This window comes from Ignavibacteriales bacterium (assembly GCA_026390775.1).
GTDB lineage: Bacteria > Bacteroidota > Ignavibacteria > Ignavibacteriales > Melioribacteraceae > Fen-1258.
This window is the reverse complement of record JAPLFF010000007.1, coordinates 1,499,460-1,557,130: the sequence shown is the minus strand read 5'-3', so window position 1 is coordinate 1,557,130 and position 57,671 is coordinate 1,499,460. Positions and strand designations below refer to the sequence as shown.

Genomic DNA, 57,671 nt, shown 5'->3' with positions numbered 1-57,671 from the left:
CTTGAGCCGGTCATTGGAACATATCTTACTCTTCTTGCCCAATTAGAAAACCCTGTTCCTTCTTTCTGTAAAGTGCCATCAGCTTTATGTCCAAATTCATAAGTGTACATGAATCCATTGAAACCGCCTGCACCAACTGTGATTGAGCCTATCCAGATATTTCCGGTTGACTTAGCTAATTTTAGTACTCTATCGCCATCTTCTTTCCAAACATTTGTGCCATTACCACCCATTGCTGCTGCCCATGCAGACTGTCCGCAAACCAAATAAACAGTATCAACTGCAGGATCAAATGTGATAGGCACTTTTGCAGGATCCAGAGCGTTGGACATATCAACTGCAAAGTTAACAGTTATTGTTTTTCCGCTTGGAATTACAAATGCAGGGTAAATATCATTGAAATATAAAGTAGCAGGTACTGTAAACTGGTTATTTTGACCGGCGAATTGAGTTACACGGTTTCCACCACCAGTTGAGAATGGTCTTTCATACTGAGCATCCCCGCCTGCAACAGCCCATATTCCGGTAACGGTTTTCTTGGCCATTCTAAATTTATATAACTCATCTGCAGTAACTTTTTCTGCAACAAAACCAACACTTAAGAAGAAATTGTTTGGGCTAAGCGGATCTTGATTCATAAATGCTCTTGATTTATCGCCATCACCCCAACCGTTAAAACTTCCTCGTATTCTTAAAGAATCAGTAGCAGGATTATACATCCTTAATTCATACATTGTGCTCATATCAACTTGGAAGGTCAGTGCACCATCTTTAAGTGTTACTGATGGATCGGTATCGTTCCAGAATTTACTAATATTCTGCGGACCGTCAACAATCCAATCCTCTCTGTTTGTAGAAGTTGTACTAAAACTACCTTCCCATTGAGTATTTCCGTTTTTATCACCGTATAATACTTTCCAATGAATGAGCTGAGCAGAATTGATTGAAATAGTAGCGGAATAAGTTGAATCAGCGGCAGGACCGGCTAACGCATTTGCAGTAGTACTCCAGCCATTTAAATCACCGGCAATGTAAACGTGACCGGTAGTTAATAATTTCTGCTTGAAAGGAATCCGCATATCAATTTTGAATGTAACAGCTGCGGCGTGACCGGAAGGCATTACTTCATCATTGAACCATACTTTTGGAAGTGTAACCGCTGCAGTAATATTAGTTTCGCGGTTATGGGAAGCTGTAGCAGCTTGGTCACTTTCCCAAACATCAGTTGTTCCGTGTTTGAAATAAAACTTATAATGAGCAACACCCGCAGCACAAGCTATAGTAGCAGAATAAATACTGTCCTGAGGAGCCGCAAGCTTGGCCATATCAGTAGCTCCCCAGCTATTGAAATCACCTTTCGCTTGAATCTTATCCGCGGCAGGGTTGAATGTACCTTTTTTAATTTGAACAGACATATCAACTTTGAAAACAACATTAAAAGTCTGTGCAAAAGTAGTAACCCATGCCCCTAAGAATAAAACTACAAATAGTAATACATGTTTTTTCATTGTGTCTCCATTGATTTATTTGATGGATTTTCCATTTCCTAAATGGAATTTATACATTTTCAATCTAAGTTCAAAAACTTAACATTACTCCAAAACTGTGCATGTTGTCTAAATATTTTAGTTTTTGAAATGAATAATCAATTGCAATCTTAAAGAATTTAAGACCCTCATATTTAATACCAGCACCGAGCGTTAAACCTTCCTGAGAATCTTTCAGAAATAAGGTTTTATAACCGCCGCGGAATGATACCAAATCATTGAAGAGTGATAACTCACCGCCAACATTTACAAATTGATTGTTATCGTTCGGATGTGTAGCATCAATTGCAATTGTTAATCTGTGTTGATCAAGAATTTGAAAATCGCGTGATAAACCAATCTGCAAACGAAGAGGCAATTCAAATTGATCCGTTGCTAAATTAGCATCGAGAGTGTTATTGCTGCCTGACCTTGTTGGATCGGCTGTCTGACGAACAAGAAGATCCTGTCCGCCCATCTGCATTTTTGAACCGTAATTAGAAATGCTGCTTGCAAACCGGACACCCAAAAAAGGTGTCTTAAAGATTGTTCCGATGTCAAATGCAAGACCGTCCGAATAGGAATTATAAATATTTTCTCGCACATATTTTATATTTGCGCCCATTGCAAAATCTTCGGTTATGTTGCGCGCAAAAGAAATAGCAAAAGCATAACTGCCTGCAGAAAATTTTTCACCAGTACCTTCTGGATAAAGTTCTGTTGTAACTTCCATATCACCAACATTCATTGCAGTTACACTAAAACCAACCGCACCAATGCCGTTTATTGGAAGAACACAACCAATAAAATTCACATTGATATCTGCAAACATTTTGGTATAAGTGAAAATAGTTTGTATCTCGGTAACATTTGAAATCCCGGCGGGGTTCCAATACATTGCAGATGCATCATTTGCAACTGAGCTGTATGCACCTCCCATCGCATTTGCCCTTGGTCCTATTCCAATGCTTAAGAATTTTGCCGCGGATGTACCGGTTTTTGTGACTTGCTGAGCATGGACAGAAGCAAAAAATACCGCAGTCATAATCACAATCAATAATAGTTTTTTATTTATCACGACTAACTCCTTAAATTTTTTCATCCATTCTGCTTAATGTTAGCAGGTTACAATTATTCATAAACCTCTGGTTTATTTTATTACTGCAAACTTGCCAATTTTTGCTCCAATGCCCGGCGCATCTATTTGATAAACATAAACACCATAAGAAATAGAGAGATTATCTCTGGTAAGCATATTCCAGTTTTCTGAACCATCGCCAAGCGGGCTGTCATGATCAAGCACACTAACTAATTCGCCATTGACAGTAAAAATTCTGATTGTACATTTAGCAGGCAAGTGTGTAAAATGCAACGAACGTGGACCTCGTCCGCTATTATATGGATTTCTTGGTTCCCATACGGCGCTTCCAACATATGGATTTGGTACAACTTTAATATTATCAAGATCTGATTTTGCTTTTTCCAAATCTATTTTTGGACTTTGAGCTACAAATCTGAACTTATCACTGGATAGAAATGGTTTCTTAAGTTTTAGTTCAATCCTGTCGCCGGATTTCGGTAATCTTGTTCCAAGAGTTGAATCCGGTGTATCCACTAAATAAAACCACCAGGTATAACCCGGTTCCAGAAAAATAACTCTATCCCTGTAAGCTCCATTAACTGAAAGGATGCCATCAGTTCCATCAATTTCTAAAAATCCAAAAGAAATATATTTTTGAGTGCTCTCATTGAAAACTTTGAAGTTAACCGGTTTAGATGGGAAGGGTCTTCCATTAAGAGTTATTGCTGTAGATGTTCCAAAACCAACATCGCCAAATTCAATTCTATAATCGTTTGGTCTTTCCTCACCTTTAAGTCCACCAGTGAAAACAAATTTTTCAAATGAATAAGTTACGATCTTGGGATCGTTCCATAAAGATTTTGCCCTATCAAGTTCAACACGAGTTTCATTTTGAAATTGAAGTCTGAACCCATCAACTAAAGGTTGCTCGTAACTTGTGCTGAAGTTTGTGTTTTTGTTAATTAGGATTACGTTTGCAGTTGAATCTTTGAGAGTGTAATTTTTTGTGGTTAGCGTATCAGGCTGACCGAATTTTGTAGATACTTTAACCGTGTCTTCAAATGTTAAAGTATAAACATGCCCGTCTTTAATTTTATTTACATCAATAATATTATAACTTACTTTTCCAGAAGTTGACCCCTGAACAAGAGTTACATTTCCTAAAGTTGGCGCAACATAACCTGCAGCAGGTGCATTAGGTGTAATACGAGCAACGTTTGAACCAAGCTTAACGCTGCCATCTGCTTGTAAGCTAACTCTTATAGGACATTCGGATGGAACTATCTGTCCGGCGGCATAACCTTTACTATAAGAAGTAATTGCATAATAATAAGTAAATCCATTTTTAGCAGTTGAATCAACAAACGTATGCAGTAAGCCCGTATCACCTCCCATCCAAAAATGAATTCCTTCTATTCCAACAGGGTCGTAACCTTTTATGCCATCTTTAATATCGAATTGAGCAATTGGCAATTTGAATTGTCTGCTGCCGGTTCCATTTGTAATTACTGCCGCATCAATAAATGCAGGATCTGAAGCTCTATAAATTCTGTAACCTTCAAAGTTATGCCCATCTCCTCCTATTCTATCAAGATACGTATCGAATGAATTTTCAGCAATACCGTCCCAGTATAAAGTAACTTTATTATTACCAGGAATTGCAGTTAGTGTTGGAGTATTCGGGGCGCTTGCAAATCTATAATCATTATCGTAAGTCTCTTGAACTCTAACTCTTTTTTTCAAAATTTCATTTTTTCTTAATGTTCCATCGGGATCATTTACAGGGGCATTAGCTAGAACAATTCCAACAGAGAATGGTTCAGTCTGTCCGGATTTCAACGGAAATAAACTGCATGAAACAAAAAGATCATAGTCAGCCGCATGAATCAACTGCGGGTCATAGAATTTACCCGGTATCATATAGTCAAACCACATAGTCGCATCGCTTTGAATGTTCAAACTTCCCGCGGCTTGATATTGTGCATTCGTAATACCAATTCTATCGGTTTCATGTGTATCTGTAACATCTATATTTGGTTCTCCTGGTAAACCAAATCTTGCACCGGAAGTAGGCCGTCCATCACCTTCGCCAAAATCTCCGGTATCTGGAACTCCATCAAGACCAACATCGTCACGATTAATATCCCAATCATAATCATCATCAATGCCGTTATCTCTTGATTCATCAATCATAACATCAATACCTTCATCAATTCCTTCATCAATATCTCCGTAATTATCATTATCAATTCCATCCGCATATTTTTGCCCTAATGTTTTCTGAATTACATTGTATAAAATTATTTTATCATTAACTCTGTATCTATAAAACGGTGCATCCGTAGCTGCTTGATTTATCATTGCTTGTGTTATTGTGGGACTGCCAACTTCCCCGTCGCCATCATTATCAATGTTGTCTTTATAAGGCAATCCTAATTTGTCTTGCGTTACCTCAATCAACCAAACTTGGCCGTTCTGGAAATTATCAGGAGGCGGCCATAATTTCCATGGATTATGTCCGGGGTCGGAACCGGCAAGATCAATCATTGCTTGTGTTACAACCGGACTGTTCGCTTCAACATGAAATGGTCTTATACGTGATGAAACCCATCCTGGTTTTAGCGGTTGTGCAATTCCATCAGCATAGACAACACCTTTTTGAGTTCCGAACGGAATGTGAGTTTGGTTTTCATCTATAAGTCCATTACCATTATCATCAATTCCATTATCGGGAATTTCACCAACAAGCATATCGGCAGATACAATTGGACCAATCTCTGGGCTGTCCCCATCGTTATCAATTCTATCATGAGCATTGCCAGGTGTTTCCAGGAATGTAACTCCAACAATTCCCACAGGGTCGTTGCCAAATTCCGCTGATCTATTAGATCTTGTTCGTGAAAAAGCAATTGCACTTAAAATATCGTATTCGGAAATATTCTCTTGTGCATCAGGATTTCCGCCGACAAAATCGGCATGCCACATTGTAACGCCAAACTTCGGAATATCTTTAGTGCCATCGTTTTTAATTTGGAAGAGAAGATATAAAGCATCTTCAACCAATACTTGCGACCAGGCAAGAGTTCTGGATTCAACAACAATTCCTAATCCTTTTCTTCTAAGGTCTGTGCTATCAGGAAAATAATCCTGATAACGATCGTAGTTATCATCCGAAGCGTGATAATACATTTCTTGATCGGCGTTAAAAATATTTTTTCCGAAATAACCATTCCATGAACCACGCCATCCAGGATCTATTTTGTCGTTCGTTCTATCGGGCCAGAAAGATGGCCAGGTTGTTGCATCTACACTCGTAGCAATTTCTGATTTATCTCCTTTATCGGCGTGATATCCAGTGACAGGTTCAAGATTCCAACTTTTACCTGCTTGTGATTGACGAAAATCGGGCACATCCATTATATGCCGAATAACACCTTTGTTATCAGTTACTTCAGCACCCATCATAAGGGCTTCCAGAGCGAGATAAACTTCGCCAGTGTTTTTTGGCCATTCATAAGGTGTTTGAACAGAGTAGGGAAATTGTCCTCCCTCGCGACCTGTAAAAGCGAAATTAAAGATGGTTGTTCTAATTTGATTTCCTTCCATCTGTCCTTTGACTCTTTGAGTTACATCACCTCTTTCTTTGCTCGGTTTATAATGACCCGGGACATAAGGAACCCATTGCGCAGAAGTATCAACGGCATAACAAATGGAGAGCACAATAATCAAAATTAATTGTAATGATTTAGTCATTTATTTCTCCTGTATTTCTATTTATCAAAATCAAAAAGAGAATTCAATACCAAATTGAATGTTGCGTGGCTCGCCATAATTCCATGGATATTTTAAGTAATCCTGTACAGAAGTTGGCCTTCTAGCATCTGCTCCAACACTTTGTCCAATTGTAGTAAAGTCTGGTAGCCCTGTATCACTGAATACATTCACAACAACTTTTGTATCTAATAAATTAAATACTTGAACGAATGCAGTTACATCAAAGCTGCCAAGTTTAAATGTTTTGTTCGCTTTCAAATCCACTACAAACTGCCCAGGCCTTCTTCTGCTGTTCTGCTGTAAGCCGGAAGTGATTCCACGTTCAGCAGTAAACTGAGTTATTGCCGGCGTATAGGGAAGACCTGTTCCATAACGTCCGATTAAACTTACACCCCAATCAACATCTCCGACGTAGAATGAAAGATTCAGTAAATGTCGTTGATCCCAATCTAAAGGTAACAAATAAAGTTTCGGTTCGGCATTTCCCTGCTGTGCGTAGAATGCATCTTCGGGGCTCGAATTACTGCCTTCAGCAACTTGATAGGTGTAGTTCAAATCAATTGAGTAATGGTGGGAAAATCTTTTATTAAGATTTAGAGTTATACCCTTAACGTTTGAGTAATCTTTATTTATATATGTTGAATAAGAGACTAAATTTCTTGTAACAATAAGAGCGCCTGCTGTAATCCAGTTTCTGATATCGCGGTAAAATCCTGTAACATCTAAATTAAATTCATCAAAGAAATCTTGACGAAATCCGAGTTCATACATTGTGGTTTGCTGTGGTTTTAAATCCGGATTTCCATAGGGACCATAAAAATTGCCGGTTTGCGGTACATAGTATGGTCCGTTGTTAAATAAATATTGGAACGTCGGAATTTGTAAGAACATCCCGTAAGAAAAATGTAAAACACCTTTATCGCTTATAGGATAAGCTATACCAAAACGAGGACCGAATGCCCATTTAGGTTCAGCTTTTTTATAGAAATACGGTTCTCTTTCCGCTACGGAAAGATTCTGCATATCAGATCTTAATGGCAAATAGATGTTCGGGTCAGTGGGATCTACTAAGACTTTTCCTCTCGAATCGAAGTAATCAAATCTTAATCCGAGATTAATTATTACACTCTGATATTCTATTTTATCCTGAATATATACAGCAAGTTCTATCGGTTTCTCGTTGTATTTTTGTCTAAGAGGCGAGGTTTCCGATGGAATATCAGGAACGAAAGGATTCGCTTGAAGACCGTTAATTAACAACGGTTGAAGATTGTAATTATCGAATTTGAGATCGTGCAATCTTCCCTCAACACCAAACTTAATTAAGTGTTTATCGGTTACCTGACTTGTGTAATCAATCTTACCAATTACAGTGTTTGTCTCTCTAAAGAATCTGTGAAGATTTGTTCCCTTCGTCAGGAAAGCATAAGCGATTGTAATCAAAGAATCCGGCGCCAAGTATCTTGGATCTAGCGGATCGCTGTATAAGTATTCGTTATAATCTCTAAAGAAATAAGATGCTTTTACTGTATAGAAGGATGTGTTGGAAAATGTATGCGTCATCGTAAATGTAGCATTGTAGCTGTGAGTATAATCAGTTGCATCTCCATCTGGATTCAATTTGAATGCATGATTATAATTTCTGTAATCTTCTTTAGAATAAAGAATTTCTGCATTGAATTTAAGTCTTGAAGATGCAAAGAAGCTTAAGTTGCCTTGACCGATCCAGCGTTTACTCCAATTCATCGGCACTAAAGAACTATCTCCACGTGCACCGGAAGGTAGAAAATCTCTGTAACCATTTAAATAACCGGAATCATAAACATATCTACCTGTAGCAAAAAGTGTTAAGGCATTATTAGAATAAGGAATTGGCCCGCTAAAACTTGCCTGGATGTTATAATTTTTAGTTGGTTTAAAATTATTAACACCTGGAAAATAATCTGTAAAATTACTTAAGTGATCTCCGCTATAAAGTTTAACATTACCTTTAATACTACGTCCACCCTCTTTGGTAACAGTGTTCACTATACCAGATAGAGCTTGACCATACTCTGCATTGAACGTACCGCTGATAACTTGAAGCTCTTGAATGCTGGAATTATCAATTTCGATACCGCGGCTATTATCGTAAGAATCAGTGACAGAAATACCATTTACCCAATAAGCAATTTCAGAAGAACGACCGCCGCGAATATGGAAACCGCCTCCTGCATCTCTTGTAACACCGGCTTGCAATTGCAGTAAGCCATTAATTTCTGTCACAGGTAAATTTTTAATTTCTTCAGCAGTTACTCTTGTCTGACTGGAAGTAATATCTTTATGAACTTTATCAACATTACCTTGAACAACAATTGCATTCATTTCAACAGCAGTATCTACTAGTGCTGCATCTTGTATTGTAGTTAAGTCAATTGAAATTTGAACATTTCGAACAACTACTGCTTGATAACCAACATACTGATATTTCACATTATACTTTCCAGGCGAGATGTTGAGTATTAAATACTTTCCATCCAGATCCGTTTGAGCTCCTATAGACGTACCTTCCAAAACAACATTAACAAAGGGAAGGCCTTCGCCTGTTTTCTTATCTGTTACTCTACCTGTAAGTTTACCAGTCGTACCGGCAAATACGCTTTCAGATAAGATAGCAACCAATAAAAGCAAAACAGTAAAAGTTTTTTTCATAGTATACTCCCTTAAGAGTCTTTATTTAAAAATAATAAACAAATTTTAATTACTTATTATAGCATTTCCTAACATGTTCTCATCAATTTTTATGTTAACTTTTTTTCTTAATTTCGATATATATATATCAACAACCAAAGCAGATTTTTCTTTCTTGGCTAAACGATAAGCAAGATCTTTTGAATGTTCAAAATCCTTTACCTCTCCATTTTTTTTTGCCAGCACTTTAAATATTGCGTAAACTTCTTGAATTTTAATCGGTCCAATAATTTTATTAATTTCAGATTTCCAAAGAGTGTCTTTCATAACTCCAAATTTTGATACTTCGGAAAAACCCATTACACCTTTATTTTTAGCAGACCATTCTCTTATCGAATATTTTTCGGCTAAAGAGCCAAAGTCGGCATCGTTATTAAGTTGCATAATCAAACTATCAGCTAAAGATTTATTCTTAACTATAATTTCCTGAACATTTATTTCGTTATCAGTTTTAAAGTATTGGGGATTATCATCATAGAATTTTTTGACAATACTATCAGGTAAAATCGTATTGTTATTTATTTCCTCTCTTTTATAAGTCAAATAAATTACGTTATGATATTTAGGAATCAAATTACGAACAGCCTGCACAGAATTGTAACCTTTCTCTATTGCCATTTTCATAAGAATATCTTGCAAAACAATTCCTGCAGCAACTGTTTTCAACTTCTCGATAGAAGTTATTTTTTCTCTGTGAAATGCAGGAATTTCATCTATTCTTTTTTCTAACTCGTTTTGACTATAAGATCTGTTCCCATACTTTAAACAAATAGCAGAAGAACTTTTATGATTACGTTTTTCCGTAGAATTCGCAGTTGAATATGATAAATTATTTAAAACATTATCAAGTGATTTTTCATTAAACATAACTTTATTCGGGACAAAATGTTTGTTTATAAAATCATTTTCTGCAGGATTCCTCTTTCTTAATCTTACCACACCTTCCATATGATGTTTTCTTTTAACATACTCATCTTCGGTTAGTAAAGGATGCGGGATACGATCTTCAACTTTAATAATACTATAACCATATTTTGTTTTAACCGGTTTGGAAATTTCCCCAATATTTAATGAATAAGCGGCATCTTCGAATGCAGGATCCATGTCTCCCCAAGAAAAATAACCGAGATACCCGCCATTTTTCTGTAATGTGGAATCAGTAAAAATTTGTTTTGCAAGCGAGTTAAAATCAGCTCCGGTTTGTAAAAGCTGATATAGATTATTCGCTTCTTCTTCTGTTTGAGCAAACAAATGCCGGGCTGCAATTTGTTCGTTTGATCTGTAATAAGCTTCTCTTAATTCTGCATCTGTTGGTTTGATCTTAGCAAAAACTTCTTGATCCTCGAGATATGCTAAAGTTGTTTGATTGTCTGCCCATTTCAATTCTTTTTGATATTCCGGATTGGAAAATATTTTTTTATTGTCATCATAATTGTAAAGCAATATTTCGTTAATCATGTTATTCAGAATCGAACGCCGTACAACTATATTATCTTTCATACCAGTAGAAAAAAGATATTCGCTGTAACGATTTACAAAGTCTTTAACATAGATTTTGTGTGTCCCAATTTCTGAAATAACAGAATTAGGTAGCGCTAACTGTTGGGAGTGGGTTGATTGAAAGGAAAAAAATAAAATAAAAAAAATAAATATGGAGACAGTCTTATACTGTGATGCCATCTTTTTACAGTAATAAAAAGCATGGATCAAATAAACTAATCCATGTAACAAATTTTGGATAGAATCGTTGAAACACACATAAAATTACAAAAATCGATAGCAAAAAATCAAATTATATCATGAATAAAATCAAAATCTTGTTTTTGAATTAACATTCTGAGAAAAGAGTACAATTCTGTTACATGTTGATTGATTGATGAATATAGAAATCCAGTACTATCTCTTAATTCAGTAATTATTTAAGTTAAGTAGTAAGAATTACATATACTCAAGATAAGTATTAAAGAAACAGAAATTTTTATATGAAACCAAAAGAAGTAACACTTAGTGATATAGCACAGAAGTTAGGTGTTTCAATAATAACTGTCTCAAAGGCGTTACGCGGACATCCTGATATATCTAGTCATACTGCCGAGCTTATCAAAAAAGCAGCAATAGAATTAGGGTATTCTCCCAATTTTATGGCTAGAAATCTTGCATCGAGAAAATCCAATACTATTGGTGTTGTACTTCCTGAAATAGCGCATCATTTTTTTAGTTCGATAATTGATCATATCTATATATATGCAACCTTAAATAATTATCAAATCTTTCTGACTGTTTCGCAAGAAAATTCTGAATTGCAGAAAAAACAAATCCAGACTCTTCTTTCAATGAGAGTTGATGGAATAATTATTTCAATCTCTCAGGACACATCAAATTTTGAAATTTTTGAAACTGCAAGGAATAGACAAATTCCTCTAGTTTTCATGGATCGCATTCCGGATTTAATTAATTGCAATACTGTCACTGTAGATGATCGCGGCGGTGCTTATAAAGCGATTGATCACGCCATAAAACTTGGGTATAAGAAGATCGCACATTTTGCCGGTTATACTAATATTAATATTGGACGTGAACGAATGCTCGGTTTTAAACAAGCTATGAGTGATTATGGTTTGGAAATTAATCAAGGTTGGATCTTAGAAGGAGATTTCGGAGAAAAAAGCGGTTACGATTCTTTTATGAAATTATATCACGAAAAGAATCTACCCGATTTAATCCTTGCTGTCACATATCCAACCGCAATTGGTATATATATGGCGGCTAAAGAAGTTGGAATGAATATTCCCAATGATATTGACTTGATTTGTTTTGGAAATTCTCAAGAACAGAATTTTTTATCTCCTCCATTAAGTTGTGTAAATCAACCGACCGAACAATTAGCAGCAAAGTCTATGGAAGTATTAATAGAGAACATTATTAAGAAAGATAAATTCAGTTGTAAGCAAATTGTTATAGACACCGATCTGATATTACGAGGAACATGCATTAAATGTAATCGCCTTTGAAATGAGTATCGTTATATTTCTCCAACAAAACTATTTTATTCTCAAATGAATCTTGAAGAGAAAGCAAAAAACAAAATTGAACTGTTACGCAAAAATTGTGTTGAACAAAATTTATACGTTGAGGATATTTCAAAAAAAGAATTCAACTATGAGTTCTATATTCAAAAAGATAAAACAAGTATAAAAGTACTTGTCTACTTTGGCAAGAAAGGAATAAAAACTATCCTTCAAGGTGATGAAAAATCAGATCTCTACAAAACAGTGGAAGGCATTATCTCTGACGAGCTAATGTTCGAACTGGTTGATCCGGAATTAAAAGAACCGGAAGAATATATCGGAACGGATGAATGCGGCAAAGGAGATTTTTTTGGTCCTTTAGTAGTTGCCGCTGTTTTTGTCAATGTTCATACAAAAAAAAATCTTTTGAGAATTGGAGTTAAAGACAGCAAAGATTTAAGTGATTATCAAATTTGTGTTCTTGCAAAAGAAATAAAAACAATAGTCGCAGATAATTTTACAGTTGTAAGTATAAATCCTAAAAAGTATAACAAAGTTTATGAACAATTCGGAAATTTGAATAGCCTATTGAACTGGGCACACTCAAAAGCATTAAGCAACTTATTCGATAAGGTTGATTGTAAAACAGTTATAACGGATAAATTCAGCAATAAAGATTTGGATATCAGTTCTTTATCAAAACATTCGGATGTGGAATTCATCCAAGAAACAAAGGCAGAGAGATATGTTGGTGTTGCTGCTGCGTCTATTATAGCTAGAGAAAGTTTTTTAGATTGGTTTGAAAATAATGAGCGAACTGGGCTGAACTTACCTAAAGGTTCTTCAATTGAAACTGAAGTTTTCGCCAAAAAATTATTAAATAGTATTGGCAAAGAAAAATTAAATGAACTAGCTAAATTACATTTCAAGACATACAAAAAAATAAAATCTAATTGATAAATATTCCAAATGGTTCATCAAAAAACAGCAGATTAATTACAAAAGGAATAGATATTAAAAAACAGACTCAGTCCAACCCTTTTGATAGAATTTTATCAACAAAGTTCGGAACAAATGCAATACAACTTGTAATTAAGGGATAATTTGGAAGAATGATTGCTCTTATAGGTTCTGAATCACTAGTGTTAGAATAATAGATGTGATCTCACATCAGAAATTAGTTCTGCGGAAAGATCAAGCAATATTAGTTGTAATTGCTGTCGGAGTTAGTTTTGGCACTGAATATTTATAGACTTTCTTGCTTTGGATAAGTTTTAATGCTTATTTTTGCTCGTTATTAAATAACATGTTCTTTTCGGGGTCGTAGTTCAGTTGGTTAGAACGCCTGCCTGTCACGCAGGAGGTCGCGAGTTCGAGTCTCGTCGGCCCCGCAACTCTGAGCATTATTTTATTTAGCGATTCGAAAAATCGATAAAAGAAATCCTCCATTCACTCATTTTTCTAATATCAATTTTTATCACCGTAAACATCATTACTCCTTTAAAGTTATTTTGAGCGGCGTTCAAATCGATTACTTAACATCTTCTCAGAGGAAAAAAATAATATCATAAAGGAGTAGTAATGAATATCTATGTAGGTAATTTATCTCAACAAGCAAGCGATCAAGATCTCGAAGAACTTTTCAAAGAGTTCGGCGCTGTTACAAGCGTTAAAATAATTCGTGATATGTTCACTGGCGAATCCAAAGGTTTTGCATTTGTTGAAATGAATGACAAAACTGCAGGAACAAAAGCAATTGAAGCTCTTAACACCAAAGAACTTAAAGGTAAAAAAATTGTTGTTAACGAAGCTCGCCCTAAAACCGATAACAGACGCGGCGGTGGTGGTGGTGGAAATCGTGGCGGCGGTGGAAATCGTGGCGGCGGAAGCGGCGGCGGCGGAAGACGCTGGTAATATTTTCTTTAATTTCTGATTACCATATATTAATTATGCCGTTAAGGCAATATTAATAAATCATGATTGAGGGAAGACATTCCCACTACTTGCATCCCGAAGTATGTAAACATACTTCGGGATTTTTTTGTTGCAAATAACCCGTTAACTGCTTAAAATAAGCTAAAATATCCCACATAAAAAAATTATATTTCATTTTACAATAAATGTTTTTCTCATTTTTGTATTTATAAACTTTAATAATATTAGTATAAACCAAAATCATCAAAAACAAATTTGAGGATTATGTTGTGAATTTAAAACCAAAGAAAAGATTGTTTAAATATTTGTTGTATACTATAGCAATTATATTGTTTTGTGTTTTAGGATTTATTGCTTATCTGTATTCACAAGGCGGCCAAAAAAATTATACTCCTCCAAAAGTTGAAAAGAATACAAATGAAGGACAAGTAGTTTCAGATATGATCAGCATATCACATGCTATTGAATCTTATTATGCAATTAACTTATCCTATCCATCTTCTCTTAAAAACTTGGTGCCGGAATTTATTAGCACCCTGCCGACCGAACCATTAATGAATGGAGATTATAGCTACAAAGTCTTTGCCGATACTGCTTTTGAAGTTTCGGTACAAAATCCACAGAATTATAACTTAAAAGAATTAAGAGTAAGAAATGGCAAACTTATTAAATATTAGATCTTATTTTTTAATATTTCTCCTTTTCGGAGAAATATCTTTAAGTGCATTTCAGATAACTAATAAAGAAAATCTTGAGAAGACAATAGAAAAAGCTATTGCTCGTGAAATCAATTGTAAAGAGATCAAAGTAAAAACTATTCTGGACTCGAATAATCCATCAAAAATAAATAATTTAGCAATCAGAATGGATGGCGTTAATATAGGCGGAATCATTGCCGACTATATTACTATTCAGTATAATTATCCAATTCTGGACAATAAAAACCTTAAAAATAAAGCTAAGCTTAAATTCTTATCCTATTCTGATCAAAAAGTCGCCATACTGCTTTCGATTAACAGCTTACAAAATTATCTCAGTTTAAAAGAAAAAGAATTCGGGAAAAACAATGTTAATATTCGATTAAAATTTTCTCCTCCTTTCATTGAATGTTTCTACGATGTACCCCAGAAAGAAATTGCCTCGGAGACTGCTCAAATTATAAGTAAATTTATCCCCGGTGATAAACTTGAAGGATACGCAGCTTTTACCCTTCAATCAAAAAAAAGCGAGTTATCCGCCTATTCATCCAAAGTAATATTGAATCACTTTTTAATTCCGGGTTCCATTCTCAGCATATTCGAAAAGAAGTTTAATCCATTTGAAAAAATTTCTGCGATAAATATTTTTAATTTTGAAATAAATAATATTGTTGTGCAGTCAAAATATGTTCTTCTAACTAATTGATTATTACTAGTATATAAAATGTAGAATTAATTATGAATTATTGCGATCAACTCATTAACAAAATCAATTCAAAAACTGCCGTCGTTGGAATTATCGGTCTAGGTTATGTCGGTTTACCTCTTGCTTTAGAATTTTCAAAAAAAGGATTTAAAACAATTGGATTTGATATTGATAAACAAAAAATCCCGCTCTTAATGAACGGCCAAAGTTACATTAAGCATATTTCATCAGAAAAAATTAACCAAGCAGTGAAATCAAAATTGTTTTTTGCTACTTCGGATTTTTCACGGCTAAAGGAAACCGATGCAATACTATTATGTATTCCAACTCCACTAGATGAACATCGCGAACCTGATCTTACTTATATCAAAAATTCTGCTGGGACCGTAGCTCAATATTTAAGAAAAGGACAATTAGTAACATTGGAATCATCTACTTATCCTGGAACAACTGATGAAATTCTATTACCATTATTTGAAGAATGCGGTCTAAAAGAAGGAAATGATAAATTCATCGTTGGAAAAGATTTTTTCTTAGCTTTTAGTCCTGAGAGAGAAGATCCGAATAATCCGGATTATTCAACATCAACAATACCAAAAGTGGTTGGCGGAACTACTCCCGAGTGCCTTGAAGTAGCATGCTCGTTATACAATCATGTGATTGTAAAAACTGTTCCCGTTTCATCAACTAGAGTCGCTGAAGCGACTAAATTATTAGAAAATATTTATCGCAGTGTAAATATTGCTCTAATGAATGAACTTAAAATGGTGTTTGATAAAATGAATATTGACGTCTGGGAAGTTATAGAAGCGGCAAAAACAAAACCATTTGGATTTCAGGCTTTTTATCCCGGTCCGGGACTTGGCGGTCATTGTATTCCAATCGATCCTTTTTACCTAACTTGGAAAGCACGCGAATATGATATTAATACTAAATTCATTGAACTCGCGGGAGAAATCAACACATATCAACCTTATTATGTTGCTGAAAATGTCATTAATGTTCTTAATCAAAATGGAAAATCAATAAAGGGTGCAAAGATTCTCGTTCTGGGAGTCTCGTACAAGAAAAATATTGACGACAAACGTGAATCTCCATCATTAAAACTCATTGAAATATTTCAGAACAAAGATGCGAAAGTTGATTTTAGCGACCCTTATGCTCCCCAATTAACTCCTTCAAGAAAATATAATTATAATATACCGTCTATCGATCTTAACGCCAAAAATTTATCTTCTTATGATCTAGTTCTTTTAAGCACAGACCATGATAATTTCGATTATGAAATGATTGCAAAAAATTCCAAGCTTGTCGTAGATACCCGTAATGCATTTGAACGTCATGGAATTAAGAGTCCACATATTTATAAATCTTAAAAGATAAATTTAAGTGAGCATAAACCAATTCTATGAATAACAAAAAGATTTATATAGCCGGCCATAAAGGGATGGTGGGTTCAGCAATATTAAGAAAGTTTAGAAGTGAGGGGTTAGATAATTTCGTTTTAAGATCTATTGAAGAATTAGATTTACGTAAACAAAATGAAGTTGAGAATTTTTTTAAGAATGAAAAACCTGAAGTTGTAATTATCGCTGCAGCAAAAGTTGGGGGTATTTTAGCTAATAATAAATATCGCGCTGAGTTCCTTTATGACAATTTAATGATTGAAGCCAATATTATTAACGAAGCTTATAAGAACGGAACTGAGAAACTAATATTTCTTGGCAGCTCATGTATTTATCCTAAACTTGCACCCCAACCGTTAAAAGAAGAATATCTTCTTTCTAATTATTTAGAGTACACTAACGAACCATATGCAATAGCAAAAATTGTCGGGATTAAACTCTGCGAAAGTTATTATAAACAATATGGATGCAATTATTTTTCGATTATGCCAACTAATCTATACGGTTATAATGATAATTTTGACTTAGAATCGTCTCATGTTTTACCGGCCTTGATGAGAAAGTTTCATGAAGCAAAAATTAATAATAATGATAAAGTTGAAGTATGGGGATCCGGTAAACCTTACCGTGAATTTTTATTTGTTGATGATCTTGCCGATGCAATTTATTTTCTGTTTGATAAAATAAACGCTAAAGATCTTTATGATAATAATCTTACTCATCTGAATATCGGCACAGGTGAAGATATATCTATTTCTGATTTAGCTACATTGATGAAAAAAATAACCGCTTTTAAAGGTAATATTAATTATGATTCTTCGAAACCGGATGGAACGCCGAGAAAATTATTGGATGTTTCCCGCCTTCATCAATGCGGCTGGAAACACAAAACAACATTAGAAGATGGAATCAAACAAACTTATAATTGGTACTTAGATAATTACGTAAAAAATTTATAGGTGAAAATTGCATAAAGCACTAATAACAGGAATCACAGGTCAAGACGGAAGTTATTTAACTGAAATCCTTTTAGAGAAAGGATATGAAGTTCATGGTATTATCCGGAGGAGCAGTTCTTTTAACACCAATAGGATTGATCACCTCTACAATGATCATGAGATAATGAATAAAAAATTATTCCTTCATTATGGTGATTTAGTAGATACAAGCAATCTAAACCGTCTTCTTGAAAAAATTGAACCTGATGAAATATATAATCTTGCTGCTCAAAGTCACGTAAAAGTTTCATTTGAAATCCCCGATTATACTGCTCAAGTGGATGCATTAGGTACATTACGATTTTTGGACGCTATAAGAGAAGTTGGATTGCGCAAAGTAAAATTCTATCAGGCATCAACTAGCGAACTATTCGGGAAAGCTCAAGAAGTCCCCCAATCTGAAAAGACTCCATTCTATCCCCGCTCTCCTTATGGTGTAGCAAAATTGTACGGATATTGGATAATTGTGAACTACCGGGAAGCATATAATATTTTCGCCTCAAATGGTATTTTATTTAACCACGAGTCTCCGCGTCGCGGTGAGACCTTTGTTACAAGAAAAATTACTCGTGCAGTGTCCCGTATAATTACCGGAATTGAAAAAGAATTATCAATTGGTAATTTAAATGCTAAACGAGATTGGGGTTATGCACCCGAATTCTGTGAAGGCATGTTGAAAATATTGCATTATGAAAAAGCTGATGATTTTGTATTTGCAACAGGTGAGACACATACTGTAAGAGAGTTCATTGAGAATTCGTTCAAAGAAATAGGCATTGAACTAGAGTGGAAAAATAAAGCCGAAAACGAAAAGGGAATTATTAAGAAGCTTGATCTTTCGATAGCAGAACAATTAATTGACATTGAGAAAAAAGATCAAAGATTTTCATTTTCAAAAAATCTAAAAGTCGGCGATGTAGTGGTTATCATTAATCCAAATTATTATAGACCAACTGAAGTGGATTTACTGATTGGTAACGCAGAAAAAGCGAAAAAAGAACTTGGCTGGGTCGCAGAAACAAAGTTTAGTGATTTGGTAAAAATTATGGTTAAGTCAGATCTGGAAAAAGTTATCAAACGGGGTTATTAAGTAGAATTTTGTAATTAATTTTGTTTTTTGGAATCTTTATTTTTTTTCAATTCAAATTCGAGAATCGCGATTTTCTGACTAAGTTTTTTCTCCCTATTAGATAATATTGAAATCTTTAACGTAAGGAATAATCCGAGCAGCATTAAGAATATGATGCCGGCAAAAAATAATGTGTTTATTGGAAGTTCCGTACCAATAGAATCTGAGATAAAATAAAATAATTTGGGGAAAAATGTAATTAATAAAAGTAAAAAGCCGATTATCAACCACAGAAATGAGTACTCTTCATTCAGTTTTCTTCTTCTAACCAATTCGACAATACTAATAAGAATAATGGCGCCGATAAATATCAATATCAAATTTAAACGGGTAGAAATAATTACCTCCTATGATTTTTTAATATTTTTTTTCCTCATCAAGATAATAAAAATTGACAGCAACATTTTGAATATATAATAAATTGGTTTAACCCCTTTGTGCTGAGATTCTCCGCCAATTCTTTTATTCATTTCGACCGGAATTTCACAAAAACGGAAGCCTGCACGGTGCAGTGTAAGCAGAAAATCGGCATCGGGATAATCAAAGTTAAATAGATCGTCAACCGAATAACTGAGGACCGCACGATTCATTCCACGAAAACCTGAAGTGGCATCAGTGAGTTTTTCACGAATTAAGACCGATATGACCCATGCAAAAAATTTATTACCGATAACTCTAACAATAGATCCATCATATTTTTTACCGTTTATAAATCTGGATCCGATTACTATATCAACCTGCTTTGTCTCCAGTTTTTGTATGAACTTCGGAAGATCATCAGGGTTGTGTTGGCCGTCGGCATCGATGGTTATAACATTTTCATAATTATCTTTGAGCGCATAAAGAAATCCCGTCTTCAAAGCATTCCCTACACCATGGTTGAAAGGAACAGATATAATATTCACTCCGGCATCTTCGCATATAGCCAAAGTTCTATCTGTCGAGCCGTCATTAATAACAATGAGATCAACTCTGTCCGATAGGTACTTCCTGCATCGGGAAATAACATTCTGAATCCTCTCCTCTTCATTATATGCAGGAATAATAATTAGTGTTTTTCCGATGTTTGAATTTTTTGATTCCAAAATTACAATCCAAGAATTTTTCTAATGTAAATGTAAAACTTCCTGATATACTTTGATATATTTATTTACAGATAATTCCCAATTAAATTCTTTTCTCGGCTCATTCTTGTATTTACCCGAAACCGAATTGATACATCCATTCAGTATTGCTTCACTTGAAGCTGGCTCTATAAGAATGTGTTTTCCGGAAATGACCTCCGGAATGGCGCCGACATTTGTAGCAATTACTATTTTATTCAACATACATGCTTCAAGAGTCGTAAATCCGAACCCTTCAGACAAAGAAGGAATTATGATGGCATCTGAGGAATTCAAATAATCCAACATCCGGGATCTTTCAAGAGAGGAATAAAATAATATACGTTTACGATCCAAATTTTCTATTTTATTAGTAATTCTTTTCCAAATTTTTTTATCACCAAAAGAAAGTATTAAAATAAAGATTGCATTCGGAATCCTATCCAGTACCTCCGGGATGGCATCTACGACATATTCCAGCCCTTTGGTCAATCCTGTCCTTCCAAAGGCAGCAAAAACAAATTTATCATCCGGGATATTCAGCTCTTTTCTTACTTCATGCTTAGTTTTTAATTTACACAAATCTATATCACTCTTTCCATTTGTAATCACAGTTATTTTACTTTCCGTTACCCCCGCTTCAATCAGGCGTTTCTTAGTATAATTTGAAACTGCAATAAATTGGTCGAATGAAAGCGAAGCGAATATTTTTTCAGATACTCTAAAGAAATATGCACTTATAATATTAGATGCAAATTTGTTCCATTCCCTTCCCATGAATTCATGAATAGTAACAACGCATGACTTCCTTAATAATTTTGCGGCGATGAAAGTTTGAAGAACACCTCCATAACTAGTTCCATGCAAAATGTCAGCATCCTTACACTTCTTAATGATTGCAAAAAATGATAAGATCAAGAACCAGAATCTCTGCAAAGCTCGTGGCGTTTTTATTCTCAGTATAGCAGATTTGGGAATTTTCGAATTAAAAGAAAAATTTTCCCTTGCCTGCGAAGTAATGACAAATACATCAATATTATTTTCGGCAGCTCCTTCTACTATTTTTTGGATCGCAATCTCTGCGCCTCCGATATTAGGAGGATAAGAATCGGTTATATAACATATTCTCATTCTTTAATATCCTTAGCAAGTTTTCTGTTTTTAAGTTTCCAGTAAGTTATATACAGAGGTTTTAGAATGCTGCTTTTTAACAATCTACCGGCCCAATCTTTAATAGAAACGTATAAGTAAATTATCCAGACATTCCAGATATTGAAATATTTTTTTCTGGCAGACATAGTTTCTCTTAAAGCCAATCTCTTATTTTTATAAGAAATGCCATCAAGTCTTCTGTTTGATACAACATCGTTTAGCATGTAATATTTTGCGTTGTTCATTTTCATTCTTAAAAGCAGCTCATAATCCATCGCGTATTTAAAATGAGTATTGAATAATCCGAATTTTTCATAAACAGATTTTTTGATAAAAACACCGGTATGGTGAATCGAAGTTTCATGATCAAGGTTTTGGAGATCGGGATGCGATACAATTACTTCTTTCCCCTTTTCCCAGAATCTGACTGCCCCGCAAATTAGATCCGGATTATCAGATGTAAATATTTTGACAATTTTCTTAATTGCCTCAGGTTCAAGCCAATCATCGGAATTTAAAAGCCCAATGATCTCACCGCGAGCAAGTTTAATTCCTTTATTAAATGCATCGCTTATTCCGTTGTCAGGTTCGCTAGTCCAAAAAGTGATTTCTTTTTCGTGCCTTTTAATTATTTCTATAGTTCTATCAGTAGAATAACCGTCAATAATTATGTACTCATAATTTCGATAAGATTGAGAAAGTACGCTATTGATTGCATTCTCTAAATACTTTTCGCCGTTTAATACTATAGTGATTATACTAACTAAAGGAGACTCGTTCATATCATTAGATATTATTAATTATCTCAAGTAAGATAAGATAGTTCATCTACACAAATTATTTACAGTCCTTTGCTCTACTCGCAATTACAATAACTTACGAAACCTTGACTTGGTTTTTGATTAAAGATATTTCAGTTTTTGTGAGAACATATAAGAAACAACCCAAACAGACCGAAAGGATTACCACATCCTTAAACTGTTCAGGTTTCTTCAAAATCATAAAATTGTATTTCATTATGGTAATTTTTCAGTTTTATAAAACTATAGCAGTTATATGCACTTAATCTTTTATTCAAATAATTCTGTATGTGGGCCAATATCCACTAGTATCAATTCATCATTTTTTATGTAATAAATTAGAAGAAGGTCGGAAGCTAAATGACACTCACGGCAATCTTTGTAATTTCCCTTTAGTGGGTGATCTCTGAAAGATTTCTCTATCGGGTTGCTCTTTCTCAGTTCGAGAACAATTGTTTTCACGTTTGATAAGTCTTTACCTGAACGTTCAACTTTAGTATAATTCTTCTTAAACCTGTGAGTAAAGCGAACTATGAGCATTACTTATTCAAATCCTCAAATAGTTCATCAACATTTTTATATTTTTTAGATAAATTATTTCCTTGCCGTGCGTCTTCAATTGCAGCTCGTGTTTCAGCATTCGGTATTCTTAAATCAAAAGGTATTCCTCTAGCTAATACAGAATGGTGATAGAATAATCTTATTGCTTCGCTTTCTGATAACCCGACTTTAGCAAAGATTTTTTTTGCGTTTATTTTTGTTTTTTCATCTATTCTGGAATGTAAAGTTGCTGTTTTTCCCATAATCACACCTAATATTTTTAATCTCTACTTAAATGTAGCACGATTGTTACACAGTGTCAAGAAATATTTTGTTAATTAAATTCTCATTCATATTGGACCCGAAACGGGGTGCACTTCAAATATACTTTTTACGAACATAAAAGTGGATCACTTAATGGGGGCAGGTCAAGATGGAAGTAGCTTTTGAGGGGAGAATGAATGATTTGAAAGTCGATCATTCTATGTAAAACATTAAATTGTCTTAATAGAATTCTTGATACTTTATAAAATCTAAAACCTATTCTTTAACTTTAACAACATTATTTGAAGAACTTTTTTTTCTTATCAAAAATTTCAATGACACTACTGTAAAACCTATTATCAAATGTTCCGAATAAGGCTCCATATAAAATCATAAACAATATTCCTAGAATTGGATCCAAAATGAAAAAATATCCGGCACCTTTATCATCTTCAACCCAATTGCCATATTTTCCCGGTTTTCTCTCCAAATAAAAAACTGTTTTTCCTTCCTTAACTGTAAATCCACCGGGTTCGATCTCCTTTGAAGTACGGAAATAAATTCGAGCATTCAAAAGGGTAAATAAAATAGTCAAAGCTATAAGTGACATAATTATTTTTTTCATCGAAAAACTTATTTTATATACACTCTCCACTATGACAGGTTCTTTGATAAATCCATAATACATCATAATCCCTATTGCAGCACCTATTTGATTTAATAAAAAATCGTTAAAATCGAGATAGTCTGAAGACTTCTTTGTAAGGTATAAATACTGGTATGCCTCATCTATTATACCTAGAAGAGTTACTATTAATAATATCCTTATGACAAAAAATTTATCTTTCTTAGGATCAAGTGAGAGTGCTAAAAGTATTGACAAGATTGCATACTGCGGGTAGTGAACTATCTCAATCGGAGCGGTTATTAAGTATCTATATGATAATATTATTGAGATAAATACAAACAGCCAATAGAGAAGTGTTGCGGTTTTTCTGGTCCCTTTTATAAATCGATAGACGACAAAAATTACAAGAATTATTACAAGGAAAGCTGCAAACTCGTAAACATAATCCCTCGGAAGGAATCTCCCATAAGGGGTTTCCATCCAATCGGTAAGGATTTCCGTAACAATTACATGATATTGGCTACAGAAGGCCCAATAAATAATTGCGATAATAAAAATCAGCGGTTTAGAAAATTTTATTTTCACTTAATCAATGATCGTTTTAAAAGTATTAATGAATATTTCTCACAATAAATAAAATTGATTGTTCATTGCTGCATATAATTGATGCTAAACACTCTAAAATTAAGCATGCGAGGATCCCCCGGTACATTAATATTTTTAGATGAAGGAACAAGTTTTATTACATTATTCCCATCTTTTAAGTTGTTCTTATAGTTCTTTAGATTTATTTCGAAAATCTTTCTAGTCAGAAGCTTATTTTCATTTATTAATTTATCATTTAGGTAAATGTCGAGCTTTAGCGACTCTCCACCGCAACTTGGACCAGGCTCCAGATCAAGTTTTAATGTTCCTAAATTATTATCGGAATTTTTAAATATAATCTCAGCAGGTTTTCCTCCAACCCATTGGAAAGATTCGCCATAATAAGTTTCAAACGGATACCAACCATTACCAAGGCTTATCTTATCAAAATTCATTTTATCAACTATTGTTTTTTGTTGGGGTACCGCTTCCTTGAGGGAAATATTAAATACTCTAAAGTTCAACACTCTTGGATCGGAGGCAATCTTCGCATTTTCTGTTTCTGCTACCAGTTTTAAGATTATTTGCTCTTTATTATCCTTGTATATTTCTTCAGGTAATTGCAATTCAATATTTTTTCTGCCCGAAACAACCTCTTCTTTAATCAATTGGTTTTTATGGTAAATTTTTAATTTGAGAGGTTTACCACCGCAGCCCGGTCCCGCTTCAAGATCTAGCTGTATAATATTATGTTTCTTATCAATGTTATCTAATACAATTTCTGCCGGCTCTTTTCCTGCCCAGCGCATAGGATGACCATCTGAAGTCTCCAGACGATCCCAGCCTAATCCAAGTGAGCACCGATTTGTATCTGAATTGCTTATAATATCATTAGGTTCTGGTACCTGTATAAACTTGCTTAGATAATTCATACTCGGAGAAAGTGATTTAAAATTTAATTGCTTTTTCATAAAAGATGAATACTCATCTATCTGGGATGTTAATTCCGCATTGGTAAGCAAATAATTCAAAAATCTTTCATCTAAGGGAAGTAATGATTTTCCAATTAAACCTTCTCCGGTAAATTTGAGTCGAATCTGATTGTTACTAATTTTAAATTGATCTAAGGGGAGATCAATTAGAGTGTTGGGATAAGAAATGTGAAATTTTTTATTAAACCCAGCCAAATCACTAATTTTCAAATCAAATTCTGCATAATTAATACTCGGTCCTGGGGAAAAAAGCAATCGCAAATACTTCGCATTCTTAGAAATATTCTGAATATATAAACTAAAATCATTGTCATTCATCGAAAATCTTACTCGTGTTGGAAGCTCGAATTGTGAGGGCACTTGAATTATTCTATCTTTAATAGGGCTAAAAACTAATTCAATATCATACAATCTCTCGTGAGAATTAAATGCTCCAGAGTACCAAAAACTAGGTCGCCCTGCTACTTCAATTATTTTCTCATTCTTATTGCTAATAGTATTTGTGAAATACTCATCGAAGGGTGAATAAAACACAAACCTTAAAATAAGTTCTGTTTCTTCTGGATATTCACAAACTTGAATACCCAAATCATTGAGTTTTTCCTTTAAAAACAAATATTCCGGTTCTTCGCGAGGAAAATCTAAAAATACTTTTTTACCATGTTCCGAAATGAATTTAATGATCGGGACATAATTATCCTTGCCAGACCAATATTCATTTACCTTTCGATTGTTCGTCGGCAATAGCTTAATACAAAAATAGGAGTTGGAGAAACATTCCGATTGATCAAAATTTTCTGCGTACATTGTACCACTTCTAGTTAGCGTTATATTTGCAGCGGCTCCCCTTATTTGAATAAAGTAACGTGATTTCGCCGGATCAGAACAAAGATTAATTTGCTGTTGCTTAAACGTACTGAAGAAAAGATAATAAATATCAGGTTGTGTAATATCTAAAAAGGTTTCCTTCTCTAATTTATTTTTTTTTATATACTGTAAAATCCCATGTATTTCATCTTTCATGTTTTCGTATAATACACTTTGCGCGTTCCCTATCCAGTTGATATTTATATCGTCTGAAAAATTTGGCTCATAGGCAGTTGTAATAGTCATGATATTTTTGTGGGGATTTTTACTAATACTTAGCAATCCATTATCGAAAAGAACCTTTATTGTATCGACTGAATTGTAAAGAGGAACATTAATATTTCTTAGATTTATTATATACTCCGATTCATTTCGATTGCGGCACAGTTGGATTTTCCGTTCCCAGAATATGGCCTGAAAAGCAAGACGATTCACTTCGTTAGGAATATCCAAATAGGATTTTGAAATGATCTCGGGTGATGTATTCTTAAAAAAATCTGTTATTTTTTCTTTGTTATGATAAGGTCTCTCTAATAGATCCATTCCAAGTAAAACGTTCCATAAAACATTTAATAGAGCTAATATCGTGAAGAGCACAAATATAAATTTTCTTTTCCACAATTTGAGCGTGGGGGGATATTCGGATAACCAGATGAATAAAACAATTACAATTATGAATTGGTGTACATAGAGAAATTTGTAGAAATAATAGGGGCTGCCCCAAAAAAATCGCATTACAATCAGAAAGGGGACAAATAGCATTATATAAAGGAATAAAAACAATTTATTTTTTGATTTTATCAGCTTAAAGGCTGCAATCAAAACTATTAAAGAAAGACTAATACCGAATATCAAGGCAGTATTATTTATAAAATTGTTCGTAATAAAAAGAGGCAGGATTGAAGTCGTCCCGACTGATCCAGGGGGGTAAATCCCCCAAAATATCATTATCATTTCTTTGAAAAGAGAAATTTTCCAACTGACACCTGTCCTCATTACTGCAAGAATTCTAATCTCTTCAGTCCTATCCCATAACCAAAAAGCTGAAACGATCAAACCAATAATAATAAGTAATGTTAAGGTGAGAGCTTTTAAAATACTAATGTCCTTAATTTTCGTTTTGATTTTCCCCTCGGAATTGATTCCTAAGAATTTTTGAATCTTACTCCAAAAATCTCTTGGCCCAAGAATTCGCTCCTGGATAAAAGTGAATACTAATGGGATGAGTAAAAGATTAATTGGTCCCGGATAAGTATTATCAATGAAATAGTATATTAAACCCAGCAATAAAATCCATAGCCAGCTTATAGATTTTCTTATCCAAAGCAGGGATATTCCAAGAAAAACCGGAATAACAGAGACATACATTATAGACCCAATATGACCGGTCATGAATGTTGAAAAATAAAAACTCGCTGAAACACTCCAGAAAGTTATCCACAATGCTACTGATTTTTTTATTTCAAAAACGTTCTTAGAAAGCCAAAAAACTCCGATAGAAGTTAATAGTAAACAAAATATTTCTTGAAGAACAAATCCATCTAGCCCACCAAGACCAATAAGGGTTCGCCAAAATGCCTGGCTGCAATATTGATATTTAATTACTGCAGTATAAAATACCGAACCGGCTAGATCATTAAAAATATATTTTGTGGGAACATTGTTGTAGTATAAGTCTCCGCCGTAAACTCCGTCAAAATAATCCTCATTTCCTGAATGGTAATAATGACCCTCTCCAATAATTATGTATTGCCAAGAAGAAAGAATGAATATTGAAAAAAGAATTAACAAAATTCCTTTATCAAATTTCTTCCATGTGGATCTGAAATCGGAGAATACTGTACTTAAGTTCTTACGTTCCTTAAAAATATATAAGAAATTAATTATTGAGACAGTGAATGTTGTGAGTAGAACACTAAGGGTGGAATTTGAGAGAAGCTTATAAAAATGAAAAAATAAGACTTGTGACAATACGTATCCAGCAATCGGAATAACTAACCAAATTTCTTTTCTCTTAGCTATTTTCATAGAAAGGGAAAAAAATCCGACAAAACCAAACCCGGCAAATATGGAATAAAAAAGCATTGCAACTAAATGAAAAACAATAAGCATATGAACCTTCAGATAAATTTATATTTGTAAATGTTATTTAGTTTTAAATCATATAGGGAATAGTTCAAAATACCCCCAGCTATGATCTGTAATTAACATTACCAATTTAGTAATATCTTTAAAAAATGACTTTTCGGACTCATCAAAAACGACTATTTATATTACCAAACCGAAAACAATAAGAATTAAAAGAAAAATTTTAGAGTTAAGGAAAAACAAAATTAATTACATAATAAACCAACAATTATCTATTAGGGATTATCAGAAAGTGTTTCTTAATAAATCATGACTTTTTCCCTGTACTATTGGGCGACACACAATTTGACAAAAAAAGTACTTGTGAAATTTCTTTATTAAATAATGTGGACATTAAGTTGAGAAATGCTACCATAATTATCAGGATCTTCGGCGATAAATCAATAGATTTTAAGGGGTAGTTCTTTTTTAATAATTTTTCAATTTTAAATCCATTAGCTTGGCAAAGATATTTTAACGACTTTTCCGAAAAATGGTTTAAATGATGAACATCGTATAATCTTTTGAAAAGGGTTTCAATACCCAAGTACTTCAGATATTTTGCTAAACCATAGATTAAACTACTACTATCAATTGTATTAATTATTAAGATTGTGTTTGGTGTGCTTAGGTCGCGAATTTTCTTAAAAAATTGCTGAACATTATCAATGTGTTCAATTGTCATTACTGTTACAATAACTTCGTATTTTTGATTACAGATAAAATCTTCAATTTTTTCATTATAAAAAGTAATACCAGGTATTTTGTTATCATATAAATCAAGTCCAAACAGATTAGTAAATCCTTTTAATTTTAGATACCTCAATAAATTACCATTACCACATCCAACATCAAGTATTCTAACATCATAAGAGCATCTTGCAGTTATATGGTCTACTATAAAATCAAAAAGTTTTGTGTCTGGATGAGCAAACCAATTTTTATGTTTTTCATTAAAATATTCTTTTGTATAGATATCATCAGAAATTATAGGGTGCAAGGAATAATAATGGCCACAATTAGCGCATTTATAAATTGTGATATTATTGAGACCATATTTACTTTGGGTAGTAGAATTACAAACTTTGCATAGAAGACTTTCCAAATTGGTATCCTATAGTATATTTATAATAGTTTTTACGTTATTTTGATTTTAATACCAAACCACTAAAATTTATTGCTTGATAATGAATACCATCTCCCAGATATTCTCCTATTATGCAAGTGCAATTAAAAATACACCTTAAAAATGATATTACCCAAAAACCTATTGAGCGACTAATTTTTAATTTAGGACTAATTCACCTTTTAATTGGTCAACCGCGAAAAAAGCATTCTGAACTTTTGATTTGAAAAAAACCGGCTCCAATAATTTAAAAATGTCTAATTCAAAATTTTATAAAATAAGTCAAAAAAAATTTTTCAGTTTACGCATCCACTTTCTTAAATTAAATGCTGTTGTAGCTAACAGAACAAGTTATTCATTTAGATTAGTGGTTTTGTCAATAATATATAAAGGTCTACCCTTAACTTCTTGATATATCTTGCCAATATATATTCCAATAATGCCAATGGACAAAAGCTGCATTCCGCCAAGAAACAACACTATGACCACAAGTGAAGTCCATCCAGAAATAGCGAAAGAGGGATCTATTATTTTCGAAATTACTAGGCGTATTGCATATAAAAATCCAATTCCTGCAATTAAAAATCCTAACAAACTGGCAAAGTATAAAGGCTTGTCAGTAAATGATGTTAGCCCTTGTAGTGCAAAATTAATATATTTTTTAAATGAAAAAGTAGACTTACCAGCATATCTTTTATCTCGCTCATAAGTACAACCGATCTGAGAAAAGCCAACCCAGGCTACCATCCCTCGATAATAACGATTTCCTTCTCTCATCAATTTTAACTTATCAATCACCAACCTATCGATTAAGCGAAAGTCGCCAGTATCGTTTGGTATTTTAGTTTCACTTAATATATTAATGAGACGATAGTAAATCTTAGCTAATAACTTAAAAAATACATTAACGCCTTGTCTTTTAGGACGCACACCATAGACAACCTTGAATCCAGCACTCCACATTGCAATAAAATTAAGCATCACCTCGGGTGGATCTTCTAAATCATCATCAATAATGACAGCAACATCACCACGTGAAAAGTCAATGCCGGCAGTAATTGCAATCTGGTAACCAAAATTACGCGAGAAATTGATTAATTTGATATTATGATCAATTTCAGCTAGAGCTTGAAGTTTATTGTAAGTGTTATCGGTGCTAAAGTCATTGACAAAAATAATTTCATGATCAAATCTAGGTTCTAAAGTTTTAAGCACAACCTTAGTTCGTCTGTAGAATTCCTCTATACCATGTTCTTCGTTATATGTAGGCACTATAACCGATAAAAGCAACGGCTTATTAATTAAATGACGGAAATATTTGTTGATCGCTTTAAGTATATAGCCTTGCTTAAAGTTAATATTTAACTTAGTTATAATCTCTAGCGTTTCAGAAATATCAATCTTGTAACTTGTTCCTTTGTCTACTGCACTATACTTTGCATTATGACCAAAATAACTTTCCATACATTGGACTAGCTCAAGTATAGGAGTATTATATGGACTTGCGATATTAATAATTCGATTAGAATATATTTTTTTAGTGAGAATATAATCAACAATGAGATGCACGTCATCAATATCAATTAGATTTTTTTCGACATTCCGCCAAAGATCAAAACTCCTACCTTCAACAATAGCATCCACCAGGTAGTTGACTAAGCTTGTTTTTTCATTTGATAATCCAAACAATTGCGGTAACCTAAATATGTGGTATTCATTTGGAGAATTTTGAATCAACTTCTCCATACGAAACTTGTGCATTACATAAAGAGAATTAGCTTTGTTTGGATCAAGAATGCTGCATTGACTAAAATAAACAAAAACAGACGATTGATTGTTTAGTAATGCATTTTTAAGCCCCTCTTCCTCATTACGAATTGCTATTTCGTCACAAGTAGTCGAATCATGAACATTACCCACAAAAATCAGATAACGTGACTGCAAAGCGTAATCAATAAAACGATTTGCAATAATTCCATTACCAATAACCATACTCATATTATTGCTCCAAAATTATATAACAATTGTTACTTTTCAACTACAGCTAAGATCGAAACCCTAAAAGGTAGATGTATAAATCTAAATAAATACTATATGTCTTTCGAGAAATCACTTTTTTTTACCCGGCAAAATTGTTTCTTTCTTCAAAAAGTTTTTGACAACAAAATTTGCGATTGGCTGTTTAATTCTCTCATAAAAAGGTTTTGTGAAAACATTAATTTTATGGGAACGGTTTTCTTCAAATAATATTTTATTTACATTATCTTTACTTCCAAATTTAAATAATTGCGATCTACCTGATTTTATGTCATATTCATAATACCAAATCTTATTAATCTCTGTCTTTAACCAATCGTCATATATTAAAGTATCTTGGCAGACATCTATTTTTTTCTTGTCCAGCAATTCGGCGGTGAAAGGATCTTCTTTTCTGAAATATCCTTCACTCGTGATTGGAATTCCTCCCCCAATGTTACCTTTACTGTATATATTGATTGCCGAACCCCAATCCCAAGGTGATCCAAAAATTAGTTCATTATTGTAATTTTCTGTTAAGAATTTGGGAATATTGCCAACTATTATATCACCCTTAGTAAAGATTTTATTAGAAGACACTTTTTCGACACAGTCTTTTGTTATCTTCAATTGATATTGATAAGCTTTACCGCGATGATTAACCTGAATAATAAAACTTATCATTAAAAGAAAAATCAAAGGAAACATAAATAATAATCTTGATCTTGATAATCGGGATGCAATAATAGCGAGACTGATACTTAAAAGAATCCAAACTTCTAGGAGGTTCCTATTGTTATATCCCCCTATTTCAATTCGATTTTGAGCAACAGCAAACAACAGTCCATTCAAGAAAAAGATCATGAAAAATGATGCAATAAGAAATCCCGTTTTATAGTTCAAATCTAATCCTCTTCCATCTTGTTCGAAAAAAAATAAAAGAAGAAACAAAGTAACCAGGATTAGCACCGGGATAATAACCATTACATCATAAATAATCGGCGGCAGATAAAACACTGTAGAGATTAAAAATAATGGGAACTGAATAAGCAGCGTAAAAACATAATCGCCGACAAAAAATGGTAATAGTCGCAATGTGTTAATATTAATTTCTACCCGGGACATGTTTGCACCTCCGAGTAGGGGAGTTAGAATTTTCTGAAATAAAAGAATTACGACTCCGATAGTAAATAATGGGGTTCCATATTTCAGAAACTTTCTGAATATCGATTTGAAAGAAAAACTAGTGCCTGAGGTTAGAAGAGTTCCCATCAATATATTAAAGATTGATAAAAATCCGACCATATCATAAATTAGCCATCCGATGAATATTAAGAAATATGAGATAATAAAATATTTTTTTTTATCACGCTCAATCGACTTCAATATCAATAGTAATGAACAACTCCACATTATCATGGAGAAATTGAGGCCCAAAAACATTGGGGCGCTGAATATCCATGTATTAGCAATAACTGATAATGGTGTTATAAGAAGAAAAAAAAGAAAAAAAGTAAAACCAAACACCCTTTTTAATGTCTCACCTAAAATCACGATCCAAGAGAAATAGAGAATAAGATTTAAAATATTATATGGGATTGGATTTGATTGAAAAAATGAAGTTAATGAAAGGAATAGGGGAACTAATGGGCGGAATATCATGAATGGATACCATGATTGTAAAGTCGTTAAGTAGGTCTTATTGTTTATCCCTTTCAATACAGCAGCCCAATCATCATATGTAAATCCATTGTTTAAAATAAACGGAACGAAAATAATACAGTGAAACAAAATTATTAGAAATATAAATATAATTCTAAGCTCTCTTCTAATCATTTAGATTTCCATAAACTTTTTCTAATTTGCATAATTATGTACCTCATTTAAATTTGTATCTTAGAAATAGTGATATTCCAAAGCATGTTGGACAATTTAAGTGTTCCTTTGATTTGAATATCTTAAACCCAGCTCTTATTTTCTATGTTTTTCCGTCTATGATGTTCCAACATTAAACAATAACAAGATTTTTCCAACTGATGCTACTTCTTGTGATGGCATCGATCCTCATTGGACAACATGAATAACTATTAACATCATAATCTTTGATTTCTTATAAGTGAATGATATAAAAAAAGAAAAACCAAATAAAATTGTTGTAAAAATTATTACCCGTTTGTTTAAGTAATAGTTGGATTTTTTCTTTTTGACTTTTCAAATAATTGTATAAAGAAATAACTTAGAATATCCGAAAAAATTAACGTAATTCTAGCTAGAATTACAGCTAAAATAATAGGAGCCTTTTCATATCCATATAACGATATAAGAACTACGGAAACAGTTTCTTTTACACCTATACCTCCGGGGACGCCAGGTGTTAAAATTGCCGAATATCCCGCTATTCCCAGACAAATTGTAATATTAAAAAAATCAGAAGGATTTAGTTGTAAATTTAAAACTAAAAACGCCATTATGTAAAAAATTATACCGCTTAGCATAAAAGAGACAAATGATATAACAAATATCTTTAAGTATAGCAACGCAAACCGGAAATTGAAACATTTATTAAATAGCCAATTAAAATCTTTATAAATCTCAGATTTCCATAAACGTTTATTTTTATGCAGATATATCAAATATCCCGAGGATAACAAAAGCGAGCCAATTATAAAAAATAAACACAATAAAAATATCTTGGAATAATTGAGTTGGAAGTTTACATCTTTGGGAAATTGGGCCAAGCCACTCAATAATAATATCAAAATAATTAATGCTGTGATTGAGAGTCCAAGAAATATTTCAAGAAAACCACTTATTGTAATATTCATTTTCCCCAAGCCAACCTTATTCCCCAAATAGATTCTTGAAATATAAGGTATGATGTTCGATGGTATATACTTTGTGATATTAGATTTTATATATATGCTTAAAACTGCCGACAAAGTTATTTTATTATTATTTGTATACTCAAGAATCATATGAAAAATATAAACATTAACTAAAAGGAAAATGCATTTAATAAGACTGAAAATTAGAATATAAATAATTGTAAGAAAGATACCATTTACAAAAAAGACAGATAGATCATAACCGCTTAAAGTATTAATGATATAATAAAACGATATAGTGGCGATCAAAAAGGAAAAGAGATTAATTAATATTCTGGAGGATTTGAATTTCATTATGACCACTAAAGCAAATTAACGGATATTTTCTTCCAATTTGAAGGATGAATATCAACCGGATTGTATAAAGGATTTTTACACCACGGATTGGGAGTATACACTATTTTATTTTTTGCATCAGATAACCAGGCACCCCACCAGCTAAAACTGCTATTGGCAGTAATAAAATGTTTACATTGACTCATTAAATACAAGTCCAAATGGCTTTTTTCACTGTTATTAGAAATAATAGTATGGGGTTGTTTAATTTTAAAATTCTCATTTACCCACTTTATATTGTTAGAAAAAATATAAAAGTGGGGATTATTTACTTCCCTGAGAATACAATCAATTGCTATATAATAATATTCAATAGGGAGAATACCAATATTATTTCTAATTTTTTCATCGTAGAAATAATCGCCGTTTCTTATATGCACACAGACCGACTCAGAATTTGCAATAAGTTTTGCCAGTTCTGCATTTTGGACATCCAATTTATTTATTAAAGATATTTCCTTTCTTAAAATACCTTCTATGCTTTTAAAATATTTTTCGGACTGCCAATAACCCCAGAAGTATACATCTTTTAATGAAAGGAGGTAATTATCATCATACGATAACGACCTTTCCTTAAATATTGGCATCTTATAATAATTTTCTCCCCTTGATTGGATATATTCAAGAATTTCGCCGATGCTTTTGTAATTTTTTAATATAACTTTAATTATATCAGAATTTTTCGCTTTTTCATAATTTGTCAAAAATTTATCTAATTCGAATGAGCGGTCCGTGTTTTTAAATGCCGATAAGTCCAACAGTAATTTTGAATTATGAAATAATGAGAGCTTTTTCCCAAATGCATATTGGAACAGTTGATTGCCTAAACCTCCGCACAGTCGGATGATTATCATAACTTTATAATAACCAAAATAATAGTAATAGTTGTATGTCTTATTAAATAAATTTTATTCAAAATATTATTTCTTTCTTAATATATTTTTTAATCTCTGGAGGATAGTTGCTTTAAAACGAACTTCTTGTTCCGGATAAACTATTCTATTTATGTCATAAACTCGTTCAGATTTCAGTGTTGAAAACCATTCAAATCCTTGGAAAAAATATTTCTTAAACTCTTTTATTATATTTTTTCTCCCGGCTAAATTAGCCTTGTAAAAGAAGGTCTGAACGCCTAAAAAGTTATCTAAATTAGTTTCACATTTTGGCATCCAGCATAAAACCCCATTGTAAAATATTAGAAATGTTTTATGTACCCCGAAATTATAAATATAGTCATAATATATTGTTGGGAATTCAAGATAACCCTTTCTACCAACTCGAGTTATTTCAAAAACAAAAGTATCAACTTCCTCAACATGTTCAAGGACGTGGGAACAAATCACGTAATCGAATGTTTTGTTTTTGAAAGGGAAATTCTTCCCGTCGAAAAAAACAATTTGTTTATTTGTTTTTATCTTTCCTTTATCAGCTCGTTGAGATCTTGTTTCAATTTCATTTGAAAATTTTTTTTCTAATAAAATGTCTGATCTTTTGAATGGATCAGCACCCGGACCTACCTCTAGCACAAGATCATTTTTTTCTATATTTCTAATTTTTTGGGGAAAAAACATTTTTACTTAATTTTGAATTGATACACATTTGTTAAATTTAGTTTAAGATCATAACATTTTACAATTAAATAAATATCATTACTAAAATATAGAGAATGAAACCTCTAGATATTTCTATCTTTTCAATATGAATAATGTATTACTAAAGATTCATAAATTTTGAAGAACAAAGATAGGTTGAATAAAATCTTTTCCAAAATATGTTGGTTTATCGAGCAATTTATCTTTATAACCAAATGAATCTAGTAATTTCCATCCTTCTATAAGTAATGGTAGTCGCTTTCTTCCATATATGCGATGTTCATTCCAGACAAAAGTATCTTTACCAATTGGAACTGATAAAAATATTATTCCACGTTGCTTTAGAATTATTTTCATTTTACTCATCATAATTAAATCAGCATTGGGGTCCAAAGGATCTCCATATCTTCCAAGTCCATCATGTTCGAATGAGGAAATTGAGAATGCGCTATCAAACTGAATCTTATTAATATCATACTCGGTCGGTTTTATAGTAATTATAGATGGATGTTCTGATAATATTTCATTATACTCTATTACAGTACATTTTTTAGCACCAAATGCCAAGGAAATACTTTCACAATGTGGGGCTACTGATCCCATAACTACAGTGTTATGCTCCTTTATAGAATATTTTTTCAAAGCCATTATCAACCATTTTCCTGTTTTACCATAATAATTAATTGATCCATTTTTTACATCTTCAATTAAGGAATCTACCATAGCCTTGGTATATACTCTTGGAGTTTTATCGGAATAAAAATCATTTCGAAAACTATATTCTACATCAACTTCACCATTCATCGAATATTCGTTGAGCAATTCTTTGGGAATTTGAATTCCAGAATATTCTTGTCTTATTCCAAAATAATATCTAATTCGATTCTCAATTAAAAGAAAACTTTTTTTTAGAATTTTTTTCATGAGATACATTCTCTATGGATAATAAGGTTCCCTGCGGTTGAGATGTAGGAACTTATTATATAGCTATTAGAGTTTTATAGAATTTCTTTGTTTAATTTAATTTTACACTCAAAAAATAAATACGGCATAAACGAACTGCTGAAAACATTTAAGAACTTTGGTAACAATAAAAGAAACGGGTTTTTCGTTCTATATAAAACATATTTGAAATCAGTAATTATATAACCGTTATCTGTAATTAATTTGGTTAAGGTATGGTGACTAAAATAATAATAATGATCGGGATGAACACGTTCGATATTTAGAAATGCATCTGTAAATCTAAAAATGAAATTATGAACATTTAGAGTTGTAATTATTAATTTCGTCTGTGGATTTGTTTTCCGGATAAATTCATAAATCTTCTGAAGAGCAAGCCCGGCATTTGGTAGATGTTCAATAACTTCGGAGAATAAAATAATATCAAATTTATATTTAAGTAATTCAGTATGTTCTTGAAGATTGTATATATCACATGTATAAATGTCTTCAATTCCTTTGGATTTTAAAAAAATGATACTGGGCTCATCCAAATCAATTCCTACTATTTTCTTACACAATTCCGCAAGTTGTATGTGAAATAAGGACTTATCATGATATTTTTTTTCGGTAAATGGTGAGTCTGTAAATCCTAAATGAAGTACAACTTTATCTTTAACCAAATTTCTAATTATTCGTAATCTATCAACAACTTTATTTCTTGGCAATCTCACTAAAATCCTCCTTTTAGAAACCAATTAATCTAAGTTTTGTACCTATTTTCATCATAATCTTGGGTCCAAGAAGAATACATACGATTCTTTTTAAAGTGCCAATCAAAATATATTTTATATATTTTAATTTAAAATTTGCCCAAATTACTTTTAATCCATCAATTTGCAATCTACGATATTTATTATAAGTAAATCCTATTGGGTTAACTTCATATTCTAGAAGAGGTTCCTTCAAATTTGCTGCTTTATACCTTTTCAAGATTTTAAATAAAAACGCATAGTCTTGACAGACCTCGTATGGATACAGCCCTATTTCTTCAAGCACATTCGTGCGGAACATGATTGTTGGATGCATGAATGAAGAAAATACGTACATATTTTTTTTTATATCAGCATCTGCCTCTGGATATTTTCTTATGTATAAAAATTTTCCTTCCATATCAATCATCTTTGCATTTGATCCCACTAAACTTATTTTAGGATTTAAATCCAAAAAACTTTTTTGCTTTTTGAATCTATCCCAAGTACATTTATCGCCAACATCCAGTCTAGCGACATATTTATATGTCCCTTTAGATAGAATATATTCTAAACCTGTATTTAATGCATAAGATAGGCCTTTGTTAATATCATGAGTAATAAATTCTACAGAAAAAATATTGGAATATTTTTCTTTCAATCTTCTTTGTAATGGCTTTTCTGAACTTCCATCATCAACAATGATAACATCCACTTTTTCAGCCCCTGAGATGCTGGAAAGTGATTTTTCCAAACAGTCTGGATGATTAAAATAAGGGATTAATACAGCGATCTCAGACATTTTTCTGTTCCTTATAAAATACTTTTACCAACTAATAAAACAATATTTAATTCTTTGAAAATTAGTCACAACGATAAAAATTATTAAAGTATTTCCAAGACGATTCGATTCCTTCTCTCAGCGAAACGGTTGGTTCCCAACGAAGAATTTGTTTAGCTTTAGAAATATCAAGATAGATTGCAGGCACATCAAAATTTCTTGATGGTTGATATTTTATCTCAAAATTGATTTCAGTAATTTCTTTTAATATTTCAAGTATGTCTTTTATTGTGTATCCTAGTCCGCTCCCAAGATTAAAAATTTCAGAATTTTGATTTAATGCTGCAGAATATATTCCTGCGGAAAGATCTTTAACCCAGACATAGTCTCTGATAACTTTTCCATCTCCCCAAATTTGTACAGGCTTTTTATCTATTATATTTTTGATAAGTACACTTATAATACCCTGATTGTTTGCTGGATTTTGTCGTTCGCCATAAGCATTTGCTGGTCTGATAATTGAGTAGTTAATGCCGTATAAATAATTATATAATATTATATATTTCTCAATTGTCTGTTTTGTGATTCCATATGAACAGAGGGGATTTGCAATGCAATTTTCATCTATCGGTAATACTTTAGGAATACCATATACAACACCTCCACTGGAAAGAAAGACTATTTTCGGGATTTTTAATCGCACACATTCATTTAATAGATGTAATGTTTCCAATACATTCGAAGAAACATCAAATATCGGATCTTCATTTGAGGTTTTCGGAAGTGTTGTGCTTATAAGATGGAAGACAACATCAATGTTTTTTAATGCATTTGATAATTCTTGTCTATTCCCAAAGTCCGCGTAAATATATTTTACTCCTTTTAAGGATTCACGGAAAAATTCTTTATTCCGATCAAATACGGTTACATCATGTTTTTCTTTTAATAGTTTATCCACTAAATGAGAACCTATAAAACCATTTCCTCCTAAGACTAATGTATTCATAATAATTCCGTTCTTATCTATATTCCCGTTATTCTAACTAGTTATATTTTTCAAAAAAAATGTTTGTAAAGAAGTCTCTGATCTTTCTTTTCAAAGGGACATATATAATGATTTAAACTTTATTGCAACTGATTCCCACGTGTAATTATTAATTGCATGTTTGTAACCATTTTCAATAAGCATTTTCCTTAACATTTCATCTTTCATTAAACTTTTAACAGCATTCATCAATTCTTCAGGTTGTTTCGTGTTTATTAAAATACCCGTCTCTTGATGAAGTATTATTTCACCAACCCCTCCGACATTAGTTGCAATAACCGGGCACCTTAATAATAGTGCTTCAATAAAAACAAGACCAAATCCTTCACTAAGTGATGTGGAAACAAGAACTTGTGCTTTGTTATACAGTTCCACAAGTCTTTCGCGCTTTACCTGTCCCAAAAATCTTACTTTATTACTAAGTTCTAGTGAATTTACTAATTCTTTCAATTTATCTAATTCATTACCTGTGCCTACTATATATAAAAATAAATCAGAGTATCCTTCACTAAGTCCTTTAAAGCTTCTAATAAGAGTCTCTAAATCCTTTCCTTCAGAAAGTCTTCCTACAGATAGTATATATTTTTCATCTACATTGATGTTTTTAAGATTTTGTTCTCCCTTTTTTCCGAAAAGATTCCTATTCGTTCCCATAGGAATAACGTGAATTTTGGATTCTATGTCAGCTACTTCAATAATTTTCATCTTTAAATAGTCACTGACTGGGTTAATACATTCACACTTTTTTAAAGTAAATTTAATAAGTTGTCGTAAAAAAAAATTATTCAACAATTCCAGATCGGTTCCATGCGATGTAATTAGAATTTTGAATTTTTGCTTAGAAAAAAATCTTGCCAGTACAGCTACAAAACCTTGAGGAAAAATCCAGTGAGCGTGAACAATATTGATTTTTTTTTGATTGACAATTTTTATTAAACTTATAAACGAGGAAATAAAAAATAGTGGTAAAACAAAATAGTAGGATTTATTCTTCTTTAAATTCTGGATAATTGAATCGTTACAAACGAGAATTTGTTTATTTTTGAAAAAATATTTATATCGAATAATTTCGTAATTATCGATGGATTCATGATTCTTTGTTGTGGGAGTGTCGGGGGTTAATACGAAAAATTCAAAGGAAGAAGAAAGTTCCTCGATAAGCTCACGAATAAAATTCCCACCATAATCTTGTTCGTCTAAAGGAAATGAAGAAGTAAACTGCAAAATTCTCATCTATTAATTTTTTCCTTCTTCTAGAGAAATTTCAAAACAATTAAGTATCAAATAATATCGATTAGTATAGCAGCTATATATAAATAGCTTCGTTAATTTCTGTACGCTTTCATTAATTCTGAACAAGTAACCTTTGGAACGTCTTTAAATTCATTCAAAATATTATTTACCGCTTTTGACATCCAAGTCCCTGTTCTTCTGGAATGTAATTTTTCGTGGAAATTCTTAAACTGAAAATCTGGTCTAGGAGTTAACTCAAAAGGATGAAAATAATACATTGCATCACCGGTCCGTAATGCACACTGTAAAGCAAATTTACTCCACCATAATCCAACGACTCGAGTCATGATTCCTGTCGCTGCCGGTAATTTTAAATATGGAAAAACTGGAATGGGAATTTCAAATAAAGGACCGTTTCCCGGCACAAAAGAATTTTTCGATAAAAAGTACGGATATGCTGGTAGTGATTTTGCATTGCTAAACTTTCCCATTAATTTTCTTGAAGGGCAAACAGAAGAATCATATTCAAATCCAAGTTCACTTAAAATAGGAACAATCCAATCTTCTATTATTAAATTTGGGGCTCTGTAACCAACTACTTTTTCACCACTCAAATCTTCCAATAAATTCTTTGCATTTTTTACATCTGCATAAAATGTTGGAGGTGTGTAATGCCAAAGATCAACGTGTTTTTTACCGTGCGAAGCAATTTCGTGTCCGTTTTTCACAATTTCTTTTACAAGATGCGGGTAATAACCTGCAACTTCACTTAAGATGAAAAAAGTAGCTTTAATTTTAAATTCATCCAAGAGTTCCAGTATTTCCATTGTCGGCTTATCAATATCTCCCCTAGGTTTATCAAGATTGTAAACATCCCGAAAAAAACTCAAAGTATCAGGCCACCGGGAGATATTCGAACCTGTAACCCATCTTGCATGATACCATTCATCCAAGTCAATTGAAATTACCAATTTATTTTTATAACTATTCACCGTTTTTCTTACCCTTAAGATCAGAATTATAAAACATGTCAAACCACATTGCAAAGAAGATACTTTGTAGACCGGTCACCGAAGTAAAAAGAAAAGCTATGCTATTCATGCTTGGAATCGTATTAAAAACGAAGAAAAAATAGAGCAGTCTTATACCAAGGAGAAAAGAAACGGTAATAAGAAAAAATCCCAGAGCATAAAAGAAAACCAATGGGTGAAAGTCACGAATTATATACTTTGCAGCCAAGCGCCAGTAAAATAACTTGAGTAATAACAGGCTTATAGTAAATATCACCTTCCAGATTCTAATACCGGATTTTTCACCAATGTTATAAACCGGTTTTACTTCAACATCTCTTACACAGAGATTATATATATTAAGTCTTACTAATAAATCATTCGGCTGTCCGTAACGTTTGTACATAGAATCCCAATTAAGCATATGCAATGCTTTTTTGTTGATTGCAGTATACCCAGATTGTGAATCGGCGACATGCCAGTAGCCGGAAGCAATTTTAGTTAAAAACGAGAGTATTGAATTTCCAAAGTATCTGATCTTGGGTATTTTTTTAAACGCTTCCCCAGTAATAAGGCGGTTACCCTTTGTAAAATCAACTTCTCCACTTACAACAGGATTAATAACATTTTCCAAATCATCAGGATCCATCTGCCCATCGCCAGCCATTACAACGGCAACATCAAACTCATTATCTCTTGCCCATTTATAACCAGTTGCAATTGCGCCGCCGACACCTTGATTTTTTTCGTGCTGGATAAAAACAATTTTGTCATTATTCTTCTTAAAACCTTTGACAACTTTCACTGTACCGTCTTTACTTTTATCGTCAATAATAACAATCTTATCAACGAAAGCGGGCATAGTTGTAATTACTTTCCCAATTTGAGTTTCCTCATTATAGGCTGGGACTATAACGCAAATAGTTTTCTTTTTGTACATAATTAAATGTGGTTGTTATTAAATAGAAATTTTTTTTAACTCTAATAACAGAAATTGGGATTTTATAAAAAAATAATTATATAATGCCTTTCGTGGATTTAATTATTTTTAATGCCAATGGATGTATATATTTTATCTTTTCAGAAATTTTTGCATGCCTGATATTATATGCTGCTTTTATAGACGGTCTTGCATCATCAATTCCGAATCCGCAACCCGTTAAGATATCTTTATAAATCTGAGTATGTAAATCCTCGAAACCATGTGTAAAGTCTATTTCTTCTTCATTAATTGTTACAGATCTATAAGTATTATTTCCCGTGTTTTCCATTTCAATTGGTAAGTCCTTGCGATCAATTGACAGGAACCACTTTACATTAGCATTTTTTAATTCTAAGAATCCGCTCATCTTATTCGGCTGGGATAAATATACTTCGCTGGATATTTCTTCTCCAAATAACCAAATTAACATATCAAAAAAATGGATACCAATATTCGTAGCAATTCCTCCGGATTTTTCGATAGTACCCTTCCAAGAATAATAATACCATGGGCCTCTTGATGTAATATAGGTCAGAACAACATCATATTTTGAATTTGCTTTTTGTGTTGATAGTTTTTGTTTTAAATTTTTCAGTGAATCATGAACTCTTAGTTGTAAAACATTATATACCTTATTGCCCGTTTCATTTTCTATCTCTTGCAATGCATCAAGATTCCATGGATTAATCACCAAAGGTTTCTCGCATACAGCATCGGCCCCAATACGTAATGCAAATCTGATATGTGCATCATGCAAATGGTTGGGAGAACAAATACTAATATAGTCTACTTTTTGAGGATCATCTTTCCTTCTTAATTTCTCCAAATGTCTGTCAAATCTCTCAAATTCGGTGAAAAAACTAACATCATAAAAATACTTATCTAAAATACCAGCAGAATCATGCGGGTCAACGGCAGCAACAAGATGGTTTCCAGTTTCCTTTATTGCTTTCAAGTGCCTGGGTGCTATATAACCTGCTATTCCAATGAGGGCAAAATTTTTCATGCTTTCAAAATAATAAAAATTGTTTAATTTGAACTATAAGAATAACATTTACTCTAAAAAACTTATCTATTAAGAGGTTGACCAGTACCTCATCCGTTGACAAAATCAAATTTCCTTTATTAATTATAATCCCTTGTAAAATTCCTTTATAAAATTTTTAAACTAAGAAGAAAAAAGATGCAATATGGATTAATGTTTTTGAGCTATATATATATTGTTCAATCCCCACATAAATTTAATTCTTTTTGAAAATTTCAGAGGAGGTTTATTTAAATAATGAAAAATATCGTGGAAAGGCATACAAAATTCCTCATCGTCCTTCATCCCCCTTTCAGAATCCATATCTGTTTTCCCGACGAGTAAATACGAAAATTTTCTCCATTTATGTGTTAGGAATTGGGTAATCGGTTCTCCTTCAGTCATAATTAATTTACCGCCGGATTTTAACACCCTTGCAAATTCCTTAAATTCTGCATCTCTATCACACTTAGGTATATGACCCCCCACGGCGATTAAAGTCAACGTGTCAAACGTATCATTACCAAAAGGTAAAACAATAAAATCTTTTAATACAATTTCTACTCCCTCATATTCATATAAATCAATTCCTATTCCTCGGTCTTCACCAATGTATTTTTTGATAAACAAATTACCTCTCCCGCATCCGACATCAAGTACTCTTCCTTCACAAAAGCCAGCCACTTTCTCAAATCTTTCATTTCTTAATGATGTTAAAAAGAACTTACTTTCTTCGGGAATAAAAAGTGCTCTTAAAGGGAAAAAAATTACATCAATAATTTTTCTAATTATATTTTTATTAACTAAACTTTGGTGTTTCATCTATATTTTAATTCTAAAAGAAAATGACTGATTAATGCTAGTAACCCCGTAATAATAACAGCAAAAACGCCGCCGTCAATAAATGAAATTAATACCGCTGTTTCGGAAGAAATGGATACTTTAGAAAGTAAGAAAAGAAATACTACCTCCCGCGTACCCAAACCCCCTATTGAGATAGGAATTAATGAAATAAGTGCCGCTAAAGATGAACATAAACCTAAATAAATAAATGAAATGTTAACTCCAAAGCCTAAGGCAACAACATAAATTTGAACATAGTAACATAAATAAGCTAATATTGAATATAAAAACATTGGTACAATAGTAGAAGAAAATACTGTCCCAAAATCGGATTTAAAAATATTCCATTCTTTAGCTAGCTTATTATATTTCTCTTTTGAAAGAAAAAACTTTACTGCTTTTTTTAATAAATCCCGCAAATCTTTTTTAAGGAAATAAATTAAAATCAGACAACCTATTATTAAAATAAAAATAGTTACGAAAATTCCAATGTTCGGATCTAATAAAGAAAAAAAATATACCAATGAAAATATCCCTAGGAATAAAAGAATAGTAATATCGTATAGTCTATCAATAATAATACTGACAGAACTTTTCGCGAATGAATAATTATCTTTCTGCAAAAACAATACTTTCCCAAACTCACCAAGTCTACCTGGCGTTACAATTCCCCAAAAAGATGTGATTGCATTAATAGCAAAAACTTTACTGATAGAATAATTAATCCCCTGTCTCGAGAGGGCTGTCCCCCATCTCAACACTTTGAACAGCAACATTAGAATCAAGCTTAATGCATAAACGCTTAACCATACCCATTTAAAATGAATTAGTTGATTCTCAATTCTACCGAAATCAAGTCTTGTTAGAATTATAATAAATAAAATGATTCCGAAAATTTGAAACCATTTGATATATTTTTTTTTCTCCATATTACTAATCACTATGAACTAAACGATTATTAAAACGAAAACATTAAATTTTTACTGATGTAATACTATGGTATATACTTTCTTAATTTTGGTCCAAGCCATAAAGTAATTTTAAATGGAATATGTTTCCATATATGACTGAATAGTGCAGCTTTCTTACCGCGATAAGATGTAATTGCGGATTCTCTTTCCCTATTATCAAATGAATATAAATCATAGATAAGCGGTATTGGTTGGGCTCCCCATTGCGTTTTAAATTTATAAGTACCGGCGTCAATATGACTTCTTCCGAAATCAAATTCGATGAACCTGTTTTCACAACCATATTTAAGTGCTTCCCAATACATTAACATATTCGGGCAATAGCTTAGATATTCTTTATCAGAAGATGCCCAAGGATCTGATAAACAATCACGGAACTTAATAAGAAACATTGATGCAATTACTTTACTATCTTTTCTAATACAAAGAATATCAACGTTTTCTTTTAAATAAAGAATAATTTTTATAAAAAATTTTTTACTATGAACAGGCGTACCCAAATCATGCATATTTCTTGCATAGACTCTATAGAACTGATCAAGTTGGTCAATACCCCACTCAGCGGTTAATCCGGACTTTTGAGCTTTTCTAATTTGGTTTCTCACTTTTGGATCCAAATTTTCCCAAAGAACGGAAGAATTACCAGGCAGCAATAATTTTAATGTGTATATCCCAGCTTTTGATTCTTTTACTTTACGATCAATCCTTCTTACTTCAAGACTTTTAACATCCAGAATTTTAGTTACGTTTAGAAAAAAATCATTTATTGTGAAAAATTTTTCGTTCTTAAGTAAACCTGCGCAGCCTAAAAACGGGAGTGAACAACCTATTGACTTGTTAAAAGGCAATTTAATAACGGTGACCGGAAGAACAGCTGTTAAATCATTATTGTTTAAAGCACCGAAATATTTTGTCTTTAATGAATAGGATTCTTCCAGAATCTTTTTCCATTCATATAAATGTGAGTAAGATGCGTCAGTATGACTAAAGATAAAACTATTCCAAAGACGCGAATTTTCATCATTGATTTCAATAAAATTAAGCATAAACAAATGGAACCTGTTTGTAGTAGTGAACCTCTGCCGGCATGTTTTACTCGTAAAATTGATGCTTACGCATCTCGGAAACCTGATCAACGACAAGTCCAAAAAAGAAAATTAATATACCTGTTATCATTAAAAAAAATGCTCCGGGTATTAATCTCTCATGCCCGGATTCAATCATGACAATTCCCTGCATTACCTCATAAATTATTCCAAGCATAAATATTAAAAAACTAATAGGAACAAACACCTTAAGGGGGTTAAAAAGAATTATTAATCGCAGAATTAATAGTAATACATTTGAACCATGCTTTAATTGCCTAACGGAGCTTTTGCCTATTCTTTTATTAGTTTTAATGGGGTAATAACCAACATTTAAACCCAAATTCAAAAAAGCTATTGTACTTGTTGTTGAAAAAGAAAATCCATCCGGGAATAAATGAAGTAATTTTAATATTACATTTCTCTTAACGAGTCTTAATCCAGAATTTAAATCCGGTATTTTTCTTCCGGTAAGAAAATTTGCTACTTTGGACAGTAACCATTTCCCCGGTCTACGAACCCACTCTTTATGAGAATCCTTCTGTCTCTCTCCCACCAACATATCGTAGTTATCTAAATTAAGAATTAATTGTTCGACATCATTTGGATTGTGTTGGCCATCAGCATCATAAAAACATATTAAATCTGTTGTAGCGTTTTTTATTCCTGCCTTCAAAGCCGCTCCGTAGCCTTTATTATAGGGGTGATAAATTACCTTAATAGAGTAAATACTGTTAAGAATATTTTTTGTGTTATCAGTTGAACCATCATTTACAACTAATACTTCCCAATTATTCTTTTCAGAATAAATCGTTAATTCCATTAAAGTTTTCTCTATCGCAGTTTCTTCATTATATACTGGAATAATAACAGTCAAATTTTTCAAAAACACCTCTTTATTTATTAAGCATACTATTTACGGTTATTTCCAAACCTTCTCTAAATTGAATTTCGGGTCTATAGGAAATTTTTTCCAGAGCTAATTTAATATCCGCGTATGAATGTTTTACATCTGAAGTTCTGCTTTCCCAGTAAATAGGCGCAGCATTTTTACCCAAGATCCCATTTATTTCTTCCACCAGTTGATTAATAGTAATTGATACATTACAAGCACAATTCATTATCAGATTTTTTTCAGCACTACTTTTAATTGCCAATAAATTTCCTTTGACAACATTCTTCACAAAAGTGAAATCGCGAGATTGTAATCCATCACCATATATAATCGGTTGTTTATCGTCAGCAATCATATTAATAAATTTTGGAATGACTGCAGAATATTCTGAAGCCGGATCTTGTCGCGGCCCGAATACATTAAAATATCGCAGACAAATTGTTCTCAACCCATACGTATTCGAAAATACCTTACAATAATTCTCTGCTGTTAACTTAGAAACAGCATATGGAGATAATGGACACGGGCACAATTTTTCATGTTTTGGAAGTTCCACACTATTGCCATAGATTGATGAAGATGATGCAAACAGAAATTTCTCGGTACCGGCTTCTACAGCTGCCCATAATAAATTAAGTGTCCCATTTACATTAACATCGTTGGTTGTAATTGGATCAGATACGGATCTTGGAACTGATGGTAAAGCTGCTTGATGAACAATGATATCAATATTCTTTACCGCTTTAAGAACTGTTTGATAATCTCGGATATCTCCTTCAATTAGTTCAACCTCACCTAAAACGTGTCTAATATTATTCCTGCTGCCTGTAGAGAAATTATCAATTACTCTAACTGAATATCCTTGAAGCAAAAATTCATCAACCAAATGAGAACCGATAAATCCAGCTCCTCCTGTAACCAATACTCGAGAATTCATTCTAACCTATGATTTAATTCAAAAATATTTTCTATTAAAAACAATAATTACTTATTCCTTAAAATCCCCGACTGATATAGTTTATGATATACCTCCGATTTAGCCAGGTAATTAAAAATATTTTTGTTTATTTCAGCATGAGAAACATTTCTTCCGATGTATTTTTCCCTTATTATTTTCATTTCTGATTCACCCAATGAAGATATATGTGTAGAAGTCTTTTGTTGCGGATGAACTCTAAATGCAGCCAGGAATCGCGGAAGTCTTTTAATTATTGCTCCGGCTTCTTGAAATCTTAATAGTAAATCCCAATCCAATGCAAAATTAAATTCATCATTAAGATTACCGCCTACCTTCTCCCAAATTCTGCGCCGCCAAAATAAAGTTTCCTGAGGAATAAAATCTGCCCACGCTAGAACTTTTTTATCATGTCTTGGCAAAATCCAACGACCAATTTCTTTATCACAATCATTAATTAAAATACGATGGCCATAAACAACATCAACCGAAGAATGAGTATTGAAATAATTAATAATGTAATTGAAGGTGCCGGGTAAATAAATATCATCGGAATTCAAGTAGGCCATTATATCACTTGTAGAGAGTTTGAATCCTTTATTAATAGCATCCGCCTGACCTTTATCACGTTCAGAGCTGTAACTTTTTAGAAATGCCTTATACTTTTCTAATATTTCAATACTGCCATCAGTAGAACCTCCATCCTGCACTACATATTCCAAATCAGGATAATTTTGGTCGAGAACACTTTTAATAGTACGTTCTAAAAATTCTGCTTGGTTATATGATGGAGTTACAATTGACAGTCGAAGAGGATCTCCGATTAATTTTGTATTTAAATATTTTGGTGAAATTAATAATTCTGTGGGTTCATAATGATTTAATTGGCCTAATCTTGGTGTAAAAAATTTCAGCTTATTCTTTTTAGCTTTTGTTCCCTTCTTTTCCGGTTCGTCAATTTCTACATTCTTGTGTTCAGGCTCATGAATTGCTGAATCTTCTAGTTCCTGTTCCTTTTTAACTGTTTCTTTTTTCTCTGTTATACCTGTTCTCTTTTTGTAGATATAATCCCAAAGCTTTGGAAAATGAAATTGGAACAAAGTTATTAGTCCCCATATTGGAGTAGAGAGACGTTTTTTCAAAATGCTTAAACTTTCAGATAAGAAAACAATCTCACTTTCCTTGTCAATTAATTCACTTGAAAGTTTAGTAATTGTGTTTTCTTTAATAATTAGATCATCTGATAAAGCAAATATTTTCTTGTCCTTCTCTATTAGATCATCTGATAAAGCAAATATTTTCTTGTCCTTCTCTATTAGATCATCAGATAATGATACAATAGTCTGTTTCTTCTCTTTCAGATCATCTAGTAATGAGTTTATTTCTTTCTCCTTTCCAACTAGATCATCTGACAGCGAAATTATCTTATCGTCTTTATCTTTTATTTCATCTAATAAATCATCTATTTCCTTTTCTTTACCCACCAAATCATCGGATAAAACTATAATTTTTTTATCCTTTTCCTGCATTTGCTTCAACATATCTTTCTGTTGTTTCAGAAGAGTATCATAATCTCTGGACTTGTCTAGAACTGTCAGCCAGTTGATGGAATTTTCATAGGCATAATCCTTAATTGTTTCGCGTATTGATTTTGGATAAAAAATAATCGTATCGTTTAATATTATCGTTTCATGTACAGTACTCAATTTTCTAAATAACGCAATGATTGAATTAAAATCCGGCCATTGAGTAATTTCATGGGGAGATGGAGGAGGGGCTATTAACAACCGCGCATCGTCAATTATTATTATACTATTTTTGTTGAGAGACCGAATAGACACTAACTCATCTAACAAAGGGCACTGAGATTTTTCTCCTGCGGTTTTATCTGCAACGCACCAATGAGCATCTAACCAATAAAGAACTGATTTTTCTTTCAGCACCGGGTGGATCTTTTTTAAAAACTTTTCCGAACTGTCCAAATACAGGTGAATTGCATCTTTTGACTGAAATCTCTTTTTAACTTTGTTATAATATTCTTCTGAAAGTTCAACAGAATAAATCTCGCTGAATAGGTCTTTAACATTTTCAATTGTATCCCCTTCAAATGTCCCTGTTTCAACAAAAATATCTAAAGGAAGTACTTTTTTAAGATTCTTAACTAAATTTAAATCTAACGAAAAATTAATTGCACCCATTACTTATGAATATCCTTCAACTTTTTTATTTCGGAATCCCGTTGATTAATTATTTCCAATCTTCGCTCGGCTTCCTCGCTCAATCGATTAATCAATTCGAGTCTTTCTTCACATATTGATTTCAGGGTTCTATTTTCTTCAGCCAACAAATTATTATCAGCACAAAAGAATGACTGCTTCGACAAAATTTTCGAATTTACGATTTCCCTTATTGATGGAGGGATAAAAAGAAGATCTGCAAAAGCAATTTGTCCGTTTTCACAATAATGGATATTATAAATCCCAGCTAATGTGTAGTGAAGATTATTCATAAAATTGAATTGGTCAAAGTACGAGCACTGATTTTTATACAATGGAATAAAGATCGCCTCGGTTAAGACTATGGGACTATTTTTAAGAATAGTCTCCTTGGCACCGCGCAAAACAGAAAGATCATTCCCCTGTGTATCTATTTTTATGAAGTCGACATGAGACAAAAAGTTTACTGATCCTAGCACCGAATCTAATGTATCAACCTTTATTTTAGTTTTATTAAATTTTACGTTTTTGTTCAGTAACTGCAAAATACTATTTTGGGTTCCATCTTCTAATAAATAGAATTCTGCTTCCTGTATTTTATCCCCAAGCGCTGAGTTAAACATTTTTAGGTTATTGGTATAAGAAAATTTTTTCATTAAGTAATTAAATGAATCTAAGGTAGGCTCAAAGAGAATTCCTCTCGAATTAGGGAAAGCCTTTAGTAAGCCTTCTGTTAGACTTCCATGATATGCGCCTACATCTATAAAAGTGCAATCTTTAGGAAGAAATCCTGAAATGAAAGAGAATAACTCATAAACCATAGTATCACTAGCTTAAAAGCTCAAATGTTTTGGGTGAAAAATATTTTCCTTCCATATGCCATACTTTTTCTGGAAGTTCACGATTGCGAATCACACGTGCCGGAACACCTGCTACTACTGCACCTTCGGGTACGTCATCAATTACTACTGCACCAGCACCAATAATTGCATTATTACCAATAGTTAATGGACCTACTATTCTAGCTCCATTTCCTATCCAACACCCCTTACCTATTACTAATGGTCCTGAGAAGGGTTCAAATGAATTAATGTCATGACCACCATTGAGCAATGTTACATCGGCAGCAAACATACAAAATGCACCAATTGTTATCCTATTAAAATTCCATATCCTTAATCCGCAATGTAATGTAGCAAAATCCTCAATTACAATATTCTCTTCTAGACCGGTTAGACAATGAAAGTTATGATCTATAACTACTTTTTTCCCAATTTTCATCCCTGTTTTTCTTAACCAACCATTCTTGCGTTCCCACTTGGACCAATCATGTTGAACAGGAGTGAGAAAGTTTGCTATTACTTTACACAATTTTCTATACTTACCTCTAGGAGCATGATATGTGTGCATCTACTTTTTCCTTCTGAATTTATATGATTTTAATTTCATGGTGCCCTTTTAAATCTACCAAACCGTGAAAGGGAAAAACGACCCCCCTCGTTTTTGCTTTTACTTCAATTACGCCAATATTAGGAGCGCTAAAAATACCATTGATTAATCTTTCTCTTTTATAATAATTGATAAATTTGATTTGGTTATAATTTTCTCTGGATATTTCACCAACTCCAAGAGAGAAAGTATATTGTCCGATAGCAATATTTAGATCAAAAGATTGTAATTGGGAAAGATCCATTGAGTTACCTAATTAATGGATTGATGAAAACATTAAAATCACCCTCAAGATCGGCATAACCGTGGAAAAGTAGATTTGCATTTACGTTTCCTGTCTTTACAATTAATTTGCCTGCTTGAGGAATTCTTGTTAAGGAGTTTATGATAATTTCTCTCTCCGAATAGTCTACAGTGTTAACCTTGGTAATATTATTAGGATCAACAGTGCCGAAACCAATGGAAAAAGTATACTCACCGTAAGCTATATTTAATTTGAATTCTTGGATAAAACGAATCGTGGAATTTGCTTTGACGAAATTAATCGCTTTTTTATTTGCATCGGGATATTGCAAAGTATCTTTACCATGAACAACAATATTGCGTGCATTCGTTAAAATCACTGCGCCCACGGGTATTCCAATTTCTTTTTTAACCTCAACCTCATAGTAAAAAAATACTTTATCACCAATATTAAAATAAGCGGAAGGTTTATTATTGGAGTTACACACACAAAACCTAGTAATTTCTGCAGAAGCTTTATTTCCAAAATGTTCAAGATTCCATGTCTGTATAAAATAATCGGCGGGCAGCCAATTATCCAAAATATCAACCTTTTTCTCTTTGTCATTATTTGGAAACAAATCTTCATCAGAAATACTATAGTTAATTTTGAATTCTGTATTATCGGATAGACTAAAATATTTCTGAATGGCTTTGTGAGGATGCCCAAAGAATATTTTTGTTCCGTTTTCTAAAAGAACAACGTTAGTACTATATTTTTCTATTAATTGCATATCGTGAGAAACAATTATTAAAGAAGCACCTTTACTCAATAATTTTTCAATTCTAGAATGACATTTTTGCTGGAAAAATATATCACCTACACTTAATACTTCGTCCACAATTAAAATATCTGGCTTCAAGCTAGTTTGAACAGCAAACGCCAATCTTACGAACATTCCGCTACTGTAAGTTTTAACGGGCTGATCGATAAACTCTCCTATATCAGCAAAATCTACTATCTCTTTAACTTTACGTTCGATTTCCTGTTTCTTAAAACCAAGTATTGTTCCATAAAAGTAAATATTCTCAAGTCCGGTGAATTCGGGATTAAAACCAGTCCCTAATTCTAATAGTGCAGATACTGTACCATTGACTTGAATAGTGCCGAAACTCGGTTCTATTATATGAGCAATAAGTTTCAGGAGAGTTGACTTGCCCATACCGTTCTTACCGATAACACCTAAACACTCCCCTCTCTTTAGCTCAAAGCTGATATTATTCAACGCGTAAAATTCTTTATGATATTTTTTTCGGAATGGATGAAGAGCTTCTTTTAACCGGCCTTTCGGTGAATCATACAATTTATAATACTTCGAAACATTCTCAAGTTTGACAATAATATTACTGCCCATTTAGATAACCTCGGCAAAGTGGGGACGTAATCTTCTAAAAACTACAGTACCTATGAGCAGGACAATTAGTGAGAATACCCAGAAATAAATCGTTTCAAGAGGTTTCTGCCAAAATGGTATCTTATAAATTAAAGAATCTCTGTAGCCTGTTACTAAATAATATAGCGGATTAAGTTTAACTATCCACTGATAATTTTGCGGAACATTATCAATACTCCAAAAAACAGGTGTTAACCAAAATCCAAATTGCACAATTATTAAGACAATATTATTTACATCTTTGATAAAAATACTTGTTGATGATGCAAGCCAGCATAATCCTAAAAGAAGTACCTGTAAAGCCAATGCGTAGTAAAAAATCTGAATGAAATAAAAACTTGGGCTTATTCCCAAAAACAATCCAAAGACGACGGTCAAAAAAATAAATATGAGATGGTTTATCGAGGCACTTATTATTCTTGCGATCGGAAGAATTCCTAAACTTAGATCCATTTTCTTAATTAAGAATGAATATTGCTGAATGATTTGAGTAGAAGTTGAAAATACATCAGAAAAATAGAGCCAGCAGATCATTCCGGATATTAACCAAAAAATATGATTTGTATTTTCAATACTTCGCAAATTGAAGCCCATATTTAGTACAAACCAAAGAATGAAAATAAAAGCAATTGGTTGAATAAAATTCCAAATAACACCAAAGTATGAGCCGGTATATTGATTCTGAAAATCCCTTTTTACAAGCGAATAGATCAAATACCGTTTGTTAATAACTTCTCTCAAAAATCTAAAAACGATTATCATTCTAAAATCTATATCCCAAATTTTTTATGACTTATTGTTCCCACTTTCAATCGCCCGGACTATATTCATAAACAACAGCGAAGTTTTTTCCCAATTGTATCTATCAAGAAGATCTTTAATCTGCTTATCACTAATAATAGATGGTTGGGAGATCATGTCATTCATTTTTCCAGCAATATCATTAATATCATATGGATTACAATATTTTGCGTATTCTCCACAAACTTCCGGAATGCTGCTAGAGTTAGACGCTAAAACCGGACAACCACAAACTAAGGCCTCAAGCGGCGGAATACCAAATCCTTCATAATATGAAATATATGTAAATAGTTTGGCATTTTTATATAATCCTACCAAGGTTGGATCATCGACATAACCTAAGAAAACAATATTATCATTCAATTTTAATCTATCAAGCTCAAGCTCCTTAAAAACAATTTTATTTTGTGCACCAACAATTAATAATTTATAGCAATTCAAGTTAAGCTTAAGAAAAGCCTTTATGAGACTAACTAGATTCTTCCGCGGCTCTAATGTGGATACCGCAAGGATATAATTACCCCATTTATTTGGATAATCAAGATGGGATAGGTCAACTATGCGCGATGGAATTGCTTCCGGGACTACCGAAATTTTTTCCGAAGATATATTTAAATATTTCACAATTTCTCCTTTCGAGAAATTACTTACGGTAATAATATGTTTTGAAGATAATGCCGAACGTTTAACGAGCCACTTAAAAAACTGTGCTGCTTTTTTTGTATACCATCCGGGGTTATGTATAAATGCCAGGTCGTGAATTACGGTAATCTGATTCTTGTAGATTACCGGAGCTGTATTAGTGAGATTGATCAATAGAGGATTATTATTTTTCCTTAGAAAGAGAGGTAATTCAAATTGTTCCCAAAAATAATTGTTTGTAAATCCCACTTTTTTAATATTAAATTTATCTATACAGGATTCTTTCAATACCCTATTAGGAGATAAAAGAATTATCTCCCTATCTATTTTTTTTAGTGCAAGGGATATTTCGGTAGCGTATCTTTCTACCCCGGTTATTCTCTTTGTAAGAAAACGAGCATTTATAAAGATCATTTAGTCTAGTATTGTGAAATTAAAAACTAAGATAGTATGAGTAAGAAAAAATCTCATCATCAAAATATTAAAAAAAATAAGAAAAAGAATGAACAAGTTATAAAATCTGAGGAGAAAAAAGATTATTCAAAGTTGCTCCCTTTTTTGTCATTTGTTGCTGTGTCTATATTAGGAATACTTATCTATTCAAACACGATTCGCATTCCGTTTTATTTTGATGATTTAGATTCCGTTGTTAGAAATCCATTAATAAAGAACTTGCAAAATTTCACAACCCTTCCTGCCATATTAGATCTAAATCCCAGATTTATTTCTTACTTAAGTTTCGCTCTCAATTTCCATTACGGTGGTTTAGATGTGATGGGTTATCACCTAATAAATATTCTGATTCATCTTATTAATACATTTTTAGTAATGTATTTAACGCATCTTACTCTTTGTACTCCGTTATTAAAAGATAAGTACGATAAACAAGCCAAAACACTTTTTATATTCATGGTCGGTTTAGTTTTTGTTGCCCATCCCATCCAAACTCAAACCGTAAATTACATTGTTCAACGAATGACCTCACTGGCTACCTTATTCTATCTGCTATCATTGTGTTCTTATATAAAGGCAAAGTTTGTTTCTGCGAATGTTTCTATAAATATTATAATACGCTACGGACTCATAGTATTGCTATTAGCCTTCTCATTATTGGCGGCAATAATGGGATTGTGGAGTAAACAAATTGTTGTTACACTTCCCCTTATAGTAATTTTATACGAAGTGATGTTTTTAAGAAATAGAGAAAATAAAATTTATTGGAAAACAGTTATAGGATTATCTTTATTTCTATTAATTTCCATAATCCTAGTTCTTTTTAAAATTGGCCTTCCTATTGAGGCCGACGGCACTCCAAGAAGTGTTTATCTGCTTACACAAATAAATGTGCTAGTGACTTATATAAAACTTTTAATCTTACCGATTAACTTAAATTTTGATTATGATTTCCCTTTCACTTATTCTTTGTTAGATACTAGAACAATTATAGATCTAGTGATTCTTTTGGCTATCATATTTATAGCTATAAAATTTGCCAAAAGGAATAGACTAGTTTCTTTTTCTATTCTTTGGTTTTTCATTACAATTTCAGTTGAATCGAGTATAATACCAATAAGAGATGTAATAGTTGAACAGCGTCTTTACCTTCCGATGTTCGGGTTTTCTCTGCTTTTAATTTCGTTGGTTTTTTTATTTATTCAAAAATACAGGATCCCAGCATTATTTCTTTTTTCATGTCTCATTCTTTGCTATTCAATTCTTACTTATCAAAGAAATTCTTTGTGGAATGATCCTATTGCAATGTGGACAGATGTAATACGTCAATCCCCAGACAAATTAAGACCTAATTTTTACAGAGGATTTGCGTATTTGCATAACAACGAAATTGATCTGGCCATTAACGATTTCAAAAATGTAATAGCCAAATATCCCAAATACTATCTCGCCTATGATAATTTAGGTCTTGCCTACCAGGAGAAGAAGGATTACCGAACTGCCATTAAATATCATGATGAGGCGATACAAATTAATCCTGACAATCCTATAGCATATAATAATAGGGCGCTTGCATTTATTTTCTTGGGAGATTATGATAAATCAATAGATGATCTCAATAAAGCTGTAGGTCTCAATAATCAATACGATGACGCATTTTATAATCTTGGTTATGTTTACTTTCTAACAAAGAAACATGAGAACGCAATAAAATATTTTTTAAAAGCATTCGAACTTAATCCTACGTACACCGATATTTATAACTATCTTGGATATTCATATAATGAGCTTGGAGATTACAAAAAAGCAAAGGAACAAGTAGATCTTATGCGGTCAAAAGGAATAACCCCAAATCCAAGATTACTGAAAAGATTAAAACTTTAAGCAGATAGCGTTTCCTCAATTGTACATT

At 32.6% G+C, this 57,671-nt stretch carries 46 protein-coding genes and 1 tRNA gene (1 of these 47 only partly in view); 10 read left to right on the top strand and 37 right to left on the bottom strand.

Annotated elements, in window-relative coordinates; translation table 11 throughout:
- The 5 genes from NTZ27_12010 to NTZ27_11990 form a co-directional block, all read right to left on the bottom strand.
- Positions 1–1,508, bottom strand: partial view of a T9SS type A sorting domain-containing protein gene (locus tag NTZ27_12010; protein ID MCX6175468.1) — the 5' portion only. 391 nt of this gene lie to the left of the window's left edge; 1,508 of the gene's 1,899 nt are visible here — the first part of the coding sequence; it begins with the start codon at positions 1,506–1,508; the stop codon falls past the left edge of the window.
- 70 nt (positions 1,509–1,578) lie between these two features.
- The gene (locus NTZ27_12005; GenBank protein ID MCX6175467.1) at positions 1,579–2,604 is read right to left on the bottom strand and encodes a PorV/PorQ family protein; all 1,026 of its coding nucleotides are present in this window, start codon (positions 2,602–2,604) and stop codon (positions 1,579–1,581) included.
- Positions 2,605–2,676: 72 nt separating this feature from the next.
- A complete protein-coding gene (locus NTZ27_12000) occupies positions 2,677–6,360 on the bottom strand; it encodes a hypothetical protein (GenBank protein MCX6175466.1) in 3,684 nt (1,227 codons plus the stop codon).
- 30 nt (positions 6,361–6,390) lie between these two features.
- On the bottom strand, positions 6,391–9,072 hold the full coding sequence (locus tag NTZ27_11995; protein ID MCX6175465.1) for a TonB-dependent receptor: 2,682 nt from the start codon (positions 9,070–9,072) through the stop codon (positions 6,391–6,393).
- A 45-nt stretch (positions 9,073–9,117) separates the two neighbouring features.
- Positions 9,118–10,791 (bottom strand): peptidylprolyl isomerase, encoded by a 1,674-nt coding sequence (locus NTZ27_11990; protein MCX6175464.1) that lies wholly within the window; start codon positions 10,789–10,791, stop codon positions 9,118–9,120.
- Between the two features lie 302 nt (positions 10,792–11,093).
- Between NTZ27_11990 and NTZ27_11985 the strand changes: the two genes are divergently transcribed.
- The 9 genes from NTZ27_11985 to gmd all read left to right on the top strand — a co-directional run bounded on the left by NTZ27_11985 (position 11,094) and on the right by gmd (position 18,952).
- The gene (locus NTZ27_11985; protein ID MCX6175463.1) at positions 11,094–12,122 is read left to right on the top strand and encodes a LacI family DNA-binding transcriptional regulator; all 1,029 of its coding nucleotides are present in this window, start codon (positions 11,094–11,096) and stop codon (positions 12,120–12,122) included.
- A gap of 45 nt (positions 12,123–12,167) precedes the next feature.
- Positions 12,168–13,076 carry a ribonuclease HIII gene (rnhC, locus tag NTZ27_11980; GenBank protein MCX6175462.1) on the top strand — a complete coding sequence of 303 codons (909 nt, stop codon included), beginning with the start codon at positions 12,168–12,170 and terminating at the stop codon, positions 13,074–13,076.
- A gap of 360 nt (positions 13,077–13,436) precedes the next feature.
- Positions 13,437–13,510, top strand: a tRNA-Asp gene (locus NTZ27_11975).
- Positions 13,511–13,700: 190 nt separating this feature from the next.
- Positions 13,701–14,033, top strand: coding sequence for an RNA-binding protein (locus tag NTZ27_11970; GenBank protein ID MCX6175461.1), 333 nt, complete (start codon positions 13,701–13,703; stop codon positions 14,031–14,033).
- Between the two features lie 290 nt (positions 14,034–14,323).
- Positions 14,324–14,731 carry a hypothetical protein gene (locus NTZ27_11965; GenBank protein ID MCX6175460.1) on the top strand — a complete coding sequence of 136 codons (408 nt, stop codon included), beginning with the start codon at positions 14,324–14,326 and terminating at the stop codon, positions 14,729–14,731.
- Positions 14,709–15,458 carry a hypothetical protein gene (locus tag NTZ27_11960; GenBank protein MCX6175459.1) on the top strand — a complete coding sequence of 250 codons (750 nt, stop codon included), beginning with the start codon at positions 14,709–14,711 and terminating at the stop codon, positions 15,456–15,458. Before NTZ27_11965 ends, NTZ27_11960 begins: the two co-directional genes overlap by 23 nt.
- 32 nt (positions 15,459–15,490) lie before the next feature.
- Positions 15,491–16,834, top strand: a complete 1,344-nt coding sequence (locus NTZ27_11955) for a nucleotide sugar dehydrogenase (GenBank protein MCX6175458.1) — start codon at positions 15,491–15,493, stop codon at positions 16,832–16,834.
- Between the two features lie 32 nt (positions 16,835–16,866).
- Positions 16,867–17,823 carry a GDP-L-fucose synthase gene (locus tag NTZ27_11950; protein ID MCX6175457.1) on the top strand — a complete coding sequence of 319 codons (957 nt, stop codon included), beginning with the start codon at positions 16,867–16,869 and terminating at the stop codon, positions 17,821–17,823.
- Positions 17,824–17,830: 7 nt separating this feature from the next.
- Entirely contained in the window at positions 17,831–18,952 is a 1,122-nt protein-coding gene (gmd, locus tag NTZ27_11945) for a GDP-mannose 4,6-dehydratase (protein MCX6175456.1), read from the top strand.
- Between the two features lie 386 nt (positions 18,953–19,338).
- On the opposite strand, the gene NTZ27_11940 is transcribed toward gmd, so the two are convergent.
- The 32 genes from NTZ27_11940 to NTZ27_11785 all read right to left on the bottom strand — a co-directional run bounded on the left by NTZ27_11940 (position 19,339) and on the right by NTZ27_11785 (position 55,720).
- Positions 19,339–20,076: a glycosyltransferase family 2 protein gene (locus tag NTZ27_11940; GenBank protein MCX6175455.1), complete on the bottom strand. Its 738-nt coding sequence runs from the start codon at positions 20,074–20,076 to the stop codon at positions 19,339–19,341.
- A 21-nt stretch (positions 20,077–20,097) separates the two neighbouring features.
- Positions 20,098–21,225: a glycosyltransferase family 4 protein gene (locus NTZ27_11935; protein ID MCX6175454.1), complete on the bottom strand. Its 1,128-nt coding sequence runs from the start codon at positions 21,223–21,225 to the stop codon at positions 20,098–20,100.
- Entirely contained in the window at positions 21,222–22,028 is an 807-nt protein-coding gene (locus NTZ27_11930; protein MCX6175453.1) for a glycosyltransferase family 2 protein, read from the bottom strand. Before NTZ27_11930 ends, NTZ27_11935 begins: the two co-directional genes overlap by 4 nt.
- Before the next feature lie 288 nt (positions 22,029–22,316).
- Complete coding sequence (locus tag NTZ27_11925) at positions 22,317–22,586, bottom strand: type II toxin-antitoxin system YafQ family toxin (GenBank protein MCX6175452.1); 270 nt, start codon at positions 22,584–22,586, stop codon at positions 22,317–22,319.
- The gene (locus NTZ27_11920; protein MCX6175451.1) at positions 22,586–22,849 is read right to left on the bottom strand and encodes a type II toxin-antitoxin system RelB/DinJ family antitoxin; all 264 of its coding nucleotides are present in this window, start codon (positions 22,847–22,849) and stop codon (positions 22,586–22,588) included. Before NTZ27_11920 ends, NTZ27_11925 begins: the two co-directional genes overlap by 1 nt.
- A 299-nt stretch (positions 22,850–23,148) precedes the next feature.
- Positions 23,149–23,958: a VanZ family protein gene (locus tag NTZ27_11915; GenBank protein ID MCX6175450.1), complete on the bottom strand. Its 810-nt coding sequence runs from the start codon at positions 23,956–23,958 to the stop codon at positions 23,149–23,151.
- A gap of 167 nt (positions 23,959–24,125) precedes the next feature.
- The gene (locus NTZ27_11910) at positions 24,126–28,034 is read right to left on the bottom strand and encodes a hypothetical protein (protein ID MCX6175449.1); all 3,909 of its coding nucleotides are present in this window, start codon (positions 28,032–28,034) and stop codon (positions 24,126–24,128) included.
- 283 nt (positions 28,035–28,317) lie between these two features.
- A complete protein-coding gene (locus NTZ27_11905) occupies positions 28,318–29,154 on the bottom strand; it encodes a class I SAM-dependent methyltransferase (protein ID MCX6175448.1) in 837 nt (278 codons plus the stop codon).
- A 372-nt stretch (positions 29,155–29,526) separates the two neighbouring features.
- Positions 29,527–31,173: a glycosyltransferase gene (locus NTZ27_11900; protein MCX6175447.1), complete on the bottom strand. Its 1,647-nt coding sequence runs from the start codon at positions 31,171–31,173 to the stop codon at positions 29,527–29,529.
- Between the two features lie 111 nt (positions 31,174–31,284).
- Positions 31,285–32,031 carry a hypothetical protein gene (locus NTZ27_11895; GenBank protein MCX6175446.1) on the bottom strand — a complete coding sequence of 249 codons (747 nt, stop codon included), beginning with the start codon at positions 32,029–32,031 and terminating at the stop codon, positions 31,285–31,287.
- Between the two features lie 2,347 nt (positions 32,032–34,378).
- Entirely contained in the window at positions 34,379–35,116 is a 738-nt protein-coding gene (locus NTZ27_11890; protein MCX6175445.1) for an alpha-1,2-fucosyltransferase, read from the bottom strand.
- 216 nt (positions 35,117–35,332) lie between these two features.
- Positions 35,333–35,983, bottom strand: coding sequence for a methyltransferase domain-containing protein (locus NTZ27_11885; GenBank protein MCX6175444.1), 651 nt, complete (start codon positions 35,981–35,983; stop codon positions 35,333–35,335).
- Positions 35,984–36,133: 150 nt separating this feature from the next.
- Entirely contained in the window at positions 36,134–36,928 is a 795-nt protein-coding gene (locus NTZ27_11880; GenBank protein ID MCX6175443.1) for a DUF268 domain-containing protein, read from the bottom strand.
- 74 nt (positions 36,929–37,002) lie between these two features.
- Positions 37,003–37,680: a methyltransferase domain-containing protein gene (locus tag NTZ27_11875; protein ID MCX6175442.1), complete on the bottom strand. Its 678-nt coding sequence runs from the start codon at positions 37,678–37,680 to the stop codon at positions 37,003–37,005.
- A gap of 13 nt (positions 37,681–37,693) precedes the next feature.
- Positions 37,694–38,500, bottom strand: coding sequence for a glycosyltransferase (locus tag NTZ27_11870; GenBank protein MCX6175441.1), 807 nt, complete (start codon positions 38,498–38,500; stop codon positions 37,694–37,696).
- A gap of 61 nt (positions 38,501–38,561) precedes the next feature.
- The gene (locus NTZ27_11865) at positions 38,562–39,485 is read right to left on the bottom strand and encodes an NAD-dependent epimerase/dehydratase family protein (protein MCX6175440.1); all 924 of its coding nucleotides are present in this window, start codon (positions 39,483–39,485) and stop codon (positions 38,562–38,564) included.
- Between the two features lie 90 nt (positions 39,486–39,575).
- Positions 39,576–40,757: a glycosyltransferase family 4 protein gene (locus NTZ27_11860; protein ID MCX6175439.1), complete on the bottom strand. Its 1,182-nt coding sequence runs from the start codon at positions 40,755–40,757 to the stop codon at positions 39,576–39,578.
- A 92-nt stretch (positions 40,758–40,849) separates the two neighbouring features.
- Positions 40,850–41,749: a polysaccharide deacetylase family protein gene (locus NTZ27_11855; GenBank protein MCX6175438.1), complete on the bottom strand. Its 900-nt coding sequence runs from the start codon at positions 41,747–41,749 to the stop codon at positions 40,850–40,852.
- Entirely contained in the window at positions 41,742–42,707 is a 966-nt protein-coding gene (locus NTZ27_11850; GenBank protein ID MCX6175437.1) for a glycosyltransferase family 2 protein, read from the bottom strand. The genes NTZ27_11855 and NTZ27_11850 overlap by 8 nt, the downstream gene beginning before the upstream one ends.
- A 76-nt stretch (positions 42,708–42,783) precedes the next feature.
- Positions 42,784–43,755, bottom strand: a complete 972-nt coding sequence (locus NTZ27_11845; protein ID MCX6175436.1) for a Gfo/Idh/MocA family oxidoreductase — start codon at positions 43,753–43,755, stop codon at positions 42,784–42,786.
- Between the two features lie 189 nt (positions 43,756–43,944).
- A complete protein-coding gene (locus NTZ27_11840; protein ID MCX6175435.1) occupies positions 43,945–44,595 on the bottom strand; it encodes a class I SAM-dependent methyltransferase in 651 nt (216 codons plus the stop codon).
- A complete protein-coding gene (locus tag NTZ27_11835; GenBank protein MCX6175434.1) occupies positions 44,592–45,545 on the bottom strand; it encodes a lysylphosphatidylglycerol synthase transmembrane domain-containing protein in 954 nt (317 codons plus the stop codon). The genes NTZ27_11840 and NTZ27_11835 overlap by 4 nt, the downstream gene beginning before the upstream one ends.
- A gap of 65 nt (positions 45,546–45,610) precedes the next feature.
- Complete coding sequence (locus NTZ27_11830) at positions 45,611–46,633, bottom strand: GNAT family N-acetyltransferase (GenBank protein ID MCX6175433.1); 1,023 nt, start codon at positions 46,631–46,633, stop codon at positions 45,611–45,613.
- Between the two features lie 46 nt (positions 46,634–46,679).
- Complete coding sequence (locus NTZ27_11825; protein MCX6175432.1) at positions 46,680–47,558, bottom strand: glycosyltransferase family 2 protein; 879 nt, start codon at positions 47,556–47,558, stop codon at positions 46,680–46,682.
- A gap of 10 nt (positions 47,559–47,568) precedes the next feature.
- Complete coding sequence (locus tag NTZ27_11820; GenBank protein ID MCX6175431.1) at positions 47,569–48,504, bottom strand: SDR family oxidoreductase; 936 nt, start codon at positions 48,502–48,504, stop codon at positions 47,569–47,571.
- 47 nt (positions 48,505–48,551) lie between these two features.
- Positions 48,552–50,720, bottom strand: a complete 2,169-nt coding sequence (locus tag NTZ27_11815) for a glycosyltransferase (GenBank protein ID MCX6175430.1) — start codon at positions 50,718–50,720, stop codon at positions 48,552–48,554.
- Positions 50,720–51,559, bottom strand: coding sequence for an FkbM family methyltransferase (locus NTZ27_11810; GenBank protein ID MCX6175429.1), 840 nt, complete (start codon positions 51,557–51,559; stop codon positions 50,720–50,722). The genes NTZ27_11815 and NTZ27_11810 overlap by 1 nt, the downstream gene beginning before the upstream one ends.
- A 7-nt stretch (positions 51,560–51,566) precedes the next feature.
- Positions 51,567–52,148: a hypothetical protein gene (locus NTZ27_11805; GenBank protein MCX6175428.1), complete on the bottom strand. Its 582-nt coding sequence runs from the start codon at positions 52,146–52,148 to the stop codon at positions 51,567–51,569.
- Between the two features lie 19 nt (positions 52,149–52,167).
- Positions 52,168–52,431 (bottom strand): hypothetical protein, encoded by a 264-nt coding sequence (locus NTZ27_11800; GenBank protein ID MCX6175427.1) that lies wholly within the window; start codon positions 52,429–52,431, stop codon positions 52,168–52,170.
- Between the two features lie 4 nt (positions 52,432–52,435).
- Positions 52,436–53,824: an ABC transporter ATP-binding protein gene (locus NTZ27_11795; GenBank protein MCX6175426.1), complete on the bottom strand. Its 1,389-nt coding sequence runs from the start codon at positions 53,822–53,824 to the stop codon at positions 52,436–52,438.
- Complete coding sequence (locus NTZ27_11790; GenBank protein ID MCX6175425.1) at positions 53,825–54,625, bottom strand: ABC transporter permease; 801 nt, start codon at positions 54,623–54,625, stop codon at positions 53,825–53,827.
- Positions 54,626–54,649: 24 nt separating this feature from the next.
- Complete coding sequence (locus tag NTZ27_11785) at positions 54,650–55,720, bottom strand: glycosyltransferase family 1 protein (protein ID MCX6175424.1); 1,071 nt, start codon at positions 55,718–55,720, stop codon at positions 54,650–54,652.
- A 36-nt stretch (positions 55,721–55,756) separates the two neighbouring features.
- Here NTZ27_11785 and NTZ27_11780 point away from each other — a divergent pair, with 36 nt between their 5' ends.
- A complete protein-coding gene (locus NTZ27_11780) occupies positions 55,757–57,643 on the top strand; it encodes a tetratricopeptide repeat protein (protein MCX6175423.1) in 1,887 nt (628 codons plus the stop codon).
- Positions 57,644–57,671 lie beyond the last annotated feature (28 nt).

Bases quoted from the DNA above. Each gene is read 5' to 3' on its own strand.
- NTZ27_11985 (MCX6175463.1), top strand. From the start codon at position 11,094: ATGAAACCAAAAGAAGTAACACTTAGTGATATAGCACAGAAGTTAGGT.
- NTZ27_11805 (MCX6175428.1), bottom strand. From the start codon at position 52,148: ATGCACACATATCATGCTCCTAGAGGTAAGTATAGAAAATTGTGTAAA.
- NTZ27_11865 (MCX6175440.1), bottom strand. From the start codon at position 39,485: ATGAATACATTAGTCTTAGGAGGAAATGGTTTTATAGGTTCTCATTTA.
- NTZ27_12000 (MCX6175466.1), bottom strand. From the start codon at position 6,360: ATGACTAAATCATTACAATTAATTTTGATTATTGTGCTCTCCATTTGT.
- NTZ27_11815 (MCX6175430.1), bottom strand. From the start codon at position 50,720: ATGGGTGCAATTAATTTTTCGTTAGATTTAAATTTAGTTAAGAATCTT.
- rnhC (MCX6175462.1), top strand. From the start codon at position 12,168: ATGAATCTTGAAGAGAAAGCAAAAAACAAAATTGAACTGTTACGCAAA.
- NTZ27_11810 (MCX6175429.1), bottom strand. From the start codon at position 51,559: ATGGTTTATGAGTTATTCTCTTTCATTTCAGGATTTCTTCCTAAAGAT.
- NTZ27_11830 (MCX6175433.1), bottom strand. From the start codon at position 46,633: ATGCTTAATTTTATTGAAATCAATGATGAAAATTCGCGTCTTTGGAAT.
- NTZ27_11835 (MCX6175434.1), bottom strand. From the start codon at position 45,545: ATGGAGAAAAAAAAATATATCAAATGGTTTCAAATTTTCGGAATCATT.
- NTZ27_11840 (MCX6175435.1), bottom strand. From the start codon at position 44,595: ATGAAACACCAAAGTTTAGTTAATAAAAATATAATTAGAAAAATTATT.
- NTZ27_11880 (MCX6175443.1), bottom strand. From the start codon at position 36,928: ATGAAAAAAATTCTAAAAAAAAGTTTTCTTTTAATTGAGAATCGAATT.
- NTZ27_11930 (MCX6175453.1), bottom strand. From the start codon at position 22,028: ATGAACGAGTCTCCTTTAGTTAGTATAATCACTATAGTATTAAACGGC.
- NTZ27_11860 (MCX6175439.1), bottom strand. From the start codon at position 40,757: ATGAGAATTTTGCAGTTTACTTCTTCATTTCCTTTAGACGAACAAGAT.
- NTZ27_11790 (MCX6175425.1), bottom strand. From the start codon at position 54,625: ATGATAATCGTTTTTAGATTTTTGAGAGAAGTTATTAACAAACGGTAT.
- NTZ27_11995 (MCX6175465.1), bottom strand. From the start codon at position 9,072: ATGAAAAAAACTTTTACTGTTTTGCTTTTATTGGTTGCTATCTTATCT.
- NTZ27_11845 (MCX6175436.1), bottom strand. From the start codon at position 43,755: ATGAAAAATTTTGCCCTCATTGGAATAGCAGGTTATATAGCACCCAGG.
- NTZ27_11785 (MCX6175424.1), bottom strand. From the start codon at position 55,720: ATGATCTTTATAAATGCTCGTTTTCTTACAAAGAGAATAACCGGGGTA.
- NTZ27_11800 (MCX6175427.1), bottom strand. From the start codon at position 52,431: ATGGATCTTTCCCAATTACAATCTTTTGATCTAAATATTGCTATCGGA.
- NTZ27_11820 (MCX6175431.1), bottom strand. From the start codon at position 48,504: ATGAATTCTCGAGTATTGGTTACAGGAGGAGCTGGATTTATCGGTTCT.
- NTZ27_11910 (MCX6175449.1), bottom strand. From the start codon at position 28,034: ATGCTTATTGTTTTTCATTTAGTTGCAATGCTTTTTTATTCCATATTT.
- NTZ27_11795 (MCX6175426.1), bottom strand. From the start codon at position 53,824: ATGGGCAGTAATATTATTGTCAAACTTGAGAATGTTTCGAAGTATTAT.
- NTZ27_11915 (MCX6175450.1), bottom strand. From the start codon at position 23,958: ATGGAAACCCCTTATGGGAGATTCCTTCCGAGGGATTATGTTTACGAG.
- NTZ27_11950 (MCX6175457.1), top strand. From the start codon at position 16,867: ATGAATAACAAAAAGATTTATATAGCCGGCCATAAAGGGATGGTGGGT.
- NTZ27_11780 (MCX6175423.1), top strand. From the start codon at position 55,757: ATGAGTAAGAAAAAATCTCATCATCAAAATATTAAAAAAAATAAGAAA.
- NTZ27_11990 (MCX6175464.1), bottom strand. From the start codon at position 10,791: ATGGCATCACAGTATAAGACTGTCTCCATATTTATTTTTTTTATTTTA.
- NTZ27_11925 (MCX6175452.1), bottom strand. From the start codon at position 22,586: ATGCTCATAGTTCGCTTTACTCACAGGTTTAAGAAGAATTATACTAAA.
- NTZ27_11955 (MCX6175458.1), top strand. From the start codon at position 15,491: ATGAATTATTGCGATCAACTCATTAACAAAATCAATTCAAAAACTGCC.
- NTZ27_11920 (MCX6175451.1), bottom strand. From the start codon at position 22,849: ATGGGAAAAACAGCAACTTTACATTCCAGAATAGATGAAAAAACAAAA.
- NTZ27_11970 (MCX6175461.1), top strand. From the start codon at position 13,701: ATGAATATCTATGTAGGTAATTTATCTCAACAAGCAAGCGATCAAGAT.
- NTZ27_11900 (MCX6175447.1), bottom strand. From the start codon at position 31,173: ATGAGTATGGTTATTGGTAATGGAATTATTGCAAATCGTTTTATTGAT.
- NTZ27_11870 (MCX6175441.1), bottom strand. From the start codon at position 38,500: ATGTCTGAGATCGCTGTATTAATCCCTTATTTTAATCATCCAGACTGT.
- NTZ27_11885 (MCX6175444.1), bottom strand. From the start codon at position 35,983: ATGTTTTTTCCCCAAAAAATTAGAAATATAGAAAAAAATGATCTTGTG.
- NTZ27_11935 (MCX6175454.1), bottom strand. From the start codon at position 21,225: ATGAGAATATGTTATATAACCGATTCTTATCCTCCTAATATCGGAGGC.
- NTZ27_11850 (MCX6175437.1), bottom strand. From the start codon at position 42,707: ATGTACAAAAAGAAAACTATTTGCGTTATAGTCCCAGCCTATAATGAG.
- NTZ27_11960 (MCX6175459.1), top strand. From the start codon at position 14,709: ATGGCAAACTTATTAAATATTAGATCTTATTTTTTAATATTTCTCCTT.